Raw genomic sequence first — 56,044 nt, 5'->3', positions numbered from 1 at the left:
AAGCGCAGGCCGTATACAACAACGCAAGCGCGACCATGAACCTGCGCTCACGCAGCAACATCGAGGAGTTCTTCGCTGGATTCGAGCTCGTTGAGCCAGGCTTGGTTCAGGTTCCTCTTTGGCGTCCTGAAGGACAGCCCCACCAAACCAGTGATATCGGCTTCTACGGAGGCGTCGCCCGCAAGGCCCCTGTTCCAGGTTCTTCCGATTGGTGATCACCGATGCGATGTGGAACCGGATGGAGCCGCCCCTCGGCGAACCGGTCCACGAACCTTGCCGGGTCGACCGACCGCTCGAAGTGAACGCTACTGCTCGCGGCAGACGACCGCAGGGCCACCACCGCTGCGGTGATTGTCCGGCACGAAATCCTGGACGACCGGGAATGGATTCGCCATCCGGTGCGGGTGGCCGCCGACGACGGGCACACGCCGGCCGTGTATCCGGACAAGAACACGCCGCTCACGTTCGGGACCCACGAGTTCCGCTGGGGCCCACACCCTGGGGCGCGTTCGAGCAGGTCTGGCAGTCCGGCGGCGTGCTGGCCACAGCGGCCCGGGAGGGCCACTCGGTGCGGGCGCGCTGGGAGGGCTCCCGATTCCAGGGCTGGTACGTCAACTTCCAGGAGCCGATGCGCCGCCCATTGGACGGGTTCGACACCCTGGACCAGGAATTGGACCTGTGGATCCCCGGCGACGGTTCGCCGTACCGATGGAAGGGCGTCGACGAATTCGAGGAGCGGTGCGCTCCGGCGGCCTCACCACGCACGAGGAGGTGTCTGTACGAGCGGCGGCCGCCGAGGTCGTCCCCCTCGCGGAGCGAGGAGCGGGCTGGTGGGAGGTGTCGCGCGACTGGCGGACGCCGGCCTTCTGGGAGGTCCCGGCGCGCCGAGGAAGGGCGCCCTGATGGGCCGTCGGTTTGCCATTCCATGGCCCGGGTCAGATTGCTTCGGAGACCGTCATGTGATTGGATCATGGCAGTCGTATAACCTCGCGGTAACTTTGGTTGAACATGACCGGTCAACCACGCGAGTTGAGATTAGTGAACGGCTGGCCGCAGCGGCCCGCGGGGGATGTCTAGGGGAAGTCGAATAAGGCTTTGTGCGGCACTTTGTGCTGCCCACGTGTTCAAATCCCGCCGGCAGTCCAAGCCGAAAGCGCGTATACCATCGACCTGGGCACACTCTTGCCCCGGCGGGGGATTCGAGAGGATCGACTTGTTGAACGAGAGTATTGTCCGAACGCTTTCACACCTCTGGGAAGAAGCTCTCGGCGAGCCTGTCACCGATATTGACGCCGATTTCTTCGATCTCGGTGGTGATTCGCTCATGGCGTTGACGATCGCGACCCGCGCGATCGATGCGGGCCTTCCCATGCCGCGTTCCGGAGTTCTTCGTCGGAGCACCATCAGGCAGCTCGCGGAAGCGGTGGAAAAGCCGGAGCTCTTCGAAAACGTCTGAACACAGAGGTTGCCGCGCAGGGGTGGACTCGCACCGTTGCGGGACTGTGTGTCGGCGGAGAGCACCGTCTGCCGCGGCAGGGTGTCCCACTGTGCCGTGACCGGCACGTTCCCGCGCATCATCGGGGTCAACGGTCGGCTGGGCGGCCACCAGGCCGAACTCGCCCACCGGGCGGCCGGCTTGGACCTCATCACGCCGGCGGATGAGATCGCGCTGGAGCGGAATGCCCGGCCGGAGCGGATACGTCCGGGGCGGATCTGATTCCAGCTCAGCGCACTTGGCCCCACCGAGCGTTGCACCTTCCGCCGCATCAACGGCGCGGCGGAGTCGGGGCGTTGCCCGGAGTCAGCCTCCATCGTCCGTCAGTCCGTCCCGGAGACACCGTCCGCCAGGGAACTCCTCGCGGGCAGCTGATCCGAAACCCTCCCGCTGCGAACGGGGATCCCCCATGCCCAGAAGCCCCCTGACCACCACACTAAGCTTACCCCTCGACCTCCTGCGCGACCTGGTCCCCGAGCCCGGCTCGGCCCGCCCGATGGCCGCCCTGACGTTCGCTCAGTCGCTCGGCACAGGTCTCTTCCTCACCTCCAGCGTGATCTTCTTCACCCGGACCGCGGGATTCTCCGCCGACCAACTGGCATTCGCCATGTCGATCGCGGGCATCTGCGGCTTCCTCTGCTCGATGCCGGCCGGCCGGATCGCCGATCGGTTCGGGGCAAGCGTTCCGCTGGCCATCAGCTACGCGTTGCTCGGCCCCCTGTTCTTCATCTACCCCTTCGTCGACAACGTGGCCGAGTTCACCGTGGTCGCGGCCCTGATCGGAGTCTGTGAAACAGGGGCCGGCGGCCCGCTGCGCGGCGCCCTGATCCACGCCCTGTTCGGCAAGGCCAGGGCAGTGGGGGTGCGCGCCCAGATGCGCAGCCTCTTCAATCTCGGCTTCACCGGCGGGGCGGCCATGGCGGGCCTGGCGCTGGCCGACGGCAGCCGGTCCGCCTTCATCGCGGTCACCACGGCGAACGCGGTACTGCAGCTGAGTTGTGCCGTCATCGCCTTCCGGCTCCGGCCGCCGGCCGGGACGGAGCCCGTTCCGACGGCGCCCGCCAAACGGTCCTGGGCCGCGATCAAGGACCGGCGCTTCCTGCTCGCGACCGGGCTCAGCGGTCTGCTGGAATTCTATCTGCCGGTCCTGACGGTGGGCATGCCGTTGTGGATCGTCCACCGGACCGGCGCCCCCGGAGCCCTGACGGCCGTTCTGATCGCACTGAACACGCTCATGGTGGTGCTCTTCCAGCGCGTCGCGAGCAGGGGCTCGGAAACCGTGCACGGCTCCGGTCGCCTGCTCGTACGGGCAGGAGTGCTGCTGGCGGTCGCCTGCGTGCTGTTCGCACTGTCCGGGGGCAGAGGAGCGGTCTGGGCCACGGTGTTCCTGGTGCCCTCGCTGATCGCACTCACCCTGGGCGAGCTGGCCCAGGCATCGGGCAGCTGGGGACTGGCTTTCGCCCTGCCGCCCCCCGACCGCATGGGCGAGTACCAAGGCGTATTCGCTCTCGCGCGGGGCCTCCAGCAGTTTCTGGGCCCCGCTCTCATCACCGTGCTCACGATGAGTCTCGGCGCCACCGGCTGGCTGATCCTGGCCGCGCTGTTCCTCGTCACCGGCCTTGCCGCCGGGTGGGCCTTCACCCGAAACACCCCATCGGACCCGGCAGCATCCATTGATGTCGCCACACCAGAGGAGACCTTATGATCCGCAACAGCTACCCGACGTTCCGGCAGGTACTGGCCGACAACCCCCTCACCAAGATCGCCGGTGCGCACTCCTCCCTGGGCGGCCGCATCGCCGAGCAGAGCGGCTTCCAGGCCGTGTGGGCGTCGAGCTTCGAGATCTCCGCGGCGCGCTGCCTCCCCGACGCCAGCCTCCTGAGCATGACGGACTATCTGGAGGCGGCCGCCAACATCCAGAAGGCGCTCTCCGTGCCGGTCGTCGCCGACTGCGACACCGGCTTCGGCAACAGCATGAACGTCGCCTACATGGTGGCCGAGTACGAGAGCGCCGGCATCACCGCTGTGAGCATCGAAGACAAGATATTCCCGAAGATGAACAGCTTCGCCGCCGCGGATCACACCTTGCTGGATGTGAGCGCCTTCGCCCACAAGATCGAGACGGCGAAGAAGGCCCAGCGGACCGACGACTTCTTCGTCATCGCCCGCACGGAGGCGATGATCAGCGGACTCGGTGTCGACGAGGCCCTCAAGCGGTGTACCGCCTACGCCGACGCCGGCGCGGACGCGGTGCTCGTCCACTCGAAGCAGAAGACCAAGGACCAGGTCCTCGAATTCCTCGGCCTCTGGGACGACCGGCTGCCCGTCGTCGTGGTGCCCACCACCTACCCCGACTGGCACGCGGACGACGCCCGGGCCGCGGGTGTCTCGGCCGTCATCTACGCGAACCAGGGGCTGCGCGCCACGATCACCTCGCTGCGCTCCACCTTCCAGTCGATCTACGAGACCGGCCACACCGCTCACCTGGAGGACAACATCTCCGGGGTCAAGGACGTCTTCGCCCTCCAGCAGCTCGACGAGTGGCAGCAGCTCGGCGTCTGACAGCCGTATTCCCCCCACTGTCTGACGTTCCATCAGACATGAACCAGAAAGGGACATAGTGTTGTTGCAAGACGTGGCGCTGGTGCGCTCTCAGGCGGCGCGGGCCCGAGCGCTCGCGCTGACCACCGTCAGCCAGGCCGGGGTCGGCCATATCGGTGCGGATCTGTCCGCCATGGACATCCTGTGCGCCCTCTACTTCGGCGTCCTTCGCGGCGGACCCGACGACGCGGACCGGGACCGGTTCATCCTCAGCAAGGCACACGCCTCCGCTGCCATGTACAGCGTGCTGGCGTTGAAGGGCCTGCTCCCGCAAGAGGAACTGGCGACCTTCGGCGGCCGGAACTCGCGCCTGAGCACGGTGGTTTCAACCCGAGTGCCCGGCATCGAGTTCAACACCGGCTCGCTCGGCCACGGCCTCTCCCTCGGCGTCGGCTCCGCACTCGGCGCCCGCATCCAGGGCTCCACCCGACGAACCTTCGTCCTGACCGGCGACGGCGAACTCCAAGAAGGCAGCAACTGGGAAGCCGCCATGCTCGCGGCCTCCCGCAACCTCGACACCCTCATCGCGGTCGTCGACCGCAACCTCGCCCAAAAGGGCGCCAGCACCGAAGACATCAACGCCCTGGAACCACTCGACGACAAATGGCGCTCCTTCGGCTGGGAGGTACGCACCGTCGACGGACACGACATCCACGCCCTGCTCGACGTGTTCCGCTCCGCGCCGCTCACCGCCGGCAAGCCGACCTGTGTCATCGCCTCCACCACCAAGGGCAAGGGCGTGTCCTTCATGGAACGCAACCTCGAATGGCACAGCCGCCGGATCACGCCGGAACTTCTACAGCAAGCGCTCCAGGAGCTTGAGGAGGCCCCCAATGACTGACTGCGCCACCGCGTTCTCCGCCGCCCTGCTCGAGCTGGCACACAAAGACGAGCGGATCTGCATCGTCAACAACGACTCCGCCGAGACCCACTCCGCACTCGGCTTCCAGGCCGAATTCCCCAACCGCTTCGTCGACGTCGGCATCGCCGAACAGAACCTGGTCGGCGTCTCGATCGGCCTGGCCAACAGCGGCCTACGCCCCTTCGTCTACTCCGCCTCCTGCTTCATGGCCTCACGAGCCCTCGAACAGATCAAGAACGCCGCCTACACCAACTCCAACGTCATCTTCTGCGGCTTCGTCAGCGGACTCGCCTACGGCGCGCTCGGCGGCACCCACCACGCCGTCGAAGACCTGGCATGGATGCGCGCCATCCCCCGCATGAAGGTCCTCGCACCGGCAACCCCCCGCGACACCGTCGCCGCACTCCACGAAGCCCTCACCCACGACGGCCCGGTCTACATCCGGATCGTCAGCAAACTCCACACCCCCGAACTGTTCCCAGCCGATCACACCTTCAGCTACGGCGGATCAGCCCAGCTGCGCGACGGCACCGACGTCACCCTGATCGGCAGCGGCCTGCTCACCACCCGACTCGTCGAGGCCGCCCACCTCCTCTCCGAGGACGGCGTCGACGCCCGCGTCCTGCACCTGGGCTCCATCGAGCCGATCGACGCCGAGGCCATCGCCACAGCGGCCCGCGAGACAGGCCGGCTCGTGGTCGCCGAGGACCACGTCGTCAACGGCGGCCTCGGCGGCGCGGTCGCCGAAGTCGTCGTACGCACAACCCCCGTACCCGTCCTACAGATCGGCATACCGCAGGTCTTCGCCCCCATCGGCCCCGCCGAATTCCTCTACGAACACTTCGGACTGACGGCACAGGCACTGGCGCAACGGGTACGGCAGTGGTTGCGATGACCATGCGCGTGGCCGACTACGTGGCCTCCTACCTGCATTCACTGGGGGTCCGCACCTGCTACAGCCTCTCCGGCACCGGCTCCATCCACCTCGACCACGCCTTCGCCCAGCAGCCCGACCTGCTCTGCGTCTGCGCCCGGCACGAGACGGCAGCCGCCCTGATGGCCACCGGCGCGGCCAAACTCACCGGCAACCTCGCAGTCGCCCTGGTCACCAGCGGCCCCGGCGCGGTCAACGCACTCGCCGGACTCGTCGACGCCTACGCCGACGGCGTGCCCGTCCTGGTCATCTCCGGCCAGGTCGAAACCCGCCACATCGACGACGACGCCCGATCCTTCGGCGTCCAGGGATTCGCCGTCGTCAACAGCGCCCGCAGCATGACCAAATACGCCGCAGTGGTCGAGCAACCCTCCGACATCCGGGCCCACCTGGACCGGGCGGTCCGCGAAGCGCTCTCGGGCCGGCCGGGCCCGGTCTGGCTGGACATTCCGCTCGACGTGCAAGCGGCCGAGATCGACCCGGCGGCCCTGCGCGAGGCACCGCCCGCCGCGGGCGAGCCGAGGGGCGCGGGTGCGCGGCAGGCCGCCCGACAGATCATGGCCATGCTGCACTCCGCCGAACGGCCGCTGGTCATCGCGGGCCAGGGGATCCGGCAGGGCGCGGCCGAGGAGCAGTTCCGGACGCTGATCGAGCGGCTGCGGCTGCCGGTGGTCGCCTCCCGGCTGGGCAATGACCTGCTGCCGTACGACTCGCCGCTGTGGTTCGGCCAGGGCGGCATCCGAGGGCGGCTCTACCCGAACCTGATCATGGCTCAGGCGGATCTGGTCCTCACCCTGGGGTCCAGCCTGTCGACCGCGTTCGTCGGCGAGGACGCCGACAGCTTCAACCCCGACGCGACGGTCGTCGCGGTGGACATCGACCCGTCCCAGTTGAAGAAGAAGGGTGTGCGCATCGACTTCCCGGTGTGCATGGACGTACGCGACCTGCTCGACGCGCTGCTCATCGAGTCGGCGGAGTCGACCGAGCCGGCCGCGAGCGAACGCTGGCTGGCCACCTGCGCCGAGCTGAAGGAGGCGCACCCCACGATCGCCGACGGCGAGCTGCGGGAACCCCTCAACTCGTACCGCTTCGTCGAGCGGCTGGACGCGCACACCGGCCCCGGCCATGTCTTCGTGGTCGACACCGGAAGCGCCTACTACGTGACCGGCCAGACCCTGGCGTTCTCCGCCTCGCAGCGGGAGATCACCTCCGCGGCGTTCCTCAACATGGGCGCCGCCGTACCCATGGCGGTAGGTGCGGCGTTCAGCAGGCCCGACTGCCAGGTGCTGGTGCTCGTGGGCGACGGAGCGATCGAGCTCAACATCCAGGAGCTGGCGACCATCAGTCAGTACTGCCTGGACGTCAAGGTGTTCGTGCTGAACAACGGAGGCTACGCCTCGATCCGGGAATCGCAGGAAGCCCTGTGCGAGGGCCCCGCCCTGGAGGAGCCGGAGGCGCTGAACTTCCGAGATGTGGCGAAGGCGTTCGGCCTGCCGTACCGCAAGCTGGAGCGCGCCGCCACCCTCGACGCCGACCTCGCCGGGCTGTTGGCGCACCAGGGCCCCGAGCTCGTCGAGGTGATGTGCGACCCGAAGCAGCTGCTGCTGCGCCCGCTGCGGGCCGACGGCGGCGTACGGGCCCATGACGGCGCCTCGCTCGTACGACCGGTGGGGGAGCTCAATCATGCATGAGTCGATGCAGGTCTCCTGGAACCAGCGGCACCGTCTGGGCCAGACCCTGGAGGACGCCGAGAGCGGGGTCTTCAACCCCCACCACGCCACCCTCCCCATGGCTTTCACCGGGCCCCTGGACCTGGCCGCCATGAACCGGGCCTGGCACGCCCTGCAGCGGCGCCACCCGGTGCTGCTGAGCGGCTTCGACCTGAACGCCCTGGTGTGGCACATCGGGCTGGCCGATCCGGTGGACCTCCAGCAGCTGGCCACCGCCGGGACCGAGGACGCCGATGTGGCAGCTCTGCGGTCGGCCTGCGCGGTCCCCTTCGACCTGGAGCGGGGCCCGATGGCCCGGCTGCTGGTGATGGCCCGCCCTGACGAGGAGACGTACTTCGCCTTCGTCGCCGAACACCTGGTCAGCGACGGGTGGTCGCTCAACGTCCTGATGCGCGACTTGTCGGCGCTCTACGCCGCCGAGCGCGACGGCTCGGGGCTCGAACTGTCGCCCGTGCAGATGACCTTCCCCGACTTCGTCCGGCGGCAGAACCGGATGATGGACTCCCCTGAGGGGAGGCAGGCCCTGGAACGGCTGGCAGCGGGGCTGAGCGGAGTCGGGGCGATCCCGGCGATGCCGATCTCCGGTTTCAGCGGGCACTCGCCCGTCCGCTACGAGGCGAAGGACGGTTTCAGCCGCCGGCTGCCGCTGGACGTCTGCCAGAGCCTGGGCAAGGTGGCCAGGCCGCTGCGGATGACCGCCCTGAACCTCATGCACGCCGCGCTGCACCGCTCGCTGTTCACCCTTTCCGGCAGCGAGTCGGTGGCCACCACGCTCTCGACCGCCAACCGGGAGCTGCCCGAACTGCACCAGACCACGGGCTGGCTGGCGAGCAAGGCCGTCCTGACCAGCGAGCCGGGGAGCCGGCCCGAAGCGGAGGACTTCCTGCGGCACTTCCGCCAGCGGATGTTCGCCACCCTGGACGACGGCCACGTGCCCTGGCCCGCGCTGATCGACCGGATGGACCCGGACGCCGTGGGACGGCAGTCCCGCGTCCCCTACGTCACCTTCAACGCCCGCCCCCTCGGCATGCGCAAGACGGTGGGCACCGTCGGGATGCCCGGAGTGCGGACCCGGCCGCTGCCGATCTCCGTAGGCTGGCACGACGCCTCGATCGCCACCTTCTGGGACGAGGACGAGGACGGCGTGACGGCGACCGTCAACTTCAAGACCGACTGGTATGCACGAGGAGACGTCGAGGCCCTGTGGGACGGCGTCGACGCCCTGCTGCGCACCTGGGCCACCCAGCGCCGCTGACGGCGCGTTCCCTGTTCTCTGGAGAGGATCCATCATGATGCACGTTTCGACCATGCGCGACTCCACGTTGGTGACGCAGCGCGAGCGCGACTGGAAGCCGCTGACGGAGGAGCAGTTCGAGAGCTACGAGCGCGACGGCTACATCCATCTCAAGGGCGTCTTCAACCAGGACGAGGTGGCCCAGGGCCTCGAACTCATCGACGACGTGGTCGCCAAGGGCGCCCCGACGATCGAGAACCATGCAAGCTTCACCGACCGCAGCCACACCGTCCGCGTCCGCGACGCGGTCAGCCGCACCGCGGAAATGGACTACTTCCTCGACCACCCCAAGCTGGTCGGGCCGCTGATGTCCTTGCTGAACGGCAGCGTCCAGATCCTGGGGACCGAGATATTCGTCCGGTCCCTGCAGGAGGAGGCCCTGGAGTACTGGCACACAGACGGCGGCGAGTACCTCCAGCGGATCCAGCTGACCCCGGGCAGCCCCGGCCTCCAGGTCAAGGCACAGATCTTCTTCACCGACGTCACCGAGTCCAACAGCGGCAACTTCCTGCTGATCCCCGGCAGCCACCGCAAGCTGCCCACCAGCAACAACGCGCTGTGCTACATGGAGGAGCTGGACGAGCCGCTGCGCCGCGGCGTGCTGCCGGACGACGCCATCGAGGTCAAGGCCGCGCCGGGCGACGTGCTCCTCTTCCCGTACTCGCTCTGGCACGCCGTGGCGCCGAACACCCATCGTGAGCGGAAGACGTTCATCCTCCGCTACGGCCAGCTGTGGCACCGTCCGCACGACTACTTCAGCCAGCCCAAGGAGATCCTGGACCGCATGTCGCCACGACTCCGGCGCATGTTCGGCGACTTCGGCGGCGACGCGCACCCCACCGACTACTACAAGCCGGTCGACCAGGGCGACGTCATGGCCACCGGAGGCACCTATGGCCAGCGCTGACCCCCTGGTCGGCGCCCGCAGCCTGACCGACCTGTTCGCCAGGTCGGTCAGGCTGCGGGGCCAGGCCGCCGCCCTCTCCGAGAGCGGCCGGGAGATCGCCTATACCGAGCTCGACGAGGCGTCAGACGCCGTCGCCGCGCTCCTCGCTGACGCCGGAGTGGGCCGTGGCGACCTGGTGGGCGTACTCCTGGAGCGCTCCCACCGGGTGCCCGGCTGGATCCTCGGCATCCTCAAGGCGGGAGCGGCCTACGTACCGCTCGACCCGACCTATCCCCGCGAGCGGCTCCACTACATGGTCGCCGACGCCCAGGTGAAGGTCCTGGTCGGCGACCCGGAGCAGGCGGCCGCCTGCGGGCTGGACGGCGTCGAGGTCATCGACCCCCGCACGCCGGCGCCCGCCGTCACGCCCGCCGTCACGCCGGACCCCCAGGACCCGGCGTACGTGATCTACACCTCGGGGTCCACCGGGCAGCCCAAGGGCTGTGTCGTGACCCACGCCAACGTGCTGGCGCTCCTCGAAGCCACGCTGCCGCTGTTCGACTTCGGACCGCAGGACCGCTGGTCGCTCTTCCACTCCTTCAGCTTCGACTTCTCCGTCTGGGAGCTGTGGGGGCCCCTGGCCACCGGCGGTACCGCCGTGGTGATTCCCACCGCAGCGGCCCGCGCAACCGAGGACTTCCTGCGGCTGCTGGCCGACGAGGGTGTCACGGTGCTCAACCAAGTACCCTCCGTCTTCCGGTTCCTGGCCCGTGAGTACGCCGACTGCGGCGCGCCCGACCTCGCCCTGCGCTATGTGGTCTTCGGCGGCGAGAACGTCGACCTGGACGTCGTCAGGGCGTACACGGACGCCGCCGGGGACCGGGCACCGGAGTTCGTCAACATCTACGGCGTCACCGAGACCACCGTGTTCACCACGGTCAAGACGCTCACCTCCGAGGACCTCGCCGGCGCCGTGCGCTCGCCCATCGGCGTACCGCTCCCCCATCTGTCGGTCCAACTCCTCGACGAGGAGCTTGCCTTGGTGCCCGACGGCGAGGCCGGCGAGATGTGGGTGGCCGGCACCGGGGTGACGGCGGGCTATCTGAACCGCCCGGAACTCACCGCCGAGCGCTTCCGCACGTTCGACGGGACGCGCTGGTACCGCACCGGCGACCTCGCCCGTCGGCTGCCGGACGGCGCCCTGGAGTACCTGGGACGCAACGACCAGCAGGTCAAGATCCGCGGCCACCGGGTGGAACTCGCCGAGGTGGAGGAGGCGCTGCGGGCCGACACGGCCGTCCACGACGCGGCCGCCGCGGTGACGTACGACGCCGACGGCACCGCCGTGCTCGTGACGCTGGTGGTCCCGGCAGCCGACGGCGCCTTCAGCGTCGCCGCGCTGCGCCGACACGCCCGCGCCACCGTGCCCGCCTACCTGGTGCCCAACCGCTTCCTGCGGGTGGACACGCTGCCGCTGACCCCGTCCGGCAAGCTGGACCGGCGCGCGGTCCAGGAACTCGCCGAAGCCGGCGGCGCCCCGCTGCCTGCGCCCGCCGCCGCACGCACCCGGGTGCTGGTGGTGGATCCCATCCACGAGAGCGCTCTGGCGGAACTGCGCCGCACCTACGACGTCCACGTCGAGCTGAGGCCCCCGGCCGACCGCCTGGTGCAGCTGGTCGAGGACGTCGAGGTCATCGTGGTGCGCAGCGGTGTGCGCATCGACGCGGACGTCATACGGGCGGCACCGCGGCTGAAGGTCGTGGCCCGGGCGGGCTCGGGAGTCGACAACATCGACCTCGACGCCGCCGGGGCCGCCGGGGTGGCCGTGTTCAACGTTCCCGGCGTCTCCGCGCCGGCCGTCGCCGAACTGGCCCTGGGGCTCATGCTGTCGGCCGCCCGCCACATCGTCCTGGCCGACCGCCAGGTGCGGGCCGGAGTCTGGAACAAGGCCGCCCTCGCGGGCATCGAACTCGGCGGGAAGACCCTCGGCCTGGTGGGCCTGGGCCAGATCGGCTCGCGCCTCGCCCAGTTGGCGCACGGCATGGGGATGCGGGTGGTCGCCACGGTCGACCGGGACACGCCCGAGCGCCGGGTGGAGCTGCGTGGGCGGGGAGTCGAAACGGCGTCCCTGGACGAGCTGTTGGCCACCGCAGACGTGGTGTGCCTGGCCGTGCCGCTCACCGACCGTACGCACCACCTGATCGACGGCCGCGCCCTGCGGGCCATGAAGCGTTCGGCGCTGCTGGTCAACATCTCGCGGGGGCCCGTGGTCGACGAGGAGGCCCTGTACGGGGCGCTCACCGACGGCGAGATCGCGGGCGCCGCACTCGACGTGGTGGCCGAGGAGGGCAACCCGGGCCGCCTCGCCGAGCTGGACAACGTCGTGATCACGCCGCACATCGGCGCGATGTCGGCGGACTCCCAGGAGCGCATCGGCCGGATCCTCCTCGACTCGCTGCACAAGGTGCTCGCCGGAGAGAAGGTGGCCACCTCATGCCGATGAACAGCGCCGTGCTCACGGAGTACGGGCGGATCGAGTACCGGAGCGGTCCGGTGCCCGCCGCCGACGGGGAGGAGCTCCTGGTCCGGGTGCTCGCCACCGGCGTGTGCGGGTCGGACCTCGCCACGTACCGGGGCGCACACCCCTACAAGACGGCGCCGGTCGTCCTCGGCCACGAGCTGTGCGGCGTCGTGGAGCGGGCGGCGGGCGGCTTCGCCGTCGGCGACCTGGTCTGCGCGGCGGCCTACGCGCATTGCGAGAGCTGCGACCGGTGCGCTCAGGGGCTCACCAACCTCTGCCGGGACAAGCGGAACCTGTGCCACCTGGGGTGGGAGGGGTCCTTCGCGGAGTATGTGACGCTCCGGCCGAACATGACCTTCGCCCTGCCCCCGGGGCTCGATCCGGAGCTCGGCGCGCTCGTCGAACCGCTCTCCATCGGCCTGCACGCCATCCGGCTCGCCGGCCCGGCGCTGGGGCGCACGATGCGCATCATCGGATCCGGCAACATCGGCCTGGCCTGCCTGATCGCGGCACGCCGGCTCGGCTTCACCCGGATCACCTGCACCGACGTCGGCCAGGACAAGGGCGAGCGCGCCCTGGCTCTTGGCGCGGACGCGTACGCCGACGTCCTCGCCCCGGCCGGCCCGTCCGCCGAGGCGGACGTCGTCGTGGTCGCGGCCGGCCACCCCGACGCGCTCGACGAGGCGGTCGGCGCCGTGCGGGCCGGCGGCACCGTGATCGTGGTCAGCTTCTTCGACGGCCCGGTGCCGCTGGCGGCCAACGCCCTCGTCGGCCGGGAGGTGACGGTCATCGGCTCCTCGTTGTCGACGGCCACGGACTTCCGCACCGTGATCTCCTGGCTGGCCGCCGGGGAGATCGACCCCCGCCCCATGGTCACGCACCGCTTCGCGCTGGCCGACACCGCCGAGGCCATGAGCCTGATGGCCGAGGGCAAGTCCACCACTGGCAAGATCATCCTTACTCCGCGAGGTAACGCATGACGCTGCGTATCGGCATCGTGGGAGGCACCGGCTATGCCGGCGGCGAACTCGCTCGGCTGCTGCTCAACCACCCCGGCGTCGGCTCCATCACGCCCACGGCCCGGGGCGGGGAGGCGTTCGACCGGGTCCACCCCAATCTGCTCGGCTGCGGGCTGAGCTTCGTCGACGTGGATGAACTCCGGCGCCGCACGGACGACCTCGACGTGGTGTTCTTCTGCACCCCGTCGGGCGAGGCGATGCGCTCGGCGGCCTTCTTCCTGGACCACGGGGTGAAGGTCATCGACGTCAGCGCCGACTTCCGCTTCCGCGACCCGCAGCGGTACGCCGAGGTCTACGGCGCGCCGCACGCCGCCCCCCACCTGCTCGACGAGGCCGTCTACGGGGTGACCGAACTCCACCGCGAACAGGTCGCCGGCGCCCGGCTGGTGGCCAACCCCGGCTGCTACGCCATCACCACCGTGCTCGGACTGGCTCCCCTGCTACGCAGCGGCCTCGCCGATCTGGACATCCCCGTCCACCTCGCCGCCGTCAACGGCACCACAGGGGCCGGGAACAAGCCGCGCACCGAGATCATGCACGCCGAGGCGTTCGGCTCCATGCTCCCGTACAGCCTCGAAGGGCACCGCCACGCCCCGGAGCTGGAGAATCATCTCGCGCCGCTGGCCGGCCGGGAGTTGTGCGTCGACATGACCACGGCACACGGCAACTTCGCCCGGGGCATCTACATCCAGGCGAGCCTGGCCGTCCGTCCGCAGGAGCGCGCGCGGATCGACCGGGCCTCGCTGCTGGACCTCTACGAGCGCTACTACGCCGACGAGTTCTTCGTCCGCGTCAACAGCGCACCGAAGAAGGCCGGGCTCAACGCCAAGGAGTACGGCGTCTATCCGAGCCTGACCGCCGTCACCGGCTCCAACTTCTGCCACGTCGGCGTGGACTACGACGCGGCCCGGGGCTTCGTCAAGGTGATCGCCGTGACCGACAACCTCGTCAAGGGCGCGGCCGGATCCGCGATCCAGAACATGAACGTGATGTTCGGTCTCGACGAGCGGACCGGCCTGTGCCACTACGGGCTGTGAGCACCATGCGGCTGCTGCGCGATCATCCCGTCGTGCCCGGAGAGCGCTGGGTCTACTCCGCCGGGTTCAACGTCGGCCCCGCGCTGACGGACACCGGCCGGATCGACACCGAGCTGGACGACCTGCGCGGGCTGGCCGCGGCGGGCGCGCGGGTCGCGCTCCTCAGCCACCAGGGCAGCGCGAAGGACGGCACGGCCCGGCACCTGGACTATCTGGCCGGGTACCTCGGCCGGCGCCTGGGCCGGGAAGTTCGCTATCTGCCGGAATGCTCCTCGCGGCAGGCCCAGATCTGGGCGGCGGAGCTGCGCGACGGGGAGATCGCTCTGTTCGGCAACGTCCGGCTGGAGGCGGGCGAGGAACGCGGCGACCGCGAACTGGCCGCCGCGCTCGCCCGCCTGGGCGACCGGGTGGCGGTCGGCGGATTCTCCAAAGCACACCGCCGCCACGCCTCCAACGTCGGCATCCTCGACTTCCTGCCGGGCTACGCGGCCTCCAGCCTCCTGGGTGAGACCGAGCTGCTGCGACCGTGGGCGGCCGGTGGCGGGGCGGCCGGTTCGGTGGCCGTGCTGGGCGGCGTCAAGGCGGAGAAGACGGTGGTGGGGCTGGAGAGCCTGACACGCGCGTACGACGTGGTGATCCCCGGCGGGGTGGTGCTCAACACCCTTCTGGCGGTCAGCGGTTACGCCATCGGCGGCTCGGAGCTGGGCACCGAGGCCGAGCGCTGCGCCGCCGTGGCACGCACCGTACTCGGCCGCCGGCACCGGGCCCGCATCCACCTGCCCCGTACGGTCCTGATCACCGGTCCCGAAGGCGCCACCCGGACCGTAGGCGTCGAGGAGGGGGTCCCGGAGGGCTGGGCCATCGTCGACTTCGACCTCGAGCGGTGGGCGGTGGACGCGGTACGGGAGGCCGGCCGGGTCCTGGTGGCCGGTACCCCCGGCCGACACGCCGAGGGAAACCACCGCGCCGCGGCAGCGGTGCTCGGCGCCCGTGAACCCGGCGAGGCGCACACCCTGCTGCTCGGCGGCGACACCGTCGCGGAGCTTCCCTGGACCGGTCCCCGGTCCACCGGCGGCGGCTCCGCACTGCACTACCTCGCCGACGGCACCTGCGCCGTCATCGAGGCACTCGAGGACAACCGGAAGAAGGGAGTCGGTGACTATGCGGCTTGAGTTCCCCGTACCCACCCACGTGGTCTTCGGGAGAGGCACCCTGGACCAGGTCGGCGCGCTCTCGGCCCAGTGGGGCGGGCACGCGCTGATCGTGTGCGGGCGCACCGCGATGCGCCGCTACGGCTTCCTGGACCGGGCGGCGGATTCGCTGCGGCGGGCGGGCCTGTCGGTAACCGTCTTCGACAAGATCAGCGCCAACCCCCGGTCCGACGAGATCGACGAGGCCGTGGCGCTGGCGAAGTCGCGGTCCTGCGACGTCGTGATCGGCCTCGGCGGCGGCAGCGCCATCGACGCGGCCAAGGCCGTGGCCGTGGCCGGCCCGTACGACACCGTGCGCGACATCATCGGCGAGACGCTCGCCGCCTCACCGTCCGCCCTCCCCGTCATCGCCGTGCCGACGACGGCCGGCAGCGGGTCGGAGGTCACCAAGGGGGCCATCGTCACCGATGTGGTCCGGGGCTTCAAGTCCGGCATCCGGGGCGACGACATCTTCCCCAAAGTCGCCGTCGTGGACCCGGACCTGACCGCGCCGCTCCCGGTCGCGGTCGCCGTCGAGACCGCCTTCGACGCGCTCGCCCACGCGATCGAGGGCTATGTGGCGGCCCGCGCGACCGACGAGAGCCGGTCCCACGCGCGGCACGCGATCGCGCTGATCCGCGACCATCTGCCCCTGGTCGCCGCCGGGAGCACCAGCCCGCAGACCCGGGAGGCGATGGCCCACGCCGCGCTGCTCGGCGGCGTCAACGTCGCCTGCGCGAGCACCTGTCTGCCGCACCGCCTCCAGCAGGCGATGGGCGCGGTCCGGCGGATCGACGTACCGCACGGCAGGGGCCTGGCCCTGCTCTACCCTGCCTGGCTGCGCACCGTCCAGCCGCACGCCAAGGACGGCTTCGCCGACGTCGCCGAGGCCTTGGGCCACCACGACATCCACCAAGCCGTCTCCGGCGTGCTGGACACGGCGGGGCTGGCGACCGGACTGGAGGGCTGGGGGTTCACCGCACGCGACATCGACACGTTCGTCGACGGCATCAGCGGAAATCTCGACAACGATCCCACCCCGGACATCGACACCGACCTCATCCGGCACATCTACGCGGACTCCTTCCGCACGCCGTAGGACGCACCAAGGCGGCGGGTACTGTCCGATTCTGACGCCCAGTCACACCGTAAGCCCCCAGCCTGACCTCTGGTCCGGCCGGAGGGCTCGCGGTGGACGGGACCTGACCAGCGGCTCACCCTCGGTGACCGGCGGCAGTGACGTCCGCCGGGTCTCGATGCGGCCGTAGTCGGCCGGCACCGCGCTGACCACCTGTTCCTGCTGGTCCGTCAGCATGCGGTGGCCACCTCCCGCCCGGCGAGGGCTGCGTTCACCGAGTCCAGCTCCGCGACTGGTGGGGCAGAGACCTCGAGGCGGCCAGGAAGACGGTCACGCCCGCCTTCCTGGCCGCCTCGAGGTCGATGTTGTCGACCCCGGAGCCGGCCCGTGCGATCACCGTGAGCCGGTCGGCCGCCATGATGACGTCGGCGTCGAGCCGTACGCCGCTGCGCAGCACGATCACCTCCTTGTCACGCACGAGCCGCGCCGGGTAATCGGCGGGCGGGCGCAGTGCCACGGTCACGTCGTGGCGCCGGCGCAGCTCCTAGCGCGCCCCGCTGTCGAGGGGGTCGACGACCAGGATGCGTGCGCGCGGCACGGCTGCCTCGGCCGCGCACTCCGCGAGGGCGCGCCGGTCGAGTTTCCCGGACGAGGTCAGAGGCAGTTCGCCGACGCGGTGGAACCGGGTGGGCACCAGGTGCGCCGGCATGGTCGTGCGGGCGTGCCGGCGCAGGGCCGCCATGTCCAGTTCGCCGGGCTCGGCCGGGACGACCAGGGCAGTGAGCAGGTCGTTGCCGATGCCGTCGCGGATGACCAGCGCGGCGGCGTCCGAGATCTGCGGAGCGGCCCTCAGGCCGGCCTCCACCTCGCCGAGTTCGACCCGGTGTCCGCGCAGCTTGACCTGCTGGTCGTTGCGGCCCAGGTAGGCCAGCCGCCCGTCGGGCAGTCGGCGCGCCAGGTCGCCGGTGCGGTAGAGGCGGCGGCCGTCGATGGTGCGGAACCGCTCGGCGGTGAGCTCGGGCCGGTTGAGATAGCCGGCGGCGACTCCCGCGCCCGCCACCCACATCTCGCCGGTCTCGCCGTCCTCGACCAGCCGCATTGCGTCGTCGCGCAGTTCGATGGACAGGTGGGGCAACGGGCTGCCGATGGGAGAACTGACCTCCCCGGCCAGGTGCTCGGCGGTCAGCCGCAGATGAGTGGCGTGCACGGTGATCTCGGTGATGCCGTACATGTTGACCACCTCCGGCGCGGGCGCCGGCGCGGCGGCGAGGAACGCACGGACCACGTCGAGGTCGATGCTCTCGCCGCCGAAGACCACGTACCTCAGGGCCGAGGCGGGGGCCCCCGAGTCGGCGTACTCCCTGGTCAGATAGCGGAAGGCGGAAGGGACCTGGTTGAGCACCGTGATTCGCTCGTCGGTCAGCAGCCGCAGGAACTCCTCGGGTGCCCGGGCTGTCTCGGCGGGCACCACGACCGCAGTACCGCCGGTGGCCCACGCGCCCCACAGCTCCCAGACGGAGAAGTCGAAGGAGGCGGAGTGGAACAGGGTCCACCGGTCGTCGGTACCCAGGTCGAACAGCGGCAGACCGGCCCGCAGCAGGGCGAGCACATTGCCGTGGGTCACCACGCAGCCCTTGGGCAGACCGGTGGATCCGGAGGTGTAGATGACATAGGCCGGATCATCCGGACCGGGCGGTGCCGCCGAGTCGGCCGCGGACACCGGGCTGACCTCCGGGTCGATGACCGTCAACCGGTCCAGCCCGCAGACCGCGGCCCGGTCGGGGTCGCCGACCAGGGCCGCGAGCCCGGCGTCGTCGGCCATGTACCGGAGCCTCTCCGCCGGGTAGGACGGGTCGAGCGGCACGTACGCCGCCCCGGACTTCAGCACACCGAGGATCCAGGACGGCGCTCGCAGGGAGCGCTCCAGGAGCACTCCCACGAAGTCGCCGCGGCCGATGCCGGCCGCGGTGAGCAGTGCGGCAACGGTCTCGGCCGACCGTCCGGTCTCGGCGTAGCCGACCTGTCGGCCGTCCCCTGCCACCGCGGGCGCGTCACCGCGCTCGGCGGCGACCCGGGCGAACAGCTCGGGGAGCGAACGCAGGTCCGCCGGCAGTTCACTTCCCGCCATAGCTGCCACCGACTGCCATCACGTCGCCCTGGTCGACCGACTTGCAGTAGTCGGTCGGATGGACGTTGTCGCCGAAGTCGCCGGACATGCGCCGAAGTCGCGGCGACACCCGCTCCAGTACCTCGGCCCGCTGCTGGACGTAGTCGTGCGGGCGGTGCCACAGGTGCCCGTAGCGCAGGATCAAGGTCTTGCGCTCCTGAATCTTGTTCGGCACCACCGCGTGCCACAGCGAGGGGACGGTGTGGGTGCGGTCGGCGAAGCCGGCGTGGTTCTCGATGGTGCGCTCGTCCTGGGCGATCACCTCGTCGATGACGGTGAGGCCGCGCTGCACCTCCTCGGGTGTGAACAGCCCCTTGAGGTGGATGTAGCCGTTCTGCTCGTAGTCCTCGAACTGTTCGTCGGTGAGCGGCGTCCAGTCCTGTCCGATCTCGGTCTTGACGGTCGACTCGCGGATGGTGGCACCATGCATGGCGGAACCTCTCGTCAGCGGTTTCGGACGGTCGGGGCCGGGACGCCCGGTGAGGGGCGCAACTCCTCGGCCCAGCGGTGCAGTTGGAGCTCGACGGTGTCCCACAGCGCGAGCACGTCAGCCGTGGTGTACCAGTCCGTCTTGTGCATCACCGCGACGGTGACGCCGTCCTCGTCCTCGTCCCAGAAGGTGGCGATGGAGGCGTCGTGCCAGCCGACGGACACCTTCAACGGCGAGGTCACCACGCCCGGAAAGTCGATCTCGCCGACGCTGCGGCGCATGGCGATCGGCCGGGCATTGAAGGTGACGTAGGGGACGATGGACTGCCGGCCGAGCGCCTGCGGGTGCATCAGGTCGATCAGGGCGGGCCACGGGAGGTGGCTGTCGTCCAGGGTGACGAGCACCTGCTCGCGGAAGTGGCGCAGGTACTCGGACGCTGTGGGGTACCGGCCGGGCTCACTGGCCAGCACTGTCTTGCTGGCGAACCAGCCCGCGGTGTGGGTGAGTCCGGGCAGCTCCCGGTTGGCGGTGGACAGGGTGGTGGCGACCGCGGGCCGGTCGGACAGCTTGAACAGCGCCTGGTGGAGCGCGGCGTGCATCAGGTTCAGTCCGGTCATCCGCAGCGGACGGGCCGCCGCGGCGAGATCCTGGCAGAGCTGCTTGGGCAGTCGGCGGGTGAACCCCTCTTTGCGTTCGTAGCGGATGCCCGTGGCACCGGTGAACCCGTTGATCGGCATGGCCGGGATCGCGCCGATCCCATCGAGCCGCTCGGCCAGCCGGGACAGTGCGGACCGGCCGCCGGCCGACGCGATGGTCGTGTTCTGGCGCCGCACGAACTCCTGGAAGGTGAGCTCGATCGGCGGCAGCTCCGGCACCGGCGCGCCGGTCTCCTGCCCGTACAGTGCGGCGAGGTCACGGATCAGCACGTTCAGCGACCAGCCGTCGCTCACCAAGTGCTCGGTGACCAGGGCGAAGTAGGTCTCCTGCGAGGAGCGCGGGAGCACCACCAGCCGGGACACCGGCCCGTCGACCAGATCGAACGGCTCGGCGACGGCCGCTCGGACGGCCGCCAGGTCGTCCTCCACGGTCGCCGCGGTCGGCAGCCGCAGCATGTCGCCCGGATGGGCCGCCCCGACGTGCCACAGCGCGGCATCGGTGTCGAAACCGCTCAACAGCACCGGGTGCCTGATCTGCAGCGCGTGCCAGGCGCGGTTGAGCGCTTCGAGGTCGAGCGCGCCGTGCAATGTCAACGGCAGGTTGCTGTGGTGCGGGTTGAACACGCCCCGCCCGGCGTCCTCTCGGGTCTGCCCGAGCCGGTGCCGCTGGTTCCAGGATGCCTTGAGCGTCTCACGCATGGTTGAGTTCCATCTCCGTGACGAGGGGGGCGACCGACGCGCCGTCGTGGGCGCGGAGCCCGCCGTCGGCACGCAGGGGCCGCAGCAGCTGCTGCTCGGGGTCGCAGATCACCTCGACCAGCGCGGGTCCGTCCTCGGCCAGCACCGCCGCAATGTCGGTGTCCAGCGTGTCCGTGCGCGACAAGGTGCGGTACGGCAACCGGAACGCGGCGGCGACCGCACGGAAGTCGAGCGTCTCCGGCTCGGGCAGCTCGGGCCCCCCGGTGATCGCGGCCTGTGACTCGCGGATCGAGGCGTAGCCGCCGTTGTTCAGCACGAACACCTTGATGTCCAGCGCGTACTGGCTGATGGTCGCCAGCTCCTGGATGTTCAGCTCGATCGCGCCGTCGCCGACGATCACCAGCACCTGGGCCCGCGGCTGGGCGAACGCGGCACCGACGGCCATCGGGACGGCTGCACCCATGTTCAGGAAGGCCGCGGAGGTGATCTCCCGCTGGGAGGTGGTGAACTCCAGCGTCTGGCCGGTCACGTAGTAGGCGCTGCCGGTGTCGACCACGAACACATGGTCCGCTCCGGTGTGTGCCTCCAGCCTGCCGATGAAGCCGTAGGAGTTGATCGGCCCGCCGGGCGGGTGCTCGCCGACGGTGGGATGGGCGGCCTTGAGCTCGGCGCAGTCGGTGAGCCACGCCTTGTGCGCGGTGGGGACGGCCGCTTCGGCGGCCTCCGCCCGGAGTGCCTCGACCAGCAGACCGACGTCCATACAGACCGGGAAGTCCACCCGGACGCCCTTCTTGACCAGCTGCGAGGGGTCGATGTCGACCGCGACCACGGTGGCGTCCGGGTCGAAGGCGTCCGCGTCCTCGCCGACGAAGGCGGTGGAGAGGCTGGAGCCCAGCGAGATCACCAGGTCGGAGCGGCCCATGATCAGGCCGGGGTACAGGCGGCCACGTATGCCGCCCTGTCCGAAGCAGAACTCCGAGTCGTACGGCAGCAGGTCGGTGCCCAGCCGCGAGGAGACCACCGGTATCCGCAGCCGTTCGACCATGTCCCGGAACGACGCGACCGCGTCGGCCTGGCGGATGCCCTGCCCTGCCACGATCAGCGGCCGCTCGGCGGAACGCAGCATGGCCATCAGCTGCCGGGCGGTCTGCCGGGCTCCGGCCCCGCGCGGTTCGCCGGCCGCGGGGAGCGCGCCCTGGAGGGCGTGGGGGTCGATCGTCGCCGCCTGCACGTCGAGGGGAATGTCCAGCCAGACGGGGCCGGGCCGGCCGTCGAGGGCGTGCCGGACGGCTTCGTCCAGGTGCATCCGGATGTCGGTGGGGCGTTCCACGACCGCGGCGTACTTGGTCATGCTGCGGGCGCTGCTGACCACGCCGAAGCCCTGGACCCCGAAGGAGCGTGCGCCCTCGTCCATGTGCCGGGTCTCGACCTGCCCGGACACGACGAGCACCGGGACACCGTCGGCGTAGGCGTCCACGAGGCCGGCCAGCGCGTTGACCGCGCCGGGTCCGCTGGTCACCAGCGCGACTCCGAGATTGCCGGTGAGTTTCGCCGCGCCGGTTGCCATCAGCGCGGCCGCCGTCTCGTGGCGGGCGCAGATGCTCACCAGTCCGGGCTGCTGGGCGAAGGCCTGGTCGAGGTGGATGGAACCGGTGCCGGACAGGCCGTAGCAGGTGTCCACGCCCAGCGCGTGCAGATAGGAGGCCACGTAATCGGCCACACGCACCGTCATGACAACCACTCCCGTACCCGCTTCGCCACGCCCTGCGCGGTCAGGCCGAAGTGCTCGTAGAGGTGCTCGGCCGGTCCGATCGGCGCGTACTCGTTGGGTACGCCGATCTGGAGCACGGGCACGGGGTGAGTGCGCACGACTGCCTCGGCGACCGCGCCGCCGAGTCCGCCGTTGAGCACGTGGTCCTCGGCCACCACGAGACGTCCGCTGCGGGACGCCGCCCGGCCGATCGCCTCCGCGTCGATCGGCTGGACGGAACCCAGGTGCAGGACTCCGGCCTCGACGCCGTCCGCCGCGAGCAGGTCCGCGGCCTCCACGAGCCGGCTGGTGAGCAGTCCGGTGCCGACGAGGGTGACGTCGTCGCCCTCCCGGAGCTGAACGGACCCGCCGTAGACGAAGTTGTGGTCCGCCGGGAACAGCTCCGGTGTGTCCAGCTTGCTGACGATCCGGATGTAGACCGGGCCCTCGTGGGCCAGTGCCTCGCGCAGGGCTGCCACGGTGTCCACCGGGGTGGCGGGGGCCAGCACCGTCATCCGGGGGATCGCCCGCATCCAGGCGAGGTCCTCGACCGCGTGGTGCGTGCCGCCGAGCGCGCCGTACGCCAGGCCGCTGACGAACCCGCAGAACACCACGTTCGCGTTGGTGTAGGCGGCGTTCTTGATCTGCTCCAGGGCGCGGGCGGTCAGGAAGCAGGAGGCGGAGTAGACGAACGGGCGCAGACCCGCGTTGGCGAGACCGATCGCGACGCCGACGAGGTTCTGCTCAGCGATGCCGACATCGACGAAGCGGTCGGGCAGTTCGGACTGGAACCCGAGGGCGGAGTGGGTCTCGGCGGAGTCGTTGTTGACGATGCATATCCGCTCGTCGCCGTGTGCCATGTCCAGCAGCGCGGCCGAGAAGGCCGTGGCGCAGTCAGTTGTGGATGCCATGCTCAAGCTCCCGGAGTGCCTGGTCGAGAAGGTCGGGGGTCAGCCGGCGACTGTGCCATTCGAGGTTGCGCTCCATGAAGGAGACGCCCTTGCCCTTGACGGTCGAGGCGATCACGCACGTCGGCCTGGACTCCTCCAGCGGTGCGGCGCGGAGGACCTCCAGCAGTTCCCCGACGTCGTGGCCGTCGACGATCCGCACGGCCCAGCCGAAGGAGCGCCACTTCTCGTCGAGCGGCTCCAGGGCGTTGATGTCCTCGGTGCTGGCGCCCTTCTGGGCGAGGTTGCGGTCGACGATCACGACCAGGCTGCTCAGCTTGCGGGACGCCGCGAGCATCGCGGCCTCCCAGTTGCTGCCTTCCTGGAGCTCGCCGTCGCCGGTCAGCACGAAGGTGCGGCGGTCGGAACCCTGGACCCGCGCGGCCAGCGCAGCGCCCACCCCGAGGGACAGGCCGTGCCCGAGCGAGCCGGTGTTGAACTCGATGCCGGGTACACGCGTGGAGACCACCGTGCTCAGGCGGGAGCCGGCGCCACCGTACGTCGCCAGCTCTTCCTCGGGCAGGATGCCCTTGAGGGCGAGAACGCTGTACATGGCGGCGGAGGCGTGCGCCTTGCTGAGGATGAAGCGGTCCCGGTCCGGGTCGTCCGGTCCGCCGCGCAGCACGCCGAAGCACAGCGCGCAGAGGATGTCCATAGCGGACAGGTCCGCTCCGATGTGGCCGGTGCCGGCCGTGCTGACGGTGGTCAGCGCGAGTGCTCGGGCCCGTGCGGCCTGACGGCGCACCAGGGCCGCGTCCTGCGACGACAACGTGTGGTCCCTTCGCTGGTCGGATCGCGGTTGCGGAGAGCCGGCCATCAGGCCGTGAACTCCTGCCACTGGTCGAGCCGCTGGAGCTCGAAGACGTCCTTGACCCCGGCGATGCTGTCCTCCAGGTGGGCCGAGTGCCCGGTCTCGTAGATCGAGCCGAGGGCGGCCCGCAGGGAGGTGATGGTGGCCCGCAGTCCCTGGTTGGCGTAGATGACGGCCGAGACGCCAGCGGCGTGGGCCTCGTCGGCGTGCCAGTCGGGATAAGTGGTGGGCACGACCACCACCGGCAGGCGGTCGTCCCACTGGTCGAGGAACGCTACGACCTCGTCCTTGGTCGCCTGTTTGGAATGCACCAGCACGGCGTCGGCGCCGGCGTCCGCGTAGACGGCGCAGCGCTTGAGCGCCTCGTCGACGCCGAGACCGCTGATCATGGCCTCGGTGCGGGCGATGACGAAGAACTCCTCGTGACGCTGGGCCTTCTTGGCCGTCTCGATCTTGTGGGCGAACTCACCCACGTCGAGCAGGCTGTGGTCGGCAGCCGCGAAGCTGTTCATCTTCGGAAAGATCTTGTCCTCGATACACACGGCGGTGATGCCAGCCCGCTCGTACTCGCCGACCATGTAGGCCACGTTCATGCTGTTCCCGAAGCCCGTGTCGCAGTCGGCGACCACCGGGACGGACAGCGCCTTCTGGATGTTGGCCGCCGCCTCCAGGTAGTCGGTCATGCTCAGCAGGCTGGCGTCGGGGAGGCAGCGTGCGGCGGAGATCTCGAAACTGGAGGCCCAGACGGCCTGGAAGCCCGCCTGTTCGGCGATCACGGCGCCGAGCGCGGAGTGCGCCCCAGCGATCCGGCTGAGCGGATGGGCGGCGAGCACGCTGCGGAAGGAGGGATAGCTGCCGTTGGTAGGGCTCACGTGGTACTCCTACGATGAAGGCGTGGGGACAGGGCTCGGATTCCTGCCTGACGGTTTGTCACGGGCGAAGGCCCACATGGCGATGAGGCCGGAAACCAGGAACACGGCGGCCAGCAGCAGCCACCCGGCGGTGCCCATCCCGAGCGGAAGCATGATGACGAGGGCGGGTCCGAAGAACTGCTGGAGGCCTCGGCCGAGGCCGAACACCCCCTGGTACTCGCCCATCCGGCCCTCGGGCGGAAGGCCGAAGGACAGACCCCAGCCGCCGGCGGACTGGGCAAGCTCGCCGATGGTCATCACGACCGTGCCGGCGATCAGGAGGACGACGGTCCAGGTGGTCGTGGTGCCGCCCGACCCGGCGAACAGGCAGCAGGCCATCGCCATCAGCAGGCCGGCCCGCAGCAGCAGGCGGCCGGAGCCCGACACGGTGTCCGACCCCTTGCCGACGGCGACCTGGAGCAGCACGACCAAGACGGTGTTGACCACGGTCAGCACCGCCACCAGGGCCACCGGCGCGTCGGTGCGGTTGACGATCCACAGCGGTACGCCCACGGCGAGCACGGGCTGGAACAGCTCGAGGATCCCGGTGAGCACGGTGGCCAGCAGGAACCTGCCGTCCCGGAAGGCCGCCCAGGAGCGCTCTGTGGCCGGCACCGCCTCAGGACCGCTCGGCCGCAGCCGTAGCGCGAGGATGCCGCAGGCGAACTGCAGCACCGCGTTGGCGGTCACCACCAGGACGAAGGCGGCCCGCGAGTCGGTGGCGAGGGCGACTCCGGCCAGTCCAGCTCCGCCGGTGAAACCGAGGTTGAACAGACTGCGCATACGGGCCCGGACATTCGCGGACCTGGCGGAGCCGAAAAGGGCATGGGTGAGGGCCGCGCGCAGCGGGCTGCCGACCGTCTCGCACACGGCGATGGCGCACGCGACGGCCGCGAACGCGGCGATGTTGTCGACGAACGCGTAGCCGACGAAGAGTACGGCCAGCAGGATGTAGCTCGCCGCCAGCGGCCGGCGTGCGCCGAACCGGTCCGCGACCCTGCCGCCCGGGACGGTGGCGAGGAACCCGCAGAGGCCGGCCACCGACATGGCCACCGAGACGCTCTCGGGGGACAGACCGACGGTTCTGGTGAAGAAGATGGCGCCGGACGTCAGAAAGAGGCCGGTGCCGAGCGACTGGGCGAGTGTGAGGACACCCATCCGGCGCTCGGCGCCGGGCGCCGGGACGAGATCTTTCAGGAACCCGGTTGCGGCCGCGCTGAGGGTAGGCATGAGCCTTCCAGGGTCAATGACGGAATGGAAATGACGGAACGTCGGAACAGGTTGGTCGAGACGCCGTTCACCGGCCGGGGAGGGGCCCGGCGGACGGGTCCGGAGGAACCGGGCCCGCTCTACGGGTTGACGAGCAGGTCCCGGGCGGTCCGCAGGACGCGCCGCCCGTCGACGGTGAACTCGTACGCGAGATGGCTCACCACCTGCTCCACCAGCGCGATCATGGCCTGGTGGTTGTCGGCCGAGCCGCATGTCATGTCGAGGAGTACGGTGCCGGTGCCACCGGCGAGCAGCGTGCCGGGCCGCACAGTGGGGCGATAGGCGGCGATCCCGGGCAGTGCCCGTACCGCCGCGGCGCCGTCGACACGTTCCAGCAGGCCGCCGGAGGTGGGTCCGGGCACGTAGCACTGGAAGTGGACCCGATCCGGACGTACGGGGGCCGGCGGGGCGCTGAGTCCCAGGGCCAGCTCACCTGCCAGGGCGACGAGATCGAGCCCCGCCGCACGTGTGGCGAGTTCGATCTGCTTCCCGCCGAGCCTTCCGTTGACCTCGATCAGGCGGGGCCCGGCGGGCGTCAGCTTGATCTCGGTGTGGACCAGGCCGTGGGTGACGCCCAGTGCGCGCAGTGCGCCATCGGCCAGAGCAACCACCTCGGCCTCCTGCTCGGGCGGCAGCGGCGCGGGCCAGAACTGACCCGACTCCCGGAAGGGAGGTGCCAGCGGCAGCTTGCCCGTCACCGCGAAGTGACGCGGGCCATCAGGTGTGACGGCGCTCTCCACGGAGACATAGTCGCCGAAGGGGGCCCAGTCGGCCCCTTCGAGGAACTCCTCGACCACCAGGGCCGGTTCGGTGCGCAGAAACTCCTCGATCACGGCGGCGCCGTGGTCGGGGTCCGTCACCCGGACCGTGTTCCGGCTGCCTTCACCGCGCACCGGTTTGACCACGGCGGGCAGACCCACCTGTGCCAGTGCGTCCGGCCATTGTCCGGCGGTGGTGACGACCGCGCTGCGGACGGCGTCCACGCCGGCCTCGTGCAGCCGACGCCGCTGAACGGATTTGTCGGTCAACCCCTTGACGGTTTCCGGGGTGTTGAACGGAAGATCGAGCCGTGCCGCAAGTAACGCGGTATCGGTGAGCATGCGTTCGCTGAAGGTCAGGATGCCCTTGGCCCCAACGGCGCGCAGCCGGGCGACGACGGCGTCCTCACCGTCGGCCAACGACACGAGACCTGCGCAGTTCTCCTCCAGGAGCGGGCGGATCTGGCGGGCGTGCGCGGAGTCCGCGAGCACCACCACCACGGGCTCCGATGTGCCCAAACGGCCGATGATCTCGCGTGGCGAGGCCGCACCCTGGTCGTAGACGACAACGATCGCCATCGGTCAGGCACGTTCGAACAGTTGGGGAGCCTCGACCGCCTCGGCAAGCTCGCGGAGCGTGCTGCGGCGCAGAACTGCGGACCGCGGCATCGCGAGGCCGGATTCGATGGCGCGGGTGGAAATCGCCAGCGCCAGCAGCGAATCACCGCCGAGGTCGAAGAAATCGGCGTCGACATCGTCGACCGGAATGCCGAGTACCTCTTCCCAAATTCCTCTGAGTATTTCTATGGCGCCCTTGTCGAGCATGCCAGTTCCTCCCCCTGACTCGTGGTCACTTTCGAGTATTGAATGCCCACCGGCGCAATGTCAAAGCCCACGGGAACTCTTGGTGAATTCATAAGGATTCGCAAATTGGGGCACGAAGGAACGAGGCCCGGCAAATGCTCTGTGCAAGACATTTGCGGGCCTGCCGGGCCCGTGGTCCTTCCCCCGTGGTACTCCCCCGTCGGTCAGCCCAGGACCGCTCCCGGCTGAGCCGAGCACACGGGGGCCGACCCCTCGGTCCGCCGCAGATGGTCGATGAGGGCGGCGACGGAGATCAGGGCAAGTCCGTGACGCTCGGCGAAGTCGCGCAGCTCCGGGAGCCGGGCCATGGTGCCGTCGGAGTTGGCGATCTCGCACACGGCCGCTGCCGGGCGCAGCCCGGCGAGCCGGCACAGATCCACACCGGCCTCGGTGTGACCGGGCCGCACCAGCACGCCGCCGTCACGCGCCCGCAGCGGGAAGATGTGTCCGGGCCGCACGAAGTCGCCGGGTGAACTCTTCCGTTCGGCCAGCAGACGGAGGGTCAGCGCCCGGTCCGCAGCGGAGATCCCGGTGCTGATGCCGACGGCGGCGTCGACGGAGACCGTGAAGGCGGTGCGGTGGCTCTCGGTGTTGCGGGGAACCATCTGATCCAGCTCCAGCCGGTCCAGATCGCCTCCCGGCATCGGGGCGCAGAGCAGGCCCCGGCACTCGGTCATGGCGAAGGCGACCAGCTCAGGGGTGGCGAGCTCGGCTGCGAAGACGATGTCGCCCTCGTTCTCGCGGTTCTCGTCGTCGACGACGACGACCGCCCGGCCCGCGGCGATCTCCGCGATCGCATGGTCGATCGGATCGAGCGGCTGCGCGTCCCCGGCGGTGGGAGACGGCATCGAATCGGTAGTGGTCATGCCCGTGGTCCTAGCGTTCGGTGGAAGCGAGGTCGGCTAAGCGGGCCCCACACACCTGGAACTCGGCGCTGCGACCGGTCGGGCGGGGTTGCACGCCGGCAGGGGCACTGCCCGGCAATCGGCCCATCGGAGTCTCTCCTCGCGCTGGCGGCGCGGACTTCCGGGGCCTGGGACACGCGACGAGCGCAAGGGCACGTGACACTTTCCCGTCGGGGCGCCGCAGTCCCCGTGAGGACATGCGGAACTTCCACAGAGATCGGGAACGACCCTGCTCGCCGCGCACTGCCTCCCTTCCGGACTTTCACCGTCGGTCCAGGAATTTCACCTGGTCAACCGGCCGCTGGAGGCGGTCGGGTCGCGGACTGTAACCGCCGGTTCGGAATTTCACCGACCCCGGAGTGCGCAAACGTTCGTGATAACTTCCGTTAACCTTGCACACTCCGCGTGATCTTGACAAGACATCGGCGAAATCCAGTCATTGTGGCCTGCATCACGCATCGCCCGACAGGCGAACGGCGCGCCGTTCCAAAAGAGTTGCCAACGTCTCGCGGCTGTGCCTACGATCCGCACGCCGCTAACTACCCGTCAGTAAAGGTCGGCTCGGCATCAGTTGCTTGCTTCGGCGAACAAGGGACTGCGGGGCGAGTTCGACCCTCCGGCGAAGCGGGCATTTCGGGTCCACGCAATGCCGGATCCGTGTAATACGGGGGAGCAATACTTCAATGCGCAACAATTCTGAGGGCGCGCTGCGTTCAGTCGAGCCCACCGACAACGAAGCCGGGACCGCGGAGCCCGGCCGGTTCGCACCCGGCACGACCATCCTGCGCCGGGAAGTCCTCGACGGACGGACATGGTTGAGCTACCCGGTCCGGGTGGTCGCCGACCGGTCTGATCTGCTCGCGGTGCATCTGGCGCACGGAACCCGGCTCTCCTTCGGTGAAGGAGACTTCACCTGGGGTCCCCACCCTTGGCAGGACGTGGCCGACCACTGGCGCAGCCGCAGCGTCCTCCAGCTCCAGCGCCCCGGCGACGCCTATGCCGTCTGGGTCTTCCGGGACGAGGCGACCGGCGAGTTCTCCGGGTGGTACATCAACTTCCAGGACCCGTACCGCAGGACCGCGGCGGGCTTCGACACCCTGGACCACGAACTCGACCTGTGGGTCCCCGCCGACGGAGGGCCGTACCGGTGGAAGGACGTCGACGAGTTCGAGCAGCGCGCCCGCACCGGCGGCTTCACGCCCGAGCAGGCCGCCGCGGTACGCGCCGAAGGTGACCGGGTCGCCGAACTGCTCGCCCGGAACACGCCCTGGTGGGACCAGGCGTGGGCGCAGTGGCAGCCCCCGGCCGGCTGGGAGACACCTCCCGTGTGGACGGGTGCCCCCACCGCTCGCTGACCGTGCGTTCCCGAGCTGCCTCCGTCCTGCGCCGCGCGCAGAACTCCCCTGCGCCGCAGGACGGCCGGAGCCCGCGTCGACGAGCGAAGTCCCCCGGCCCTGCGGGGCCGCCGGTCCGTCGGGCCGCCCCCGTTGCACCTTTCTGTGGTCCTCGGAACGCCCCTCACAGCACAGCACGACGAAAGGAACCAGGACCCATGCGCATCGCGTTAGTCACCTCCCCCGGCTCGGTGGAGATCAGTGACACCCCGGTCCCCGAGATCGGCGAGGACGACGTGCTCGTCAGGATCGCGGCCTGCGGCCTGTGCACCATGGAGGCCAGGCTCTACACCGGGGAGATGCCCGTCTACCCGGTCGCCGCCGGGCACGAGGTGTCCGGCCGCATCGAGCAGGTCGGTGCGCGTGCCGCCGCCCTCGAGGACGCGCCCGCCGTGGGCGACCTGGTCACCCTCGACCTGCTCACCCGCTGCGGCGCCTGCCGCAACTGCCGCGCCGGCGACAGTGCCGTCTGCGCGTCACCGCAGGGCAGCCAGCTGCCGGACGGCAGCATCAGCATGGGGGCGGGCCTGTCCGAGTACGTCCGGGTGCCGGCCGCTCACGCCTGGCCGGTCGGTGACGCCGACCCCGTGCACGCCGCGATGGGCGAGCCGCTCGCATGTGTCGTGCACTCCTTCCGCCGGGGCGCCTTCCGGCCCGGCGACCGGGTCACCGTGGTGGGCGCCGGGTTCATGGGGCGTCTCCATCTACTGCTCGCCCAGCACGAGCAGGCCCGGTCGGTCACGGTTGTGGAGACCGACGCCGAGCGCCGGCAGGCCGCCCTCGCGGCCGGTGCGGACCAGGCGGTGACCCCGCAGGATGCCGGCGAACTGCCCTCCGCCGACGTCGTGTTCATCACCATTGCTTCCCCCGAGGCGATCGCCACCGCGTTCCGGGCAGCCGCCGACGGGGCGCGGATCGTCCTGTTCGGCGGCTCTCACGACACCCCGGATGCCGTTCTGCCCGGCTACGAGGTGCACCGCCGACAGCTCACCGTCACCGGCTCCTACAGCCAGGAACCCGCCGACTGGCGTACTGCCGCCGCCTTGCTGCGCAGCGGCGTGCTCGCGGGCCGGCTGGCGCCGTTGATCACCTCCCGCCATGAACTGGGTGATGTGGAGAAGGCGCTGGTCGAAAGCTCCCGGTCGCCGGTCTACCGGGTCTTCGTCGAGCCGCGCTGAACCACGCCGACCGAGCCCCGCCTGCCAAGCCAGGCACGCCGTACCAGGAGACACCCGATGACCACCTCCCCCACCAGCCGCCCCGCCCTGCGGATCGGTGCCCAGCTCCACCCGCAGCACTGCGAACTGCCCGACCTGCGCGCCGCATGGCGCGCCATCGACGACCTCGGTGTCGACTCGCTGTGGACGTGGGACCACTTCATACCCCAGACCGGCGAACCCCAGGGCCGCCACTACGAGTGCTGGACCCTGCTGGCCGCGATGGCCGTCGAGACCCGGCACGCGACCATCGGTTCCCTGGTGACCTGCACCGCCTATCGCAACCCGCACCTGCTCGCCGACCAGGCACGCACCGTCGACCTGCTCAGCGGCGGCCGGCTGGTGCTCGGTGTGGGCGCTGGCTGGTTCGAGCAGGAGCACCAGGAGTACGGCTACCCCTTCCTCGGCCCGGGCGCCCGGATCGACGCCCTCGAAGCGTCGGTGACGGCGATCCGTGAACGTCTGGGCCGCCTCAATCCGGCACCGGCCGGTCCCCTGCCGCTGCTGATCGGCGGCGGTGGCGAGAAGCGCACCCTGGCGGCCGTCGCGCGGCACGCCGACCTGTGGAACTGGTACGGCTGGGACTCCACCGACCCGGTGGCCGAGTTCCGCAACCGCAACAGCCTGCTCGACCAGTGGTGCGAGCGAATCGGCCGCGATCCCCGCGAGATCGGCCGTACCGTCATGATCGACACCCCGCAGACCGGACTGACCGAGGACTTCGCGGCGGCCGGCGCCACGGAGATCATCGTTTCGCTCCCCGGTCCGTTCGACCTCGCCCCGGTCCGCGAACTCCTGCGCCTGCGTGACGCGTTGGCCGCACAGTGACCGCGGCCCGGCGAACCGGCCGGGTCGGGAGGTCGGCGGCGGACGCCGAGCCGGCGCCCGAGCGCCTCGGCGGGCTCTTCCATGCGCTGATGGCGGGGCTGCTGGTGTCCAGCGCCGGCATCGGCCTGGTGTTCCCGCTGACCAGCATCTTCATCAGCGACCAGCTCGGGCTGGGCGGTGCGGGCGCCGGCGGTTACTTCGTCGCCATGGCCGTCGCCGGATGCGCCGCCGCGGTGATCGGCGGCCCCCGGGCCGACCGCGGCAGCCCGGCGGCGGTCGGAGCCGTCGGCACGTCCTCGCTCGTGCTCGCCTACGCGCTGCTGGGCGCCGCCCGCGGCATGGCACCCGTGACCGCATCGGGCGTGCTCGCGGGCATCGGCTACGGACTGCAGTACGCGGCGATCACCGGCGTGGTCAGCGCCCTGGTCCCCGCCGCGCTGCAACGCCGGGCCTTCGTCCTGCGCCATGTCATGACCAACGTCGGCATGGGAGCGGGCGCCACCTGCGGCGGTCTGCTGCTCGCCGGTGCCGCCCGCTCGACGGGGGCACTGCGGCAGATGTACGAGGCGGGCGCGGCAGGCTCGGTGCCGCTGGTCCTGGTGTTCCTCGCGGCGCACCGGATGCGCCGCGCCCGTCCCGCCGGTCCGTCGCCCGGGTCGCCTCCGGGGGTCGACAGCTACCGCGCGCTGGTACGCAGCCGACCGCTGGTGCTGCTGCTTCTCGGTCAGGCCTTGTTCGCCGCGGCGGGCTTCACCCAGATCGAGGCCACCGTCCCGCTGCTCCTGCATCACGGCATGGGCATCGGTCTGACCGGGGTCAGCATGGTGACGGCCGGCAACGCCTTCGCGCTGCTGCTGCTCCAGCACCCGGTCGGCGCACGCTGCGAACGGCTCGCGGAGTCCACCGCTCTGATGGCGGCGCCGTTGCTGTGGTGCGCGGCGTTCGGCGCCGGCGCACTGGCCACGGCCTTTGACCCCGGCACCGTGAGAACGGCCCTGCTGGCGGCGTTCGCCACCCTCTTCGCGATCGGCGAGATCGCGTACTCCTCGGCGTTCTTCCCGCTGCTGGTACGACTGTCCGGCCCGGCCTCGCTCGGCCGGGGCAGCGCGCTGTCCTCGCTCGCCTGGAGCGCCGGTACGGCGGCCGGACCGCCTGCGGGCATCGCGGTCGTGACGATGACCGGCACCACGGCCGGCTGGCTGGCCCTCGCCGCGGGGGCTATGGCCATCTGCGGCACAACGCTCCTGCTGCGCCGCCAGGAACCATGAGCACACATCGACGGCCGGGCCGACGCAGCCCGCAGAACCGACCGCCCCACCGCAGGGGAGACGAAAGGAGCAGCAGTGCCACAGCCGAAGAGCACGACCGCGGCCCCGCGGCCCACTGCCGACCGCCCCGCACGAGCGACTGCCTGGCCCGTCCCGGCCGCACAGCCGAGGAGCCGAACGAGGGGGCGGACGGGCGCCGTGCTGCCACCGCTGGTGTTCGGCGCGTTGCTGCTCGGCGTCTGGGAGGCGGTCACCAGGACCGGAACGGTGTCGGTGTTCTTCCTGCCCGCGCCGGCCACGGTCGCCCGGGGATTCGCCGACGCGGTGGCGGAGGGCGGGCTGCTCGACTACACCTGGCAGACCGTCGTGGAGAGCGCGGCCGGCAGCGGCCTGGGCATCGCAGCCGCCCTTCCGCTCGGATACCTGATGGCCCGCAGCCCGCTCGCAGCCAAGGCCCTACAGCCGTACATCGCCGCCTCGCAGGCGGTGCCCGCCGTGGCACTCGCACCGCTCCTCGCCCTGTGGGCCGGGTACGGACTGCTGCCGATCGCCATCCTCTGCGCGCTGATGGTCTTCTTCCCGATGCTCGTGAACACCGTGCTCGGCCTGCGGGAACTGGACCCCGACGTGCTGAACGCGGCCCGGGTCGACGGCGTCGGCCGCTGGGGGATGCTGCGGCACATCGAATTCCCGCTGGCCCTGCCGAGCATCCTCGCCGGAGTGCGTACCGGCTGCACCCTGTCGATCACGGGGGCGGTGGTGGGCGAGTTCGTCATGGGCGGCGAGGGGCTCGGGCAGCTCCTCGCCGTCCAGCGCGGCCAGGCGGACTCCACCGGGCTGTTCGTCACGCTGCTGACCCTCACCCTGCTGGCCGCCGTCACCTACGGCACGGTGCGCCTGGCCGAGCTCGCCGTCGAACGCTAGCGCCCGTGCCTCCTGCGGCGCTGCCCAACAAGCCAAGACGCCCTACGACAACGCACGACACGACACGAACAGGACGCGAATGCGCATGCGAAAGATCAGCAGACGATCCGTGGGGGCTCTCGCCCTGGTACTGGCGGGCAGCGCCGTACTCCCCGCCTGCACCGCGGACCCCACCGCCTCCAAGCCCGCTGACGGCAAGAGCGGCAAGACCCTCACGGTCGGCCTCACCTACATCCCGAACATCCAGTTCGCTCCCTTCTACGTGGCCGAGAGCAAGGGCTTCTACAAGGACGCCGGGCTCAAGGTGAACCTGCATCACCACAGCTTCACCGACGACCTCTTCGGCGGCATGACGGCCGGCAAGGAGGACGTGGTCTACGCCGGCGGCGACGAAATGCTCCAGGCGCGGGCCAAGGGCATGCCGGTAGTGGACGTCGCGACGCTCTACCACACCTACCCGGTGGCGATGCTGGTGCCGCAGGACTCCCCCATACGAACGGTCCGGGACCTGCGCGGCCGCCACATCGGCACTCCCGGCCCGTACGGCGAGACCTACTTCGGACTGCTCGCACAGCTGAAGGCAGGTGGGCTCACCACCAAGGACGTCAAGGTCCAGAACATCGGCTTCACCCAGCAGGCCGCCCTGGCCGGCAAGAAGGTGGACGCGGTCATGGGCTACCTCAACAACGACGCCGTCCAGTTCCAGCAGGCGGGCATCAAGGTCCGCCCGGTGGAGGGCACCTCCGGCACGACGGCGCTCCCGCTGGTCGCGGCCGGGCTCGGCGCCACGGAGAAGACGCTGGGCCGGCGGGGCAAGGAGGTGCGCAAGTTCGTCGCGGCCACCCTCCGCGGTGTGCAGTACACCCTGGAGCACCCCGACGAGGCGGTGAAGATCAGCAAGACCTACATACCGGGGATGAACGACCAGAAGCAGCAGGACTCCGCGCTCGCGGTCCTCAAGGCCACGACGCCGCTGATGAAGCCGCCGGCCTCCGGCAAGCCGGGTCACAACGATCCGGCGACCTGGGCCAGGATGGCGAGCTTCATGAAGGAGCAGGGTCTGCTGGGCAAGCCGGTGACCGCCACCGACGCCTTCAGCAACAACTACCTTCCCTGATCCGTCACGTGGCCGGTCCGGCGGGGGGGGGACCGTGTCCCCGCCGGGCCGTCGCCCTCTGCCCACACGGGCCGCGCTCGGTACGCCGGGCGGGCGGCGGCGCACACCGGCTACCGCCCGGGCCAATCGACCTCACTCGTCGACCTGCGGTGCTTCCTGCGGCAGGAGAACATCCAGGTCATCGAGGTCAACCAGCCTGATCGTGCCACCAGGCGCAAGCGGGGCAAGACCGACGCCGTCGACACGGACGCCGCCGCCCGCGCCGTTCCGTCCGGACGCGCCACCACCACGCCGAAGACGGATGACGGCCCGGCTGCGGACCTGCGCGTGTCCAGACCCGCCTGGAAAAGGCGATCGGACCCGATCCGCTGCCGGCTGATGGCCCGGTCGATCGCGAGCATGCGAATCACACTGATCGCTGCCGTCTTGGTCATGTCCCCGCCGGGTCATGACCCGTCGCTCCGAGGTGGTTATGTTCCCGTGCGCGATGTCTGGCCGGGTCTCACACTGCGGGCGTGCGTGAGGCCACCGGCCCCGCGGCCGTCAGCCTGCAGAGGATTGAGTGAGTTACTGGGGTATCTGCCCGATGCCCGGCTGCTGATGGTCAACTGCGATGACTTCAGGAGGCTCCGGTGCCTGCATACGGCTCGGGCCGCAACGCCGTGGTGCACTGCGGGGGGACCCGCAGGGCGGAGGGGCGAGTCAGACCGGCGGAGGACGGTAACGAGCCTGGGGGCTGATGCGGAGGGGGTGCGGGCGCCGGAGGATGGGGATCTCCAGCGGAGGGAGACGCGGTGGAGCGTGGGGACCGGATCGGGCGTGCGGCGGCGTACGGGGCTGCGGCGGCCCTCGTGCCGTATTTGGTGATCAAGGTGTCGTGGGTGGTCGGTTCGTTACTGGGGCTGCTGCCGGTCGGGCGGGGGTTCAGCCTTGGTGGGTGGCTGGTGCTCAACACTGTCACGATCGGGATGGCTGCGGCCGGGATCACGCTGGGGCTGGCGCTGGTGCGGCCATGGGGGATGCGGATCTCCGGCTGGCTGGTGGGATTCTTTGCCTGGGTCGGGTCGGGGTTCTTGGTGTCGATCCTGCCGTTCGTGGTCGTCAGCGCGCTTGTGAACTCCGGCACGAGCAGTTCGGGAGGCTCAAGGACCTCAGGGGGTGACGCGGCGATGCCGGGCTGGGAAGCGGTGCTGCTCCAGTGCAGCTTCGTCGGAACCGGGATCGCGCTGGCCATCGCACTTCCCGCGTATCTGTGGCGGCGTTGGCCCCACGCGCTGCGCCGGCCGGAGCCGCCCCGCACCCGCACCTCCTCAGGAGCGGTGTGGCCCGCCGTGACCGGGGCCGCGACCGGCCTGGTCTGGCTCTACTGGGCGGCCGGTGGCCCCCTGGGCATCGCGCACCGCGATGAGCGGCCGGCCAGTTGGCATGTGCTGGTCGGGGTCAGCGCGGGCTGGGCTCTCGTCGGGTCCGTCGCCGTACTGGCTCTCGTCCGGCGCCGGTCGACCCGGCTGCCGTATCCGCTCCTGCTTGCGTTGGCGTGGCTGGGATCGGGCTCGATGTTCGCGTGGAGCGGCTGGAGGCTGCCGGCCACGGTGTACGTGGCGCTGGCGCACCCGAGCGACGTCAGCTACCCGGAGAACATCGCGGTCGCCGTGGTGCTGCACGTCACGGCTGTGCTGACGGGGGCGGGGATCATGCGGACGCTGGTACGCGGCGAACGTAGGCGGGTGAGCATGCCCGACAGCGCCCAGCAGTCCGCCGAGCGGGTGGGCCGTCGCCCGTGAACCTGCCTGTTCGGGAAGGCCTTTCACCAGGAGCACCTCGACGCTCCCGAGGCAAGGCCCGCAGTGACTTCAACACTCGTGAGCATCACTCGACCATGGATCTGGGTGCCCCCAAGCCGTGAACAACTGACGGCACCACTCGCTCACATACGAAGCCACGGTGGGCATTGTGGCCGCCGCGACAGCGGAGCCGATTGGCGTCGGGGTGACGGTCTGTCAGGTGGGTGAGCCGCTCGCCAGGTGGGACGGGCTTCCCGGAGTCCTCGACGGCTCCGTTCGCCACAGCGAACATCGCGACCGCCTTGGTCGCCAGGCGCGCCCCAGTCTCTCCGCGTCGACGTCTCGATGGCCGCCGGTGCCCCGCGGACGGGCGCCGGACGAGTCGGGGAAACGGCTCGTTCCTAAGCGACCGTGAGTACGATCTTGCCCTGGATGTGCCCTCGGGCGGCGCGTTCGTGCGCGGCTCGGGCATCCGCGAGCGCAAACGTGCTGTCGATCGCGACGCGGACCGTACCCGCGTCGAGCAGGCGCCCCAGTTCGGCAAGCTGCGCGCCGTTCGAGCGGACCTGGGCGCTCGAGACCGTGACGCCCAGCTTCGCGGTCTCTTCTTCGTCGAAGTCCCCGGGAAGCACGGGGAACTGGGAGCCGCCGCGCTTGAGCGTAGTCAGGAAGCGCTTGCTGTCGGAGCCGCCGACGGTGTCGAGAACGAGGTCGACGTCGTGCACGAGTTCCTCAGGACGACTCTTGGTGTAGTCGATGAACTGGTCGGCGCCGAGCTCGCGCAGGAACGACTCATGCGCGCCCGATGCCACCGCGATGACACGTGCACCCTTCCATTTCGCCAGTTGTAGTGCGAAGTGCCCTACGCCGCCCGCGGCGCCGTTGACGAGCACCGTCGTGTCGGCGTCGAGTGCCGTCGGGCGATGCCGCGCCTCTTGGAAGGGCGAGGGGTGATCGTGTCCGACCTCGATCAGGAACTGCCACGCGGTGAGCCCGGCCATGGGAGCCCCGGCGGCGTGCACGTGGTCGATGCCGACCGGCTTGCGTGCGAGGTCCGACGCGGGCGCAGCCACGTACTCCGCGTATGCGCTGCCGTCGAAGCTGGGAAAACGCAGAAGACCGAAGACTTCATCACCTACGGCGAGGCCGTCCACGTCCGCGGCGACAGCCTCGACGACGCCCGACACGTCCGTCCCAGGAATCACCGGCAGGCTGACCGTCGATTCTGTCTCCCCAGGCATTTTGGTCAGCCCGCCGCGCAGGTACCAGTCCGGAGGATTGATGCCGACCGCGTGCACGCGGACGAGCACCTCGCCCGGCCCCGGCTCGGGAATCGGCACCTCGTCATATCGCAGAACCTCAGGGCCGCCGTGGTCATGGAGGCGGACCGCCCTCATCGTGTGTGTCGGCATCGTTTTCTCCTGCCCGTGCTGCGGGATAGGCTTATCCGGATCAGCGATCCACATAAGTGGACCACTGATCCGAATATATGGACCACTGATCCGGATAGTCAAGAGGGACAGATGCGGGCCGACGCCAGGAAGAACCGCGACCACCTGCTCGCAGTAGCAGGCGCCGCCATCACCGAGCAAGGCGTCGACGTGTCACTGCGCGACATCGCGCGCCGGGCCGATGTCGGGCTCGCGACGCTGCTGCGGCACTTCCCGACCCGCGAGGCACTGCTCGATGCCCTGCTCCGCACGAGCTTCGACGAACTGACGGCAAAGGCAGGCGAGCTCGAGACGTCGAGCTCGCCCGAAGACGCTCTCATTTCGTGGCTACGCGACTGCGTCGCGTGGACAACCGAGTATCGGGGCGTGACCGTACTGATGGCAGCCGCCATCGAGGACACCGAATCCGCACTCCACGCTTCGTGCGTCACCCTGCGCGCAGCCGGTGCCCGACTCCTCACCCGGGCCCAGGCCGCGGGCATCGCGCGGAGCGATATCGATGGCGCCGATTTGTTTGCGCTGGTGGCCATGCTCGCTTGGCTCGGCGATCAACCCTCGCTCGCGCCACGCGCCGATCGCCTCTTCGAGGTTGTCGCGAGCGCGATCCTCACGAGCTCAGGGAGCAGCCATGCCAAGGGTGAACACCGCCCTCAGACCCGTGACTGAATTGGCCACACGCTGACCAGCGGACTCGGCCGCGCGCTCGGCAGGGGTACCGGACATCCGACCCGACTCCGGGCCCGCGCGGCATTCCCGACCGACCCTCATCTTGCAAGACACCCTGCCTGCGGGCCGTCTACGGGAAGATTGGCACAGTGCCCGCATGAACCACGGCGGCGTCCGTACGGAACACGAGCACTACAGGATGGCGTTGAAGCGATGGCTGTGAGGGATCGGAGAGTGATGGACAGTACTGGAGCGGAGGTCGACGGCGCGCGCGGGGCGTTCGCAGTGAACTCGACCGCCCGGGGCGCCGCACCGCGGGGACTCGACTCCTTCCGGCGCGGGTGGGAGACACAGATCGGCGACGATGTCTTCCAACTGCCGGCCTTCAGCCCGGACACGATCGGTGACTTCCGGGTCAAGGGCCACGTGGCCAAGGTGCACGGCGCGGCGATCGCCGATCTTCACGCCGCGTCGGCAACCAGGACCGCGGACGTCCCGGGCGGCGATCAGGATCTGGTGGCAATGTACGTGGTGCAGCGCGGCGCTTGGACGCTTGGCGGCCCGCCCGGTTGCGGCGAGCAGACCGTATCGGCCGGGCAGTTCCTCGTCCGGCACCTCGGGCGCCTGACGGCCTTCGAGACGACGGCGCACCTCACGGCGAAGTTCTTGGTCCTGCCCCCCGACGAGCTCAAACCCCTGCTCGGGAACCGGGTCATCACCGGGCCGGCGGACTCGGCCGAGATACGCCTGCTGACGGCCCTCACGGACACTATCCACATAACTGTGGCCGACCTCGGCCCGGTCGGTGTGGAAGCCGCCCACGGCGCCCTGATCGAGCTGGCCAAGGCAGTGGCGAGGGGCCGGTTCGACGACGTAGAACCCCGGCTGGCTCCCGCGCTCACCCAGGCAGCCAAGGACCTCGCGGACCGCCGGCTCGCTCATCCCGAACTTTCTCCTGCGATGCTTGCGCGTGAACTCAACGTCTCCGTCCGTACGCTGCACCGGGCATTCGCCGCTGTGGGAGAGCAGGTGACCACCTACATCCGCCACCGGCGACTGCAAGAGGCCCGGCTCGCCCTCACCGCGCCGTCAGGTCGCCTGAGTATCTCGGAACTCGCCGCCCACTGGCAGTTCGCGGACAGCAGCCACTTCACCCGGACCTTCAAGAAGCACTACGGCCAGACTCCCACCGAGTACGCCCGCTCGACCCGAGCAGCCTCCCGCTCGCCTAACCGGCACCCGCCGGACCACGGGCCGGCCGAAAGCGCGTGACCAACGGTACGACCGCAGTTCAGCGGATGCCGCCTACTCATGTCCCAAGCAAGGCAGGGCGGCGCTGTGGGCAGCCCGGGCATTTGACCCCGGCGGGATGTTGTCGATGAGGGCGCGGGTCCGGGTGACCTCGTCGGCGGTGCCCGCGGGGCCTTCGGTCGTTTGCGGAACTCGGCGGTTCCCGGCGAGCTGAGAGGTGATCCACCGCCGGCCCCGTGGCTCACCATTGGGTGGTGTTTGCTGCCCGCTGGCCGACCGACGACGGACCGGCGTCAGCTCCCCCTCTTTCGCGCGTATGTGGCAGCCGTCCACACAGGCCCTGGACCCGTCGAGTTCGCCGCCGCCTTGAGTTCGGTGCAAGCAGGATGCCGGCAACTGGTCGAAGAATCCGATCAGTTGCCGGCGGCCAGGCGCCGGGGATGAGCGTGTTGTGGAAGCGCCGTGGTCGCTGAAAAAGGCTCAGTCGATCAGTTCGGCGGCCCGTTCGGCGATGGCGTAGACGGTCGCGTTGGTGTTGGCCGAGGGGATGGACGGCATCACCGAGGCATCGGCGACCCGCAGTCCGGCTATTCCGTGCACGCGAAGGTTCGCAGGGTCGACGACGGCGTCGGCGTCGGTTCCCATGCGGCAGGTGCCGGTGAAGTGGAAGTAGGGGCCGGTCGCCTTGCGGATGAACTCGTCCACGGATTCGCCGCTCGTCCCGGAGCCCGGCACCGCTTCCTGCTTGCGCCAGTCGGCGAACGCGTCGGCCTCACCGATGCGACGTGCCAGGGCCAGGCCCTTTCGCATGATCTCCAGGTCACGGTCGTCGCTCAGGTAGCCGGGGTCGACGACGGGAGCGCTTCCGGGATCGGCGTCCGCCAGGCGCACGGTGCCGCTGCTGTGCGGAGCCATCGCGGAGAAGGCGATGGAATAGCCGTTGGCCGGCGGCTGGCCCCATGCCGACGGGAGCGGTGCGGCGACGATGTAGACCTGGAGGTCCGGCCTGGCCGCGGCGGGGTCGCTGTACAGCAGGCCCATCATTTCGGCCGGTGGGTTGGCAGGAACGAACGGTACGGGCTGGATGGCCTCGTACACCACGCCCGCCATCGGATGGTCCTGCAGATGGGAGCCCACTCCCGGCCGGTCGGCGACGACGTCGATACCGTGTTCCTCAAGGTGTTGTGCCGGGCCGATCCCTGACAGCATCAAGAGGTGCGCGGAACCGATGGCTCCCGCGGTCAGTACCACCTCGGCGCTGTCGACGGACAGGTGCTCCCCACCGATGGTGTACTCGACGCCGGTGCAACGGCCCGCGGTGGTGCGCAGCCGCTGCACGGTCGCGTCCGTGACGACGTCCAGGTTCGGCCGGTCGAGGAACGGACGGATGTAGGCGTCGGCCGCGCTCTGGCGGGCGCCGCCGGGCAGATTCATGTCACTCCACCCGAACCCGGTCTCCAGCCCGCCGCCGATGTCATCGGCGCGTGCGAACCCAGCCTCCACCGCGGCGTCGATGCCCGCTGTGGCCAGGGGATGGGGTTCCGGGACCGGGGCGACCACGACCGGCCCGTCCGTGCCCCGCACGGAGACATCACGGCTGCGAGTACTCTCGCTGCGGCGGAAATAGGGCAGCAGATCATCGAAACCCCAGCCTGGAGCACCGAGGCCGGGCCATTCGTCGTATCCGGAACGGTGCCCCCGCAGGTGGTAGAGGCCGTTGATGCTCGACGATCCGCCGAGCGCCTTGCCGCGCAGCACGTCAGCTGCCCTGCCTGTACCGGCCTGCACCGTCGAGGCACCCAGCCAGAGGGATGACGGGTCGAACCCCAGGAAGCCCCAAGGAGATGCCATCGTCTCGGTTGCGTCCCGGGCTCCCGCCTCGAGCAGCAACACCCGGACGCCGGGACGTTCCGAAAGCCGGGAGGCAATCACGCATCCCGCTGTCCCCGCTCCCACCACGACATAGTCATAAGGACTCTTACGCATCATGTCTCCGCTTTCCACGGCAGCCTTGTCCGACCACCGGATTTCAGATAATCAGCTCCTTGACGATCAAGGAGCCGATTACGCTTATGTACTAAAGGGTCTAAAAGTTAGGATGGTTGTCTCGCGTCAGCTCTGTGGGTCGCCCAGCCGCGACCGGGCTCGGCGCGCAGAAGGCGTGGAATCGGCTGATCAGCAGCGAGCGGAGTACGGCTGTCCGGATGGAGGACCGCCACGCGCCCCTGCCGATCACCCCGTTGGGGATGTCCATGTCGGCGCCGGTCCCTGCGATGTCGGCCATGCGGCCGGAATTCTCTTGGTTCACGAGTTTCTCGTCTTTGGTGTGTACCCGTCCAGGAACAACATGGGTGCTGTTCCCTCTGTCGTCGAAGCTTAGGAAAACCGACACAGCACGCACTTGAACCACCGCGACATCCATTCAGAACCTGAGCGCCATCACGGGCGGGCAGAGTGGCGAGACAGTCGGCGTCAAGCAGCACTGCGGCAGGCTGCTCGTACGCGCCGACCAAGTTCATGCGCTGCCACAGGTGCCGGCCTCTTCCCACCGACGGCCGCGTCAACCTGGGCCCGCGGACGGCAAGCGGACCACCAAGACGTTCGCCAGTGACAGGGTGCGGCAGGGATCCCCGCACGGTCCGCGCCCGTAGCGTCACCACAAGCCCAGTCGCCGGCAGTACGAGGCCAAACCTGACGCCCCATCGGAACGAGGAGATCGGCCTGTTCGCGATCAAAGGCTTCGAGAACCTTGGCTATCAGGGGTCGTGTCTCTCGTTGCCAAACCGGCCGAACCGACCACGGCGGCGCGTACGCAGACGATCAACTCATCTCGCCGACTGAGAACGCATCAGCCCTGGCCCGGACAAGGCTGCTCGATCTCCGTCAGTTCGACATAACAGCCTTCGACCTCGACGATGCGGCCCTCGCACACGCAGCCATCGGGAAAGGCTTCAGCCTGACGGTCATGCGGCAGGCCACACCAGGCTGAGCGCCATCGTCACTCAGAATTCGCTCCGGCACTTTGCCAACTCCCCCGAGGGCGTCTTGCAAGATCAGGGTTGGTCGGGAATGCCGCGCTGGCCCGGAGTCGGGTCGGATGTCCGGGTTCGGGCTGGGGCGGATGCAGTGCAGGCACGGTCTCGGTGATCATGTGAGTGTCGAAGTCCCGTGACCACTTGGTGAGTCCGTGCCTGCTCCCGCAGCTTCCCTCATACCCTCCGTGCCGGCCCCAACTGGCTTACCAGGCCGTCGCGCCGCTGACAGACGCGCTGCGCCTGTCAGCGTTCCTCGACCTGGTGCCGACCGGCGGACCTCGAGCCCCGCCGCCACCGCACGGGCTCTGGGCGCCAGTTCACGAAGAACCTTCCGACCGACCGCGACCGCTCTGCTCTCCAGAGCCGCGGCGACCGCCTCGCCGAGCCGGAGGCTGGCTTCGTAGTCAGGACGCCGACGCGCCGCGTCCGGCAGCCGGCAGACATTCCTGTCCTCCGCGACAAGGCTCGCCAGCGCGTCCCGCGCCGGGAGGGCCTTCGCGTTGACCTCGACCCTGTCGGCGAGGCGACCCGGGACGGTAGTCATCAAGGACTTCCCAGCGCGGGGCCGACGCCCCTCTGCCATGAGATTAAGTCTGATAGCAATCCGGCACACCGCACCGAGACCGTCCTGCGCTACCGCGCCGCCGGCCCCGACGCCATACGGAGGCAGCTGGGGGCCACCGGTGCCCAACTGGTTGGAGCGGAGGGCTGTGTTGAGACCGCCGACGCGGTAGTAGCGCTGGGCCGGCCGCCGACCGCGGCAAGTAGGCAGGCGCTGCCCCGCCGACCCACGACCGTTGCCGCGGCGCCGGCGCCCGCCTCTGTCAAACCGTGACGATGGGAATTCCCGGCTCCCTCACCTGCACTGTCGTACACCCTGCCACGCCTGCACACTCGATGTATACACGCCGCGTATACACGCGACGTATACACGGTGTGTAGAGTGCGGATCATGTCCATCGGTCACACCCTTTTAGGGCTCCTGGAGTCCGGCCCGCGCCACGGTTACGACCTCAAGCGGGCATTCGACGAGAAGTTCGGTCACGACCGGCCGCTGCACTACGGCCAGGTCTACTCGACGATGTCCCGGCTGCTGAAGAACGGTCTCGTCGAGGTCGACGGGATCGAGGCGGGCGGCGGTCCCGAGCGCAAGCGCTACGCGATCACCGACGCCGGCATCACCGACGTAAAGCGGTGGCTGGCGACCCCGGAGAAGCCGGAGGCATACCTCCAGTCGACCCTCTACACCAAGGTCGTCCTCGCCCTGCTCACCCAGCGCGACGCCGCCGAGATCCTCGACACCCAGCGCTCCGAGCATCTACGCAGCATGCGGCTCCTCACCGACCGCAAGCGCAAGGGCGACCTGGCGGATCAGCTGATCTGCGACCACGCCCTGTTCCACCTGGAAGCCGACCTGCGCTGGCTGGAACTGACCGCCGCCCGACTCGACAAACTCCGTGAGGCTGCGACCCGATGACGACTTCTCCCCCCGGTTCCCTGCTCACCGCGCACGACCTGCGCAAGACGTACGGCCCGACCCACGCGCTGGACGGGGCCGAGTTCTCCATACACCCCGGCGAGATCGTCGCCATCATGGGCCCCTCCGGGTCCGGCAAGTCCACGCTGCTGCACTGCCTCGCGGGGATCGTGCCGCCCGACTCCGGGTCGATCAGCTACAACGGGCGTGAACTGACGAAGATGAGCGACGCCCAGCGCAGCGCGCTGCGCCGCTCCGAGTTCGGGTTCGTGTTCCAGTTCGGTCAGCTGGTGCCCGAGCTGACCTGCGCGGACAACGTCGCCCTGCCGCTGCGGCTGAACGGCTCCTCCCGCAAGAACGCCGAGCGGACCGCGCTCGGCTGGATGGAGCGCCTGGAGGTCGACGACCTCAAGGCCAAGCGTCCCGGCGAGGTCTCCGGCGGCCAGGGCCAGCGCGTCGCCGTGGCCCGCGCGCTGGTCACCGGACCGCGCCTGCTGTTCGCCGACGAACCCACCGGCGCGCTCGACTCCTTCAACGGCGAACGCGTGATGGAACTGCTGACCGAAGCGGCTCGCTCGACCAACGCCGCCGTCGTCCTCGTCACCCATGAGACACGCGTGGCCGCCTACTCCGACCGTGAGATCGTCGTCCGCGACGGCAAGTCCCGCAACATGGAGCGCACCGTATGAGTTCTCGCCAGTGGGCCAGAGACCTTGCCATGGGGGCCCGCTTCGCCGTCATCGGCGGACGCGAGGGCTGGGTCCGGATGACGCTCACCGCCGTCGGCGTCGGCCTCGGCGTGGCACTGCTCCTGCTGTGCACCGCCCTGCCCAACGTGTTCGCCGCCCGCCAGAAGGTGGAGGACGCCCGCTTCGACAACACGTACTCCGCCAAGGCCCCGCCGAAGGCCGACAACACCTTCCTGATCGCCGACACCGACACCACCTGGCACGACGACGACGTCCGCGGCCGGATCGTCGAGCCCGAGGGCAAGCGGGCACCGCTGCCCCCGGGGGTCGACAGCTTCCCTGGCAAGGGCGAGATGGTGGTCTCCCCCGCGCTCAAGGACCTGCTGGCCTCGGACGGCGCCAAGCTGCTGCGGGACCGGCTGCCCTACAGGATCACCGGCACGATCGGCGAGAGCGGACTCATCGGCTCCCACGAACTGGCCTACTACGCGGGCGCCTCGGGGCTGAAACTCACGGCGTCCTCCCCGGTGCACCGGCTGACCGGGTACGGCAAACCGGACGCGACACCCGAGAAGAACGACCCGGTGCTGCTGCTCATGATCCTGGTCGTGTTCGTGGTGCTGCTGACCCCGGTCGCCGTGTTCATCGCCGCCGCCGTCCGCTTCGGTGGCGAGCGCCGCGACCGCCGGCTGGCCGCGCTGCGCCTGGTCGGCTCGGACAGCCGCATGACCCGGCGGGTCGCGGCGGGCGAAGCACTCGCCGGAGCCCTTTTCGGCCTGGTCATCGGCACCGGCTTCTTCCTCCTCGGCCGTCAGACGGTGGGCTCCACCGAGGTACTGGGTGTGAGCGTCTGGCCCAGCTATCTCGATCCCTCCCCCGCGCTCGCCGCGCTGGTCGCGGTGGCGGTCCCGGTCGCCGCCCTGCTCGTCACGCTGCTCGCGATGCGCGGCGTGGTGGTGGAACCGCTTGGCGTCGTGCGCGCGGCCAAGCAGCCCCGCCGCAGGCTGTGGTGGCGGCTGCTGCCGCCGCTGGCCGGCCTCGCGATGCTCTACCCGTTGATCGGCAAGGGCCGCAAGAACGGCGACTTCAACCAGTACTTCGTCATCGGCGGCGTGCTGCTGCTGCTGATCGGCATCACCGCGCTGCTCCCCTGGGTCGTGGAGGCGGTCGTCGTCCGCCTCGGCAAGGGCGCGCTGTCCTGGCAGCTCGCGGTACGGCGGCTGCAGCTGAGCAGCGGAACCGCCGCACGCATGGTCAACGGCATCGCCGTCGCCGTGGCCGGAGCCATAGCCCTGCAGATGCTGTTCACGGGAACGCAGGGCCAGTACGTCAAGGCCACTGGCCAGGACACCGCCCGGGTCCAGATGCAGGTCGACTTCAGCGACCGTAAGCCGCTGTCCGGTGTCGAGCGCGAATTCACCGGCACCAAAGGGGTACGGGCCGCGGTGGCCCTGGCCATCTCGCAGTACGGGGACGCGCGTCGCGACCCGAAGAACAGCAACGGCCTGACTGTGGGTAACTGCACCGCCCTGCGCGAACTCGCCACGCTGCCCTCCTGCAAGGACGGCGACGTTTTCATCACACGAACGAGGAGCGGCTACGAGGACCCCAACAACGCCGACGAAATCGCCGTGGTGAAGCCCGGTCGGCAGCTCTACATCGACCCGTCGTACGGCGATGCCACCGAACGCGGCATCGAGGCGCCCTGGACGGTTCCGGCGAACGTGCGGGTGGTGGACGCGCGCAAGGACGCACTGACGGACTCCAACAGTCTGCTGGTCACCCCCGCCGCCCTCCCCGCCAAGGCCGCGCCCGCGTTGTTCTCGGACGGGGTCTACCTGCGTCTGGACCAGTCGGTGCCGGACTCACGGGAGTACATACGCAACGTCGTCGCCCGAATCGACCCCCTGGCACACGCCTACAGCTGGTCGGCGACTGAGGAGGACGCCAAGTACAGCTCCATCCGCACCGGCCTGTTCGTCGGCTCCGCCTTCGTGCTGGCACTGATCGGCGCGAGCCTGCTGGTCTCCCAACTGGAGCAGCTGCGCGAGCGCAGGAAGCTGCTCTCCGCGCTGGTCGCCTTCGGCGCCCGGCGCCGCACGCTGAGCCTGTCCGTGCTGTGGCAGACGGCCCTGCCGGTCGGACTCGGCCTCGTACTGGCCACGACCGTGGGCATCACCCTCGGCTCGGTGCTGCTGAAGATGACCCGTACACCGGTGGCCATGGACTGGGCGAGCGTCTTGACCATGACCGGCGTGGGCGCGGCCGTGGTCGGCGTGGTCACGCTGCTCAGCCTGCCGCCGCTACTGCGGATGATGCGCCCCGAAGGCCTGCGCACGGAATAGCCCCTCACACATCTCCCGAAGTGGGCTCCTCCTACCAGGAGGAGCCCACCCCTACACGCAGGCAAGCCCCGGTCGGCGTCAGCACAGTCACCGGGGTGAATCCCCCGGCCCCGAGCCTGCGTTGAGTGATTCCCATGTCGATGCCGAGGGTGACGCCGTGCTCGACGAGGTGCTGGCGGTAACCGCCGTCGACCCACACCTTGCGGACGCGGGGATGTTCGGCGGCGACCCGGTCCAGGAGCCAGTGCCGGCCACGGAATCCTGCACACTGGCCGCGGTGACCAGCACCGCGAGGGGAAGACCGATCGTGGGGAGGGAATCGACCCGATGACGGAGTAGAGCCGCTGGAAGCACGGCCCGGTACTCCAGGAGATGGAGCCGGGCCGGCGCTTTCGTAGTATCAGCTGAGGATGCCGACGCGCGTCTGGCACCCTTCGTGCGGGGCTACTTCACGTCGACGAAGTCACCGGTCGCTGCGGCAGGGGCGGTGGTGCTGGTTCCCGGGAAGTAGTACCGCCAGTAGCCGTCCGAGAGGGCGGTGACGGTGGTCTTGAGATCGCCATGGCTATTGGTGGGGACTGTTTTGACTGTGCTGTAGCTGCTGCTCCCCGCCTTGCGGAACTGCAGCTTCACGGGCTGACTGGTGTAACCGTGGTACGCGCGGTCGTTCCAACTCGCCCGGGTGAGCTTGCCGGCGACAGTGATCGCTTTGCCTTTGGTGACCGGTTCCGGTGAGGCGTTGACGGTCAGCTTCGCGTAGCGCTTGAGGGAGAAGCCTCCCAGATTGGTCTTCTTGGCCGAGTTGCCGTCAACAGCCTTGGCGTATGCGCCCGCGCGCCAGGCGCCGGCGCTGGCGTCTCCGTAAAGGTCGTACTCGGGAACGATGGTGTACGTCGTGGTGCACGTGACCTTCGTCCCCGCGGCGCACGTGGTGTCCTCGTCGCTGTCGTCGGACCAGAAGGCGCTCGGGTCGCTCCACGTGCCCTTGTACAGGTAGCTTTCCCCGTCCTCGATGCCGGACGGGTCCGAGGCGGTGAAGGTGACCTTGAAGGTCACTTTATTGGTCGTGCCGATGACGACGTCCTTGCCGCCGTTCACCACGATGTTCGAGACAGTCGTGTCACCTACGACGGTGTCCGCCTGCGCGGCGGGCACACTGAGGGCGGTCAGTGCCAGCGCGCCGCTCAGAGCGGCACAGGAAGCGATGGTGCGCAAAAGGCCCCCAAGAGAAGTGAGGCCCGCCCGCGTGGGCAGGCCTCGGGTTTGTGGAGGCAGTGTAAAGACCGACGATCACTCGCAGAGCAGCGCCCCGATGCTGCTCCACCAGTGCTGCCGGCCAGGCGTGCGCGCACTTCTTCTGTGCCCCGCAGGCGAAGACGCGTCGATGAAAGGCTATGCCGTCCGCGTGCCCGGATCAGACGTCGTACGTCTCGGGCTTCGCAGTCCGTGACATCAGCGCTGCGGCCGCGTCGGTCATGGTGATCCCACCGCCGATCACCATGGCAATGAACGCTTCCGCCCCGGTTGGGCGTCCGCCGTCGGCCGTCCCGTCCCGTGACCCGGACCTCCGTCATCGATGACCGCGAAGTACTCGTCCACGGCCGCGAACCGATCCGCCTGTGTCCGTCGCGCAGGTCCCACTGGTCGACCATCTCGTTCAGTTCGGCAAGGGAGTCGCCTTCCGGGACTGGAGTGAAGTGGTTGCGGCGCAAATAGCCGATCGCCCCTCGACGATGCCTTCCTCGTGGGCGCCTTCGATTCCGGGGCGGCAGTAGAAGCTCTCGATGTTGATGCTCCGCGGGTTCAGGACATCTGAAGGCTCCCTAGCGCGAACTCAGGTGCTCGAAGGCTGTTCTGCTGCGCCGAAGGGGCCGGTTGGCGGCAGTGAACGGTAGTGGGCGACGGGCCCGGACCCGGCTCAGGTGGAGAATGGCTGGGCGTCAGCCCATGACGCGATCCGACGGGCCTGAACCATGCCGCCCCCGGCCCCTGTGTGAGGCGGGCGGGGGCGGGATGACGCACAGCCGGTGGGGGTGGCATACGCCGGTGTTCGGGTCAGTCGGCGGCGATGCCCTCGCCGCCGATGGCGCCGGGGACAGTGACCGATCCGATGCGGGTGAGTGAGCCGTCGCGGTTTACTCGGAACTCGTTCACGTGGCCCTGTGCGCCGGTCTGCACGTACAGGTTGCGGCCGTCGGAGGATGCGGCGGCGTCGACCGTGCCGGGGTCGGTGGCGGTGTTGCCGAGGGCGGCCAGGGTGCCGTTGCGGCGCACGCGGTATCCGGACAGGCTGCCGCTGCCGGCGTTGGAGGCGTAGAGCTTGTGGTCGGTGGCGACGATCCAGCAGGTGGCAGCCTGGCCGGTGAGGACCTGGCCGACTGAGGTGAGAGTGCCGTCGCGGTGGAGGACGAAGGTCTCGACGGCGTTGGGTCCGGCCTCGGTGACCTGGAGGCGGCCGGCGGGGTCGAAGGTGAAACCGAACGGCACGGCATCCGGGGTGCTGGTGACCACGGGTCGGGCGGCGGGTGTGCCGCGGCGGTTCAGCCGGAACACCTCGATGGTATTGGCGCCGGCCTTGGTGGTGACGACCAGCTTCGAGCCGTCGGGTGTGAAGGAGATCTGCCCGGGGGTGTGGGTGAACTGCGGGGTGGCGTTGGGGTCAAGGCCGAGTCCGCGGTGCCAGGAATCGACGCCCGCCAGTCGGTGGCCGATGCGGACAAAGCCCTGGACGGAGCCGCCGTCGAGGGCGTTGAGAACCCATACCCGGTTACGGTGGAAGGTGACGCTGACCGGGAAATCACCGCCGGTGGGGACGATCTGGAGGCGCTCAAGACGGTCGCCGTGTACCGCGAAGACGGTGAGGGTGTCGCTGCCGGCGTTGACGGCGTAGAGAAGCCCTGCCTTGCGGTCGTAGGCGAGCGACCCCTGGGACGCCAGGTGGTCAACCACCGAGCCGTCCAGCACGCCGCCGCGGCCCCCCGTCGGGAACACGCCACGCCGGCTGAGCCTGCCGTCGAGGGCGCGATGGTAGGCGACGACGGTGTTCGCGGTGGTGTTGTCGCTCTGGACGAACACTGCCCCACCCTGGGAGTGAGCCGGGCTGTGTGCAAGAGAGGGGGCGGACGCGGTCGCTGCCGGAGCGGCGAACAACGCTGCCGCCGCTGCCGTGGTGACGCCGACACCTGCGAGGAGGGCCTTGCGGAAGGTCATGGTGTTACTCCTGGTGCAGAGAGTTGAGGTTGGCCGCCCCGGTCATTCCGGTCACCACTGAATATGGCGGTGGGCGAAGGGAATTCGTGCTCTCGTGTGCCTTGCCAGGCGGCCTTGATATGTGCTCGCAACACCGAAGAATGACGCACCGAAGTGCACATTGACATGAAGCGCAGGACTTTTGAGGAAATGCCATCCATATGGCTGCGCTGTGCATTTGAGTGGTCGCCATCAATGCCAGGAGTCTCTGCGACGTCTCGCAGTTCAACCCTCAACCGTGGAACGGCAGCTCACGGCCGTTGGGCGAGAGTGCCGAACGAGAGCCGAGAACCGCCGTGGCGACGGCGGACTGGCCCGGTCACAGCCCCGTCTGGGCGAAGGTATTCCATCCTTCGGCGGTACTCCAGCGCAGGTCGCAATCTCATGACCGAGCTCGATTCCGTCGGGAATCTTGGATTTCCCCGGTTCGCCGACATCATTCAACGGACATGCTCGGGACCGTTTCGAAGACCGATCCAGTTGTTGAGGTGTCCGTTGTCGCTCCATCCCCGTTCTGGTGAGCAAATCCCGCCTCTGACCGCGCGGATCGCGCGGGCGAGCAACCCGGGTGGTACGACGGCGATGTGGGTAAGCCGGCTGGACGGGCTGTGGTGCGACGAAGACTTCGCCGACTGGTACTCGTGCGACGGGCACCCCGGCATCTCGCCCGCCCAACTGGCCACCGTCTGTGCGTGCACAGGGGGCATGCACCACGGCCGCCTTCAGGCCGTACCGTAGCCCGGCTGAGCCTGTCTGCCTCGGCCGGGCCGCCGTCGTGGTCGGCGGGGGGACGCTGCTTCTACTCGGTCACGTTTGGTTTCTCTTGTTTCCGACGCTCCTCGTAGCGAGAGGGAGCGCGAAGTATCCAGGACCAGGCGTCGTAGTCCTCGACGTCCCCTACGCGGCGGGCGCCGTCGACACAGCGCGGATCGTCTCGTTCCGCGAGTCCGAAGGCGGCCCAGATGCGAGTCGCTTGGTCCTCCGGTTGAACTGTTCGGCTGATGTGTGAGCGGCCTCCCATGGAAACGAAAAGGCTAGGGGCGGTCCGGGTCCAGGGCGTCGCGGACTGCGGTCAGGATGGCCTCCGTGTCGGCGCCCAGCGCGCGGGCGGAGGAGGTGAAGTCGCGTGCGAGGGTGGCGAGTTGCGAGGCGTAGGGGCGGGTCGGGCCGGCTGGGGCTGCCGCGACCCGGGAACCCGCCCCGCGGCGGGTACGGATCAGCTCGGCGGCCTCCAGCTCGCGGTAGGCGCGGGCCACGGTGCCTGGCGCGAGGCCGAGGTCCGTGGCCAACTGGCGCACGGTCGGTAGACGGTCACCCTCGGCCAGTCGTCCGGTGACGATCATCGCGCCAAGCTGGGCGCGGATCTGCGCGTACGGCGGTACCTGGCTGGTGGTGTCGACACGGACAGCGGGCTCATCCATTGTCGGGGTACTCCTCCGCCGCGTTGTCGTTGACGGCCCGTGGGGCCACCAAGGTGACCAGGGACCAGACGACGGTGCACAGGTTCAGCAGGGCCAAGGGGTAGAACACCCAGAAGGTGAGCGCGCCCATCGCGCCGGCACAGCCCGTGTCCGTCAGCGAGACGGAGACCATCAGCACGGCGTACAACTGCTGGCTCGACACCAGTAGCCCCCAGGCCCCGGTTACCGCCCACGCGCGGTCGCGCCGCTGCTGCTCCCCGCCAGGTCCATGGGCGATGCGGCGCAGGGCCCATATGCAGGTGGGAGTGGCTACGGCGAGCGCGCCGAAGATAGGGAGGCTGTAGTACAGGCCAGGCCAGGGGCCCAGGGGCGCCGCCATCCCGTTGCAGGTGACAATGACGACCTTCCCCGTCGTGAACATGCGGTCGGGGTCGACGGAGGCTGTGGCGGCCGCGATCACCAGCAGTACGGTGAGCGAGATGCCCTGAAGGGCGATCAGAGGGCCCATGCGTGGTGGCACATGGTCTCTGACCAGGCGTGGGGCAAGACTCGCGGTGCGTACCACGTCCTGCGGGACCAAGGTCAGCGCGTCGGCGAGAAGGACGCCTGCCACCGCGCACAGGCCGAAGGCCGTGATGCAGAAGACGACGCGCTGCTCGAACTCGACGTGCCCCAGTGTGGACAGCGCCTGCGCGGCAATGATGCCGATGGCCAGGCCGGACCAGCGGGCATAGGAGTCGGCATGATCGAGGAAACGACTCTGGAACGGGGCAGCGTCGAGCATGGAGAGATCCCCTCAGATCATCTTGTACCAAGTGGCAAGTACAAGATGCCGTAGGTGGAATCTTGTGTCAAACAGTCGATACAAGATGATGCAGAGGAAGACGGATTTCGGCGCGAGGCGGTTCCTTGTCACGGCGGGGTCCCTTTTCGCGACGGCGCGTCCTGTCGCGGCTGGGTCCCTTGTCACGACAGGTGAACGCCCGACACTGCGGTGGACAGGGGCCCGGTGACGGTGGACACGAGCCCGGCACCTGCGCTGGGGCCCAACCTGGGAACGTCGGCCGCCGGTGCTCTGACCGCGAGGCTTCGCCGGGTTGGTGGTTGTGGCGGTTGGATGTGCGGTGACGTCCGTTCCGATCGCTGGAGCCGCGGTGGCTGAGCCCTGTCCGGGCGCAGACTGACCGAACACGAGGGGCAGCGGCTGCACCAGATCGTTCGCCGGGGCAGCACGGGTTCGGTGCGCTACCGGCGGGCGATGATGCTGTTGGCCTCGGCCGGCGGGAACCGAGTGCCGGTGATCGCGCAGCTGGTCCAGGCCGATGAGGACACCGTCCGAGACGTCATCCACCGGTTCAACGAGATCGGCCTGACCTCCCTGGCCCCTCAATGTTCGGGAGGCCTTCCCCGCCTGCTGAGCAGTGACGACGAGGACTTCGTCATCCGGACGGCCACCACCCTCCCCGCCAAGCTCGGCCGGTCCTTCACTCGCTGGTCACTGCGCATACTCGCCGCCTACCTACGCAATGGCCAGGGCCGGATCATCCACATCGGCCGCGCGAGGCCCCGGCCATTGCCGGCGCACGCAACCTGCGGCATCGCAGGGCCCACCCACTACGCTTTCCGAGTCGGCCGCACCCGCCGCGAACGCGAAGAGATCCAGGCTCGGCCTGCCGGCACAACAGCCCAACCCCAAGCACCCCGGTCCCGAGCACCACGGCCAGCGGTCCACCACATCGACCTGCTGCAGAACGTACTTGGCCCCGGTTGGACCGGCGCCTGCACCGCCCGCCCCTGCCCCTGCCCCTGCCCCTGCCCCGAACATCCACCTCCCACAAGAAACCAAGATCCATAACAACCTGACGAAGTCCTGGCAGGCCTGTGGGTGCCGACCGGGGGGCACTGCGAGGTGTTCTCCGTCCAGCACCCAGGGGGTCACGCCTTGACCGGGCCGCTGCCCGGCTCCTTGACGATGCGATCACCGACCGCGATCGACTTCCACAACCCGCGGTCGATGCGCATCTTCATGAACTCGCCGTCCACACGCCGCACCCTGACGAAGTGGTACATGTTCGCGCCGTCGAGCATCCCCCGCGACTTGTCCTCGACAATGCCTTCCCACGCATCATCCGGTCCTGGTTTGTGAGATTTGACCATGCTGCAAGCCTACGGAAATCGACAGGCGCAGTGCAGTGTCAACAGGCACACATACTGCAGTACAGATGTCACACAAGCAGCCCCACAAATGTCCCGAGAAGCGGAACGACGACACACCCCTCACGAACTGAACCGGCAGACACGACACTCAAGCCGTGGCCAACGACTGCTATCCATCGGCAACGATGCGGTGGGCTCGACAACGTCCTCGGATTCCCGCCCGCGGGCGAGGACAAGGGGTCGGTACGGCAGATCCACGCGGACTGGTGGGCCGTCAAATTCACACCGGAGCGCAAGGCAGCGCTCGATCAGTTGGGCGCGCGCTGGTAGCGACAACTGCGCTGCCCTGTCACGAGACCTCGCCGTCCGTCACGTGGGAGCCGCCTTGACATCGCTGCTCTGGGTGAAGATCAAGACCTGCCTGTACGACATCTAGCGAAGCCTGCGAGGCACCGCTCGAAGAGCGTGCTGATCCCCGGCGACGTCATCAAGGACCGCGTTGTCAGTGGGCCTGCGTAGGGTGACCTCCGCACTGCACTACTTCGTCCTCAACGGCACCGACCTCCGTGCCCACGGCGAGCAGAACTCCGTTGTCGCCTCCTACATCCGCTGGCGGGACACCCGCGCGGAACCAAAGACCACCTTCGCCCCCGACTCATCCATCCGAACCTGGACCCAGTCCCCTACCCGCACTGCCTGACCGGCTGCCCGGGTGATCTCAGGGGCAGCGGCTTGCTCGCCTTTATCGGACGCGGGGCGACTCGTCGCTCGCACTCAGATGACGGGCCAACACGCGGGTGGTACTGCCGTCGTCCTCTCTGATGTCCCGGACATGCGCGAAACCGATTCCGTTCAGCAGGGTCAGTGATTCCTAATGTGGTCTGTCAAGCCGCGCGTGCAGTGGGTGGCGTGGCTTCATACGTTCGTCCATCGCGGAGGAGGGCCCAGAGGACGTTG

51 protein-coding genes, 4 pseudogenes and 1 riboswitch (1 of these 56 cut by a window edge) are annotated in these 56,044 nt (G+C 69.5%); of the genes and pseudogenes, 31 read left to right on the top strand and 24 right to left on the bottom strand.

Features of this window, described 5'->3' with window-relative positions; genetic code table 11:
- The 16 genes from ABZV42_RS36385 to ABZV42_RS36310 all read left to right on the top strand — a co-directional run.
- On the top strand, positions 1-215 hold the 3' end of the coding sequence (locus tag ABZV42_RS36385) for an SAM-dependent methyltransferase (protein ID WP_356055755.1). It extends 601 nt beyond the left edge of the window; 215 of the gene's 816 nt are visible here — the last part of the coding sequence; its start codon lies off the left edge, out of view; the stop codon is at positions 213-215.
- A gap of 11 nt (positions 216-226) precedes the next feature.
- The gene (locus ABZV42_RS36380; RefSeq protein ID WP_356055787.1) at positions 227-985 is read left to right on the top strand and encodes a DUF402 domain-containing protein; all 759 of its coding nucleotides are present in this window, start codon (positions 227-229) and stop codon (positions 983-985) included.
- 231 nt (positions 986-1,216) lie between these two features.
- A complete protein-coding gene (locus ABZV42_RS36375) occupies positions 1,217-1,456 on the top strand; it encodes a phosphopantetheine-binding protein (RefSeq protein ID WP_355988660.1) in 240 nt (79 codons plus the stop codon).
- A 96-nt stretch (positions 1,457-1,552) separates the two neighbouring features.
- Entirely contained in the window at positions 1,553-1,717 is a 165-nt protein-coding gene (locus ABZV42_RS36370) for a hypothetical protein (protein ID WP_355988658.1), read from the top strand.
- Between the two features lie 187 nt (positions 1,718-1,904).
- Positions 1,905-3,200, top strand: a complete 1,296-nt coding sequence (locus tag ABZV42_RS36365) for an MFS transporter (RefSeq protein WP_355988656.1) — start codon at positions 1,905-1,907, stop codon at positions 3,198-3,200.
- Positions 3,197-4,057 (top strand): isocitrate lyase/phosphoenolpyruvate mutase family protein, encoded by an 861-nt coding sequence (locus tag ABZV42_RS36360; protein ID WP_355988654.1) that lies wholly within the window; start codon positions 3,197-3,199, stop codon positions 4,055-4,057. The genes ABZV42_RS36365 and ABZV42_RS36360 overlap by 4 nt, the downstream gene beginning before the upstream one ends.
- Before the next feature lie 61 nt (positions 4,058-4,118).
- Positions 4,119-4,937 (top strand): transketolase, encoded by an 819-nt coding sequence (locus tag ABZV42_RS36355; RefSeq protein WP_356055753.1) that lies wholly within the window; start codon positions 4,119-4,121, stop codon positions 4,935-4,937.
- Positions 4,930-5,853, top strand: a complete 924-nt coding sequence (locus tag ABZV42_RS36350) for a transketolase C-terminal domain-containing protein (RefSeq protein ID WP_356055751.1) — start codon at positions 4,930-4,932, stop codon at positions 5,851-5,853. The genes ABZV42_RS36355 and ABZV42_RS36350 overlap by 8 nt, the downstream gene beginning before the upstream one ends.
- Positions 5,850-7,583 (top strand): thiamine pyrophosphate-binding protein, encoded by a 1,734-nt coding sequence (locus tag ABZV42_RS36345; RefSeq protein WP_356055749.1) that lies wholly within the window; start codon positions 5,850-5,852, stop codon positions 7,581-7,583. Before ABZV42_RS36350 ends, ABZV42_RS36345 begins: the two co-directional genes overlap by 4 nt.
- Entirely contained in the window at positions 7,576-8,877 is a 1,302-nt protein-coding gene (locus ABZV42_RS36340; RefSeq protein WP_356055747.1) for a condensation domain-containing protein, read from the top strand. Before ABZV42_RS36345 ends, ABZV42_RS36340 begins: the two co-directional genes overlap by 8 nt.
- A 34-nt stretch (positions 8,878-8,911) precedes the next feature.
- On the top strand, positions 8,912-9,823 hold the full coding sequence (locus ABZV42_RS36335; RefSeq protein ID WP_355988642.1) for a phytanoyl-CoA dioxygenase family protein: 912 nt from the start codon (positions 8,912-8,914) through the stop codon (positions 9,821-9,823).
- Positions 9,810-12,305 (top strand): amino acid adenylation domain-containing protein, encoded by a 2,496-nt coding sequence (locus ABZV42_RS36330; RefSeq protein WP_356055745.1) that lies wholly within the window; start codon positions 9,810-9,812, stop codon positions 12,303-12,305. Before ABZV42_RS36335 ends, ABZV42_RS36330 begins: the two co-directional genes overlap by 14 nt.
- Positions 12,296-13,303, top strand: coding sequence for an alcohol dehydrogenase catalytic domain-containing protein (locus ABZV42_RS36325; RefSeq protein ID WP_356055743.1), 1,008 nt, complete (start codon positions 12,296-12,298; stop codon positions 13,301-13,303). Before ABZV42_RS36330 ends, ABZV42_RS36325 begins: the two co-directional genes overlap by 10 nt.
- Positions 13,300-14,379, top strand: a complete 1,080-nt coding sequence (gene argC / locus ABZV42_RS36320; RefSeq protein ID WP_356055740.1) for an N-acetyl-gamma-glutamyl-phosphate reductase — start codon at positions 13,300-13,302, stop codon at positions 14,377-14,379. Before ABZV42_RS36325 ends, argC begins: the two co-directional genes overlap by 4 nt.
- Positions 14,380-14,384: 5 nt before the next feature.
- Positions 14,385-15,551 (top strand): phosphoglycerate kinase, encoded by a 1,167-nt coding sequence (gene pgk, locus ABZV42_RS36315; protein ID WP_356055785.1) that lies wholly within the window; start codon positions 14,385-14,387, stop codon positions 15,549-15,551.
- Positions 15,541-16,668, top strand: coding sequence for an iron-containing alcohol dehydrogenase (locus ABZV42_RS36310; RefSeq protein WP_356055783.1), 1,128 nt, complete (start codon positions 15,541-15,543; stop codon positions 16,666-16,668). Before pgk ends, ABZV42_RS36310 begins: the two co-directional genes overlap by 11 nt.
- A gap of 42 nt (positions 16,669-16,710) precedes the next feature.
- On the opposite strand, the gene ABZV42_RS36305 is transcribed toward ABZV42_RS36310, so the two are convergent.
- The 13 genes and pseudogenes from ABZV42_RS36305 to ribB all read right to left on the bottom strand — a co-directional run.
- Positions 16,711-16,884: a hypothetical protein gene (locus ABZV42_RS36305; protein WP_355988631.1), complete on the bottom strand. Its 174-nt coding sequence runs from the start codon at positions 16,882-16,884 to the stop codon at positions 16,711-16,713.
- 34 nt (positions 16,885-16,918) lie between these two features.
- Positions 16,919-17,164 carry a hypothetical protein gene (locus ABZV42_RS36300; RefSeq protein ID WP_356055738.1) on the bottom strand — a complete coding sequence of 82 codons (246 nt, stop codon included), beginning with the start codon at positions 17,162-17,164 and terminating at the stop codon, positions 16,919-16,921.
- Between the two features lie 27 nt (positions 17,165-17,191).
- Complete coding sequence (locus ABZV42_RS36295) at positions 17,192-18,775, bottom strand: amino acid adenylation domain-containing protein (protein ID WP_356055736.1); 1,584 nt, start codon at positions 18,773-18,775, stop codon at positions 17,192-17,194.
- A complete protein-coding gene (locus ABZV42_RS36290; RefSeq protein ID WP_356055734.1) occupies positions 18,762-19,244 on the bottom strand; it encodes a hypothetical protein in 483 nt (160 codons plus the stop codon). The genes ABZV42_RS36295 and ABZV42_RS36290 overlap by 14 nt, the downstream gene beginning before the upstream one ends.
- 14 nt (positions 19,245-19,258) lie before the next feature.
- Positions 19,259-20,599 (bottom strand): condensation domain-containing protein, encoded by a 1,341-nt coding sequence (locus ABZV42_RS36285; RefSeq protein ID WP_356055732.1) that lies wholly within the window; start codon positions 20,597-20,599, stop codon positions 19,259-19,261.
- Positions 20,592-22,331, bottom strand: coding sequence for a thiamine pyrophosphate-binding protein (locus ABZV42_RS36280; protein ID WP_355988617.1), 1,740 nt, complete (start codon positions 22,329-22,331; stop codon positions 20,592-20,594). The genes ABZV42_RS36285 and ABZV42_RS36280 overlap by 8 nt, the downstream gene beginning before the upstream one ends.
- Positions 22,328-23,260: a transketolase C-terminal domain-containing protein gene (locus ABZV42_RS36275; protein ID WP_355988614.1), complete on the bottom strand. Its 933-nt coding sequence runs from the start codon at positions 23,258-23,260 to the stop codon at positions 22,328-22,330. The genes ABZV42_RS36280 and ABZV42_RS36275 overlap by 4 nt, the downstream gene beginning before the upstream one ends.
- Entirely contained in the window at positions 23,244-24,065 is an 822-nt protein-coding gene (locus ABZV42_RS36270; RefSeq protein ID WP_355988612.1) for a transketolase, read from the bottom strand. Before ABZV42_RS36270 ends, ABZV42_RS36275 begins: the two co-directional genes overlap by 17 nt.
- A 47-nt stretch (positions 24,066-24,112) precedes the next feature.
- Entirely contained in the window at positions 24,113-24,979 is an 867-nt protein-coding gene (locus tag ABZV42_RS36265; protein WP_355988610.1) for an isocitrate lyase/phosphoenolpyruvate mutase family protein, read from the bottom strand.
- Between the two features lie 9 nt (positions 24,980-24,988).
- Positions 24,989-26,248 carry an MFS transporter gene (locus ABZV42_RS36260; RefSeq protein ID WP_355988608.1) on the bottom strand — a complete coding sequence of 420 codons (1,260 nt, stop codon included), beginning with the start codon at positions 26,246-26,248 and terminating at the stop codon, positions 24,989-24,991.
- Positions 26,249-26,367: 119 nt separating this feature from the next.
- Positions 26,368-27,624 (bottom strand): ATP-grasp domain-containing protein, encoded by a 1,257-nt coding sequence (locus tag ABZV42_RS36255; protein ID WP_356055730.1) that lies wholly within the window; start codon positions 27,622-27,624, stop codon positions 26,368-26,370.
- A 3-nt stretch (positions 27,625-27,627) separates the two neighbouring features.
- Complete coding sequence (locus ABZV42_RS36250; RefSeq protein WP_355988604.1) at positions 27,628-27,870, bottom strand: phosphopantetheine-binding protein; 243 nt, start codon at positions 27,868-27,870, stop codon at positions 27,628-27,630.
- A gap of 254 nt (positions 27,871-28,124) precedes the next feature.
- Positions 28,125-28,775, bottom strand: a pseudogene (gene ribB / locus ABZV42_RS36245) (3,4-dihydroxy-2-butanone-4-phosphate synthase); the annotation flags it as partial.
- Between the two features lie 275 nt (positions 28,776-29,050).
- Positions 29,051-29,181, bottom strand: a riboswitch (FMN riboswitch).
- A 316-nt stretch (positions 29,182-29,497) separates the two neighbouring features.
- On the opposite strand from ribB, the gene ABZV42_RS36240 reads away from it, so the two are divergent.
- The 6 genes from ABZV42_RS36240 (at position 29,498) to ABZV42_RS36215 (ending at position 35,562) form a co-directional block, all read left to right on the top strand.
- Positions 29,498-30,169 carry a DUF402 domain-containing protein gene (locus ABZV42_RS36240; protein ID WP_356055728.1) on the top strand — a complete coding sequence of 224 codons (672 nt, stop codon included), beginning with the start codon at positions 29,498-29,500 and terminating at the stop codon, positions 30,167-30,169.
- 197 nt (positions 30,170-30,366) lie between these two features.
- Entirely contained in the window at positions 30,367-31,386 is a 1,020-nt protein-coding gene (locus tag ABZV42_RS36235) for an alcohol dehydrogenase catalytic domain-containing protein (protein WP_356055726.1), read from the top strand.
- 57 nt (positions 31,387-31,443) lie between these two features.
- Positions 31,444-32,253 (top strand): LLM class F420-dependent oxidoreductase, encoded by an 810-nt coding sequence (locus ABZV42_RS36230; RefSeq protein ID WP_356055724.1) that lies wholly within the window; start codon positions 31,444-31,446, stop codon positions 32,251-32,253.
- Between the two features lie 89 nt (positions 32,254-32,342).
- Complete coding sequence (locus ABZV42_RS36225) at positions 32,343-33,521, top strand: MFS transporter (protein WP_356055722.1); 1,179 nt, start codon at positions 32,343-32,345, stop codon at positions 33,519-33,521.
- A gap of 339 nt (positions 33,522-33,860) precedes the next feature.
- The gene (locus ABZV42_RS36220) at positions 33,861-34,445 is read left to right on the top strand and encodes an ABC transporter permease subunit (RefSeq protein ID WP_355988689.1); all 585 of its coding nucleotides are present in this window, start codon (positions 33,861-33,863) and stop codon (positions 34,443-34,445) included.
- Between the two features lie 85 nt (positions 34,446-34,530).
- Positions 34,531-35,562, top strand: a complete 1,032-nt coding sequence (locus tag ABZV42_RS36215) for an ABC transporter substrate-binding protein (RefSeq protein ID WP_356055721.1) — start codon at positions 34,531-34,533, stop codon at positions 35,560-35,562.
- 110 nt (positions 35,563-35,672) lie between these two features.
- Here ABZV42_RS36215 and ABZV42_RS36210 read toward each other — a convergent pair whose 3' ends face one another.
- On the bottom strand, positions 35,673-35,996 hold the full coding sequence (locus tag ABZV42_RS36210; protein ID WP_356055720.1) for a hypothetical protein: 324 nt from the start codon (positions 35,994-35,996) through the stop codon (positions 35,673-35,675).
- Between the two features lie 360 nt (positions 35,997-36,356).
- On the opposite strand from ABZV42_RS36210, the gene ABZV42_RS36205 reads away from it, so the two are divergent.
- The gene (locus ABZV42_RS36205; RefSeq protein WP_356055719.1) at positions 36,357-37,346 is read left to right on the top strand and encodes a hypothetical protein; all 990 of its coding nucleotides are present in this window, start codon (positions 36,357-36,359) and stop codon (positions 37,344-37,346) included.
- A 401-nt stretch (positions 37,347-37,747) separates the two neighbouring features.
- On the opposite strand, the gene ABZV42_RS36200 is transcribed toward ABZV42_RS36205, so the two are convergent.
- Positions 37,748-38,758 (bottom strand): NADP-dependent oxidoreductase, encoded by a 1,011-nt coding sequence (locus tag ABZV42_RS36200; protein ID WP_356055718.1) that lies wholly within the window; start codon positions 38,756-38,758, stop codon positions 37,748-37,750.
- A gap of 111 nt (positions 38,759-38,869) precedes the next feature.
- Here ABZV42_RS36200 and ABZV42_RS36195 point away from each other — a divergent pair, with 111 nt between their 5' ends.
- Complete coding sequence (locus ABZV42_RS36195; RefSeq protein WP_356055716.1) at positions 38,870-39,463, top strand: TetR/AcrR family transcriptional regulator; 594 nt, start codon at positions 38,870-38,872, stop codon at positions 39,461-39,463.
- 237 nt (positions 39,464-39,700) lie between these two features.
- Entirely contained in the window at positions 39,701-40,735 is a 1,035-nt protein-coding gene (locus ABZV42_RS36190; RefSeq protein ID WP_356055714.1) for a helix-turn-helix domain-containing protein, read from the top strand.
- A gap of 459 nt (positions 40,736-41,194) precedes the next feature.
- On the opposite strand, the gene ABZV42_RS36185 is transcribed toward ABZV42_RS36190, so the two are convergent.
- Together ABZV42_RS36185 and ABZV42_RS36180 are read right to left on the bottom strand one after the other, a co-directional pair.
- On the bottom strand, positions 41,195-42,700 hold the full coding sequence (locus tag ABZV42_RS36185) for a GMC family oxidoreductase N-terminal domain-containing protein (protein ID WP_356055781.1): 1,506 nt from the start codon (positions 42,698-42,700) through the stop codon (positions 41,195-41,197).
- Positions 42,701-43,861: 1,161 nt separating this feature from the next.
- On the bottom strand, positions 43,862-44,293 hold the full coding sequence (locus tag ABZV42_RS36180; RefSeq protein ID WP_356055712.1) for a GvpL/GvpF family gas vesicle protein: 432 nt from the start codon (positions 44,291-44,293) through the stop codon (positions 43,862-43,864).
- 408 nt (positions 44,294-44,701) lie between these two features.
- Between ABZV42_RS36180 and ABZV42_RS36175 the strand changes: the two genes are divergently transcribed.
- The 3 genes from ABZV42_RS36175 to ABZV42_RS36165 are packed head-to-tail and all read left to right on the top strand — an operon-like array spanning position 44,702 to position 48,260.
- The gene (locus tag ABZV42_RS36175) at positions 44,702-45,226 is read left to right on the top strand and encodes a PadR family transcriptional regulator (RefSeq protein WP_356055710.1); all 525 of its coding nucleotides are present in this window, start codon (positions 44,702-44,704) and stop codon (positions 45,224-45,226) included.
- Positions 45,223-45,915, top strand: coding sequence for an ABC transporter ATP-binding protein (locus ABZV42_RS36170; protein ID WP_356055706.1), 693 nt, complete (start codon positions 45,223-45,225; stop codon positions 45,913-45,915). Before ABZV42_RS36175 ends, ABZV42_RS36170 begins: the two co-directional genes overlap by 4 nt.
- On the top strand, positions 45,912-48,260 hold the full coding sequence (locus ABZV42_RS36165; RefSeq protein WP_356055704.1) for an FtsX-like permease family protein: 2,349 nt from the start codon (positions 45,912-45,914) through the stop codon (positions 48,258-48,260). Before ABZV42_RS36170 ends, ABZV42_RS36165 begins: the two co-directional genes overlap by 4 nt.
- Before the next feature lie 88 nt (positions 48,261-48,348).
- Here the strand turns inward: ABZV42_RS36165 and ABZV42_RS36160 are convergent.
- The 3 genes and pseudogenes from ABZV42_RS36160 to ABZV42_RS36150 form a co-directional block, all read right to left on the bottom strand.
- A pseudogene (locus ABZV42_RS36160) lies at positions 48,349-48,569 on the bottom strand (transposase); the annotation flags it as partial.
- 135 nt (positions 48,570-48,704) lie between these two features.
- Positions 48,705-49,475 (bottom strand): calcium-binding protein, encoded by a 771-nt coding sequence (locus ABZV42_RS36155; RefSeq protein WP_356055702.1) that lies wholly within the window; start codon positions 49,473-49,475, stop codon positions 48,705-48,707.
- Positions 49,476-50,315: 840 nt separating this feature from the next.
- Positions 50,316-51,470: a beta-propeller fold lactonase family protein gene (locus ABZV42_RS36150; RefSeq protein ID WP_355990727.1), complete on the bottom strand. Its 1,155-nt coding sequence runs from the start codon at positions 51,468-51,470 to the stop codon at positions 50,316-50,318.
- A gap of 621 nt (positions 51,471-52,091) precedes the next feature.
- Here ABZV42_RS36150 and ABZV42_RS36145 point away from each other — a divergent pair.
- Complete coding sequence (locus ABZV42_RS36145; RefSeq protein ID WP_356055700.1) at positions 52,092-52,247, top strand: hypothetical protein; 156 nt, start codon at positions 52,092-52,094, stop codon at positions 52,245-52,247.
- Between the two features lie 296 nt (positions 52,248-52,543).
- Here ABZV42_RS36145 and ABZV42_RS36140 read toward each other — a convergent pair whose 3' ends face one another.
- Positions 52,544-52,930: a GntR family transcriptional regulator gene (locus ABZV42_RS36140; RefSeq protein WP_355990729.1), complete on the bottom strand. Its 387-nt coding sequence runs from the start codon at positions 52,928-52,930 to the stop codon at positions 52,544-52,546.
- Positions 52,923-53,714 (bottom strand): hypothetical protein, encoded by a 792-nt coding sequence (locus tag ABZV42_RS36135; protein ID WP_356055698.1) that lies wholly within the window; start codon positions 53,712-53,714, stop codon positions 52,923-52,925. Before ABZV42_RS36135 ends, ABZV42_RS36140 begins: the two co-directional genes overlap by 8 nt.
- Positions 53,715-54,188: 474 nt before the next feature.
- Between ABZV42_RS36135 and ABZV42_RS36130 the strand changes: the two are divergent.
- Positions 54,189-54,488: pseudogene (locus ABZV42_RS36130) on the top strand (helix-turn-helix domain-containing protein); the annotation flags it as partial.
- Positions 54,489-54,865: 377 nt separating this feature from the next.
- Here ABZV42_RS36130 and ABZV42_RS36125 read toward each other — a convergent pair.
- Positions 54,866-55,087: a hypothetical protein gene (locus tag ABZV42_RS36125; protein WP_356055696.1), complete on the bottom strand. Its 222-nt coding sequence runs from the start codon at positions 55,085-55,087 to the stop codon at positions 54,866-54,868.
- Positions 55,088-55,592: 505 nt separating this feature from the next.
- Between ABZV42_RS36125 and ABZV42_RS36120 the strand changes: the two genes are divergently transcribed.
- Entirely contained in the window at positions 55,593-55,787 is a 195-nt protein-coding gene (locus ABZV42_RS36120) for a hypothetical protein (RefSeq protein WP_356055694.1), read from the top strand.
- Positions 55,788-55,829: 42 nt separating this feature from the next.
- Here the strand turns inward: ABZV42_RS36120 and ABZV42_RS36115 are convergent.
- A pseudogene (locus ABZV42_RS36115) lies at positions 55,830-55,955 on the bottom strand (GNAT family N-acetyltransferase); the annotation flags it as partial.
- Positions 55,956-56,044 lie beyond the last annotated feature (89 nt).

The organism is Streptomyces sp. NPDC005281, assembly GCF_040607495.1.
Taxonomy (GTDB): Bacteria; Actinomycetota; Actinomycetes; order Streptomycetales; family Streptomycetaceae; genus Streptomyces.
Note: the sequence above shows the minus strand (reverse complement) of the source record. Positions and strands in the feature narration are given on the sequence as shown.

What these genes read in the sequence shown, in the direction of transcription:
- ABZV42_RS36380 (WP_356055787.1), top strand. Translation starts at nt 227, where the DNA reads ATGTGGAACCGGATGGAGCCGCCCCTCGGCGAACCGGTCCACGAACCT.
- ABZV42_RS36365 (WP_355988656.1), top strand. Translation starts at nt 1,905, where the DNA reads ATGCCCAGAAGCCCCCTGACCACCACACTAAGCTTACCCCTCGACCTC.
- ABZV42_RS36360 (WP_355988654.1), top strand. Translation starts at nt 3,197, where the DNA reads ATGATCCGCAACAGCTACCCGACGTTCCGGCAGGTACTGGCCGACAAC.
- ABZV42_RS36350 (WP_356055751.1), top strand. Translation starts at nt 4,930, where the DNA reads ATGACTGACTGCGCCACCGCGTTCTCCGCCGCCCTGCTCGAGCTGGCA.
- ABZV42_RS36345 (WP_356055749.1), top strand. Translation starts at nt 5,850, where the DNA reads ATGACCATGCGCGTGGCCGACTACGTGGCCTCCTACCTGCATTCACTG.
- ABZV42_RS36340 (WP_356055747.1), top strand. Translation starts at nt 7,576, where the DNA reads ATGCATGAGTCGATGCAGGTCTCCTGGAACCAGCGGCACCGTCTGGGC.
- ABZV42_RS36335 (WP_355988642.1), top strand. Translation starts at nt 8,912, where the DNA reads ATGATGCACGTTTCGACCATGCGCGACTCCACGTTGGTGACGCAGCGC.
- ABZV42_RS36330 (WP_356055745.1), top strand. Translation starts at nt 9,810, where the DNA reads ATGGCCAGCGCTGACCCCCTGGTCGGCGCCCGCAGCCTGACCGACCTG.
- ABZV42_RS36325 (WP_356055743.1), top strand. Translation starts at nt 12,296, where the DNA reads ATGCCGATGAACAGCGCCGTGCTCACGGAGTACGGGCGGATCGAGTAC.
- argC (WP_356055740.1), top strand. Translation starts at nt 13,300, where the DNA reads ATGACGCTGCGTATCGGCATCGTGGGAGGCACCGGCTATGCCGGCGGC.
- pgk (WP_356055785.1), top strand. Translation starts at nt 14,385, where the DNA reads ATGCGGCTGCTGCGCGATCATCCCGTCGTGCCCGGAGAGCGCTGGGTC.
- ABZV42_RS36310 (WP_356055783.1), top strand. Translation starts at nt 15,541, where the DNA reads ATGCGGCTTGAGTTCCCCGTACCCACCCACGTGGTCTTCGGGAGAGGC.
- ABZV42_RS36305 (WP_355988631.1), bottom strand. Translation starts at nt 16,884, where the DNA reads ATGCTGACGGACCAGCAGGAACAGGTGGTCAGCGCGGTGCCGGCCGAC.
- ABZV42_RS36295 (WP_356055736.1), bottom strand. Translation starts at nt 18,775, where the DNA reads ATGGCGGGAAGTGAACTGCCGGCGGACCTGCGTTCGCTCCCCGAGCTG.
- ABZV42_RS36290 (WP_356055734.1), bottom strand. Translation starts at nt 19,244, where the DNA reads ATGCATGGTGCCACCATCCGCGAGTCGACCGTCAAGACCGAGATCGGA.
- ABZV42_RS36285 (WP_356055732.1), bottom strand. Translation starts at nt 20,599, where the DNA reads ATGCGTGAGACGCTCAAGGCATCCTGGAACCAGCGGCACCGGCTCGGG.
- ABZV42_RS36280 (WP_355988617.1), bottom strand. Translation starts at nt 22,331, where the DNA reads ATGACGGTGCGTGTGGCCGATTACGTGGCCTCCTATCTGCACGCGCTG.
- ABZV42_RS36275 (WP_355988614.1), bottom strand. Translation starts at nt 23,260, where the DNA reads ATGGCATCCACAACTGACTGCGCCACGGCCTTCTCGGCCGCGCTGCTG.
- ABZV42_RS36260 (WP_355988608.1), bottom strand. Translation starts at nt 26,248, where the DNA reads ATGCCTACCCTCAGCGCGGCCGCAACCGGGTTCCTGAAAGATCTCGTC.
- ABZV42_RS36255 (WP_356055730.1), bottom strand. Translation starts at nt 27,624, where the DNA reads ATGGCGATCGTTGTCGTCTACGACCAGGGTGCGGCCTCGCCACGCGAG.
- ABZV42_RS36250 (WP_355988604.1), bottom strand. Translation starts at nt 27,870, where the DNA reads ATGCTCGACAAGGGCGCCATAGAAATACTCAGAGGAATTTGGGAAGAG.
- ABZV42_RS36240 (WP_356055728.1), top strand. Translation starts at nt 29,498, where the DNA reads ATGCGCAACAATTCTGAGGGCGCGCTGCGTTCAGTCGAGCCCACCGAC.
- ABZV42_RS36235 (WP_356055726.1), top strand. Translation starts at nt 30,367, where the DNA reads ATGCGCATCGCGTTAGTCACCTCCCCCGGCTCGGTGGAGATCAGTGAC.
- ABZV42_RS36230 (WP_356055724.1), top strand. Translation starts at nt 31,444, where the DNA reads ATGACCACCTCCCCCACCAGCCGCCCCGCCCTGCGGATCGGTGCCCAG.
- ABZV42_RS36225 (WP_356055722.1), top strand. Translation starts at nt 32,343, where the DNA reads ATGGCGGGGCTGCTGGTGTCCAGCGCCGGCATCGGCCTGGTGTTCCCG.
- ABZV42_RS36215 (WP_356055721.1), top strand. Translation starts at nt 34,531, where the DNA reads ATGCGAAAGATCAGCAGACGATCCGTGGGGGCTCTCGCCCTGGTACTG.
- ABZV42_RS36210 (WP_356055720.1), bottom strand. Translation starts at nt 35,996, where the DNA reads ATGACCAAGACGGCAGCGATCAGTGTGATTCGCATGCTCGCGATCGAC.
- ABZV42_RS36200 (WP_356055718.1), bottom strand. Translation starts at nt 38,758, where the DNA reads ATGCCGACACACACGATGAGGGCGGTCCGCCTCCATGACCACGGCGGC.
- ABZV42_RS36195 (WP_356055716.1), top strand. Translation starts at nt 38,870, where the DNA reads ATGCGGGCCGACGCCAGGAAGAACCGCGACCACCTGCTCGCAGTAGCA.
- ABZV42_RS36190 (WP_356055714.1), top strand. Translation starts at nt 39,701, where the DNA reads ATGGACAGTACTGGAGCGGAGGTCGACGGCGCGCGCGGGGCGTTCGCA.
- ABZV42_RS36185 (WP_356055781.1), bottom strand. Translation starts at nt 42,700, where the DNA reads ATGCGTAAGAGTCCTTATGACTATGTCGTGGTGGGAGCGGGGACAGCG.
- ABZV42_RS36180 (WP_356055712.1), bottom strand. Translation starts at nt 44,293, where the DNA reads ATGACTACCGTCCCGGGTCGCCTCGCCGACAGGGTCGAGGTCAACGCG.
- ABZV42_RS36175 (WP_356055710.1), top strand. Translation starts at nt 44,702, where the DNA reads ATGTCCATCGGTCACACCCTTTTAGGGCTCCTGGAGTCCGGCCCGCGC.
- ABZV42_RS36170 (WP_356055706.1), top strand. Translation starts at nt 45,223, where the DNA reads ATGACGACTTCTCCCCCCGGTTCCCTGCTCACCGCGCACGACCTGCGC.
- ABZV42_RS36165 (WP_356055704.1), top strand. Translation starts at nt 45,912, where the DNA reads ATGAGTTCTCGCCAGTGGGCCAGAGACCTTGCCATGGGGGCCCGCTTC.
- ABZV42_RS36150 (WP_355990727.1), bottom strand. Translation starts at nt 51,470, where the DNA reads ATGACCTTCCGCAAGGCCCTCCTCGCAGGTGTCGGCGTCACCACGGCA.
- ABZV42_RS36145 (WP_356055700.1), top strand. Translation starts at nt 52,092, where the DNA reads ATGTGGGTAAGCCGGCTGGACGGGCTGTGGTGCGACGAAGACTTCGCC.
- ABZV42_RS36140 (WP_355990729.1), bottom strand. Translation starts at nt 52,930, where the DNA reads ATGGATGAGCCCGCTGTCCGTGTCGACACCACCAGCCAGGTACCGCCG.
- ABZV42_RS36135 (WP_356055698.1), bottom strand. Translation starts at nt 53,714, where the DNA reads ATGCTCGACGCTGCCCCGTTCCAGAGTCGTTTCCTCGATCATGCCGAC.
- ABZV42_RS36125 (WP_356055696.1), bottom strand. Translation starts at nt 55,087, where the DNA reads ATGGTCAAATCTCACAAACCAGGACCGGATGATGCGTGGGAAGGCATT.